Below are 56644 nucleotides of genomic sequence, written 5' to 3' on the forward strand. Positions count from 1 at the left end.
TTTTTCATTTAAATACCGGGCGGCGCCTCCCCCCCGTTGCCGCGCGCGGCGTACATTTTGGCCTTTGGGGGCCGGGGGGGGGCACCCCCGCCCGCCGTGGGGGCGCGTCCCCGCGGGCGCCGGCCAGGGGTTTGGCTGCCAGCATTCGCAGATGCTCGACCACTGGTTCCGCGGCACGCCCGGCCTCAAGGTCGCGGTGACCAGCAATGCACGCACGACCTATGGCCTGCTGCGGTCGGCGATCGAAGATCCGGATCCGGTGGTGGTGCTCGAACCGCGTGTGCTTTACGCCGAGCGCGAGGAATACGAATTCGACCGCAACTACCGCATTCCGCTCGGCCAGGCCGAGATCGCGCGGCCCGGCAGCGACGTGACGCTCGTCACCTGCGGCGCGATGCGGCGGGTGGCGCTCGCGGCAGCGGAAACCAGCCACGCCAATATCGAGGTCGTCGACCTTCTGACGCTGTGGCCATGGGACCGCCGGAGTGTTGCCGAATCGGTTGCGCGCACAGGCCGCCTAGTGACACTCGAGGAGGCGCCGGCCGGCAGCGGCTGGGGCGGCGATGTCGTCTCGTCGATCGCCATCGAAGCGTTCGGCCGGCTGAAGGCGCCGCCGCATCGTATCACTCTTCCCGAAGCGCCCGTACCTTATAGCGGCGCGCTGGAAGCCCGTTTCCTGCCGAGCCCGGCCTATGTGGCCGAGCAGATCGCGACGCTTGTCTCGACCAACAAGCCACCCCTGCCGTGGTGGAGGAACGCAGCATGACGCTCTCCAATTCGAATGTGCCGATCGTGCGGCGCGAGGCCTTGAAGAACAGGCTGGAGCAGCTCACGCGCATGGTCGAGATCCGCGCGGTCGAGGAGCGCATCCAGAAACTCTTCGCCGAAGGACATGTCCGCGGCAGCACACATCTTGCCTGTGGACAGGAGGCCGTCTCGGTCGGCATCGCGCGCTCGATCGATCCCGACGACATCGTGACCTGCACCTATCGCGGCCATGGCCACGCGTTGGCGCTCGGCGTGTCGCCAACGGCGGTTATCGGCGAGATCTGCGGCCGCGTCATCGGTTGCGCCGGTGGCCTCGGCGGTTCCATGCATCTGGTCGAGCCAGAGGTCGGGCTGCTGCCGACCGCCGCCATTGTCGGCGCCGGCCTGCCGATCGCCTGCGGCGCGGCGATGGCGGCACGCGCCCGCGGCAAGGACCGCATCGCCGTATCCATTTTCGGCGACGGCTCGGCCAATATCGGCGCCTTCCACGAGTCGCTCAATTTCGCGGCGATCCGCAAGCTGCCGGTGGTCTTCGTCTGCGAGAACAATCTCTACGGCGAATACACCCGTATCCAGCTGTCGACCCCGGTCGAGGACATCGCCATACGTGCAGCGAGCTACAATATGCCGGGCGTCGTCGCCGACGGGCAGGATGTCGACAAGGTGGCGGAGGCGATGGCGACCGCCGTCGCCCGCGCCCGCCGCGGCGAAGGGCCGACACTGATCGAAATGAAGACCTATCGCTATTCCGGCCATTCACGTTCGGACCCGGCGACCTATCGGCCGGCCGGCGAGCTCGATGCCTGGCTGAAGCGTGACCCGATCGACATCCTGGCAGAGCGGCTGGCCGGCGAAAAAATATTGGCGCCGGGCGGTCTCGACCAGCTTAAGGCCGACATAAGCGATGCCGTGGAGCGGGCGACAATGGAGGTGCTGGACTCACCGGCGCCGGATCTCGGCGAAATCCTGGCGCATGTCGGCGCCCATTCGGCTGGAGGGGACCAGAGATGGAATTTCTGGTCGAAATAGAGGTAAATTTCCCGCCCGACGGCGACCCCCTGCAAAAGGCGGAGCTGATCGCGGCAGAAGGCCGTCGCGCCAAGGCACTGGCCGCGGCCGGCATCGTGCGCCGGCTGTGGCGTCAGCCGGGCCGATGGGCGAATTTCGGCATCTGGGAGGCGCCGGACGCGACCGCGCTGCATGAGGCGATCGCGTCGCTGCCGTTCTACCCCTGGCTGAAGGTGGTGGTGCGGCCGCTGGCAGCGCATCCTTCTGATCCGGGCCGAAGCTGACGAAGGTTCAGCAGCGTGATCACGTCTCCCCCCGCAACAGGCATCGACGGTCCGTTCTACGAGGATCTCCGCATCGGCGACCGCTTCGACGGAGCGCCGGTGATGCGGCTGAGCGATGGCCTTGCCGCTGCCCACCATGCAATCGTCGGCGGCAGGCTGAGGCTGGCCTTCGATGCGGCACTGTCGGCATCCGTGACCGGACTAAAGCAGCCTTTTGCCGCGCCGGCGCTGGTCTGGGACGTGGCGATCGGCCAGTCGACGCTGGTGACGCAGCGGGCGATCGCCAACCTCTTCTACCGCGGTCTGATCTTTCGCCGGGCGCCGGCGATCGGCGACAGTTTGAAGACCGTTACCACCATCATCGGGCTGCGGTCCGCCGCCGCCAGGCCGGGGCGTGCGTCGCGCGGCCTGGTCACCATGCGGATCGCCACCAGCGATCAGGAGGACCGACCGGTACTCGATTTCTGCCGGTGCGCGCTACTACCGGCCAGACAGGCAGGGGATGGTGCCGCGCAGGGCGAAACCGATCCGCCGCGATCCGAGTTCATGGGAGCGCCGGCGGCGATCGGCGGATGGAACCTCGACGCTTACCGCAAGGCGGTGCCTGGCCCGCATTTCAACGATCTCAGCGCCGGCACCATCCATCGCCTTGCCGGCGGCGATGTGGTGAGCAGCGCGCCGGAGCTGGCGCGGCTGACGATGAACCTGGCGACGATCCACCATGACCGCACCCAGACGGGGCAGCGCCTCGTCTATGGCGGCCATACGATCGGGCTGGCAGCGGCACAGTTGACCCGTGCACTGCCGTCGCTGGTAACCATTTTGGGCTGGCAGGACTGCGATCATCTGGGGCCGGTGCACGAGGGCGACACGCTGCACTCCGAAATCGGCATCGGGCACTGCGAGCCTCTGCCCGGCGGCGGTGGGCTGGTGCATTTGCGCTCACTGGTGCGGGCGACCGCTTCCGATGGCGGGATTTCCGACGTGCTCGACTGGCGATCAGTGGGGCTGTTCGCATGAGCGGCGGCATTCTCGCCGGCCTTAGCATCGTCGAGGGCTCGGCCTTCGTGGCGGCACCGCTTGGCGGCATGACGCTGGCACAATTGGGGGCCGACGTGATCCGCTACGACCAGATCGGCGGTGGGCTCGACCATGGCCGGTGGCCAGTGGCGGACAACGGCCAGAGCCTGTTCTGGGCCGGCATGAACAAGGGCAAGCGTTCGATCCAGATCAACCTGCAGTCGCCCGAAGGGCAGGACGTCGTGGCCAGTCTGATCGCGAGACCGGGGCCGGGCAACGGCATCTTCCTGACCAATTTTGCGGCGCGCGGCGCCCTCTCCTACGAGGCCCTGAAGCACCGGCGCAACGACGTCATCATGATCGCGCTGACCGGCAACAATGATGGAACCAGCGAGGTCGACTATACCGTCAACGCGGCAACCGGCTTTGCCGAAATCACCGGCGCGCGCGGCGCCACGGAGCCTACCAATAGCGTGCTGCCGGCCTGGGACATCGCGATGGGCGAGATGGCGGCGGTGGGCGTGCTTGCCGCCGACCGCCACCGCAGCCGCACCGGCAACGGGTCATTGGTGAAACTGGCGCTATCGGACGTAGCGCTGGCCATGACCGGCAATCTCGGTCGGCTGGCGCAGGCCGAACTTGGAGGCAGTGCCGAAAAGGACGGCAACTATCTCTATGGTGCGTTCGGGCGGGATTTCCTCACCGCCGACGACCGCCGCGTCATGGTGATGGCGCTGACCGGCCGGCAATGGGCCGTACTGCTGCAGGCGACCGGGCTGGACACGGCAAAGCTCGCGGCAACAAGCGGCGCCGACCTCGACAGCGAAGGCGGGCGTTATGCGGCGCGCGAGGCGATCGCCGCCCTACTGGCGCCGTGGTTTTCGGCACGGAGCTTCGCCGACGTGCGGCGCAGCTTCACGGCATCCGGCGTCTCGTGGGGGCCTTACCAGACATTCCGGCAATTGTTGGTCGAGGATCCGCGCTGCTCGACGGACAACCCGATGTTCGCAAAGGTCGATCACCCCGGTCTCGGATCGCTGCTGACGCCGACTTCGCCACTGGATTTCTCCTCGGTGGAACGGCTTCCTGCAGTCCGCGCGCCCGTACTTGGCGAGCACACCGACGAGATCCTGACCGAACTGGGGTTGAGCGACGGCGAGATCGGAAGCCTGCACGACCGCGGCATCGTCGCCGGTCCGGCGACGGCTTGAGCCGCGAAGGCTTTAGCGCAATTCCAGGAAAGGTGTGAAACGGTTTTCCGTCCGGAATTGCGTAGAAACAAAGAGATAGAGCGGTTCGGCGTTTCCGTGAAACGATGAACCGCTTTAGCGAGGCGGCGGCGCCACGGATTCGCGGTAAACCAGCTTCGGCGGGATATCGATGACGACATCCTGCGGTTCGCGCCCCTGGATCATGGCTTCGAGCTCGACGACGGCGCGCGCGCCCATTTCGGCGAGCGGGGTAATGATGGCGGTCAGCGGCGGCGCGGTAAAGATGGCGTCCTCGCCGTCGAGCGTGACCACCGAAAGATCGTCCGGCACGCGCACGCCGCGCACACGGGCCGCCGCCAGCGCACCGATGCCGACCAGCATGTTGAAGGCGAAGACGCCGGTCGGGCGTTGCGCCTCATCGAGCAGCCTGTGCAAGGCATCGTAGCCACCGCGGCGCGAGACCGGGCCGGCAATTTCGACGACGGCTGGCAGGCCGGCAGCCTGGCAGACTTCGACGAAGCCATGGCGCCGGCGTCGCGAGGTGTCGAGTTCGGGCAACGCGCCGATGAAGCCGAGGCGCCGATGGCCGGCCTCGATCAGGGTCTGCGCGGCAAGCCGTCCCGAAGCCTGGTCGTCGACGGTGACGCTGCGGCCGATGCTGGAACGGCGGTTGACGAAGACGTGCGGCACCGGATTGTTCTCGATGGCAGCGATCATCTCGCTGGTTTCGGCGCTGACGGCGATGATCAGCCCGTCGATGCGGCGTTCGCTGACCAACCGCATATAGGCGGCGGCGGAGGTGCGCTCGTCCGCAACCTCGGCAATGAGCATGACGTAGCCGGACCGTTCGGCCTGGCGCATCGCACCATGCACCGTCTCGGCATAGATTGGATTGGTGAGGTCGGGCAGCAGAATGCCGAGTGCGCCGGTGCGCTGGGTGCGCAGGTTGCGAGCAAGCGCATGTGGGCGATAGTTGACCCGGCTTGCCTCGTCGATGATTGCTTGGCGCGTCTGCGGCCGCACGCTGATGCCGCCGTCGTTGAGCACCTTGGAAACGGTGGAAACGTCGACGCCGACAGTGCGGGCAATGTCCTTCAGCGTGGCGCGCCCCGGCGGGCTGATTGGCTTCAAAGGCTTCAGCCCTTTCCGTACATGGCGAGCAGTTGCGCGTCGGGCGCATAGCGGTAGCAGCGCGAGGTCAAGCCGCCATCGACGGCCAGCGACTGGCCGGTGACGAACGAGGCCTCGGACGAAATCAGCCACGAGACGGCGGCCGCGATCTCCTCCGGCTCGCCGATGCGCTCGAGCGGATGCTGAATCGACATTTCCTTTTCAGCCACCGCGCTGTCGGGGCTGTCGCGGATCACGCGTTGCACCAGCGCCGTACGGACGGCGCCGGGCGCGACCGCATTGGCGCGGATGCCGATCGGCCCGTATTCGACCGCGATATAGCGGGTCAGCGCATCGATGCCGGCCTTGGCCACATCATAGGCCGCCCACATGTTGAAGGCCGAGCGGCCATGCACCGAGGAGACATTGACGATCGAACCGGTCGCCCGGTCTCGAACCCACGTCCGGATGGCTTCGGACGAGCCCCAGAAATGCGACATCAGGTTGACGGCGAACAAACGCTCGACCTCGGGCTCATTGGGTTCATGCAGATTGCCCATCAAGGCGATGCCGACATTGTTGACCCATCCGCGCAACGGCGCGAGTTGTTCCGCCGCCTCGCGGGCGGCTTTCAGCACCGAGCGGTCGGATGCGTCGCCGCACACCGCATGATGGCCGTTGCCAAGCGTCTTGCCAAGCGCCTCGGCTGCCGCCCGGTCAAGTTCGAGGCCGACGACATTCCAGCCGTCGGCGGCCAATCGGATCGCTATGGCGCGTCCTATGCCGTCGCCCGCACCTGTCACGACAACGCTTCCCAGGCTCATCGACGACCTCCCTGTCGGTTCGGGCTTCGGATGCGCTGGAAGGCCGCCATTCAGTCGCCTGGCACATTGTTGTTTGCCAGCGTGTAGAGGCCGTGCGCGACAGCTGTCAAGCGCCTGCGCCCGAGACAATTTTCACCCATAGAGCACGGCATCGATAACACGACGTGTTTGTTCAAGCAATCGTTTGAGCGATCATTAAGCAATCGATTGACTATTTAGATCGCCGGATGCAATCTGCCGTCCGGACCGATGCAGTCCCGTCGGCAGAACAAAGAAGAAACTGGGGAGTGAGACATGAGCGGAAAAGAGCAGACGGATCACCCGCGGCCCGGCGAAAACGCCGCCGTGGATACAGGCGGCCTGACGCGCCGCGACCTGATGCAGCGCGCCGGCATGCTGGGCCTGGCAACGGCGTTTGGAGGACTTGGCGGCACCGTGCCGCTCTACGCCGCCGGTTTCGACATGAAGAAGTTCGCCGGCACCAAAATCAATATCCTGATGACCGGCGATGAGAACGACCATCGCGCGCTCGCCGACATGATGCCGAAATTCGTCGAGGAGACCGGCATGGAACTGGAGATCACCTCGCCGGCACTCGGCGCGCTGATCGAAAAGACATTGCAGAACCTCAAGGCAGACAAATCCTCGTTCGAATTGATCGAGTATCTTGGGTTCCTGACGACCCAGCAGGTCGGCGGCGGCTATTACGAGCAGCTCAACGCCTATATCGACGATCCCGCAAAAACGCCGCCGGACTGGGATTTCGCCGATCTCATCCCGGCGGCGATGAAGAATGTCGGCATTTTCGACATGGCCTCCGGCACGGTTGGCAAAGGCAAGGACGTCTACGGCATACCCGGCCTGCATTCCGGGTCGGTCATCTATTTCTATCGCAAGGACCTGTTCGACGCGGCAGGCCTGCAGCCGGCCAAGACCTGGGACGAGTTCAAGGCTGCCGCCGAGAAGCTCAACACCGACGACGTGGCCGGTTGCTCCTTCATCGGCGCCAACGATTTCTCGCTCGCCGCGGTCGACTGGTACACTCGCTTCATCACCACTGGCGGCGTGCTGATGACCGGCAGCGCCAAGGAGAAGAATTTTAAGCCGCAGGTCAATTCCAAGGAAGGCATCGGCGCCTTGCAGATGCTGATCGACCTGCTGCCCTATGCGCCGAAGAATGTAACCAAATACGGCTTTGCCGAAAACGTCGACGGCTTCTCCACCGGCAAGATCGCGCAGATGATCTTCTGGTCTACAATTGCCGGGCCGATCCTGAACAGCGAGAATTCCATGGTCGCCGAGACCACCGCGACCACCCCGGTTCCTTCCGGCGACGGCAAGTCGCCGCGGGCAATCCAAGGCGGCTGGGGGGTCGGCATCCCGAAGAATATCGACCCGGCGAAGAAGGACGCCGCCTGGCTGGCGCTGACCTGGATCACCAGCAAGGCGGTGAACCGCTATTCCATCGAGAAATACAACATCGATGCGAACCGCACCTCGGCTTTCACAGATCCCGAGCTGGTGGCGAAGTTCCCCTACCTCAAGGACGCGCTGACGGCGATCGAGACGGCCGACACCATACCGACGTCGCTGATCCCGGAATTCTTTCAACTCAACGATGTCATGAACGTCGAGTTCAACGCGGCGCTGATCGGCACGCAAGATGCCAAGACTGCCTGTGAAAAAGTGCAGACCCAGTGGGAGGCGATCTTGCGGAAGGCAGGCCACCTTGCCTGATCGGTGCCCGCGCGGATCGCTGTGGATGTGATTTTCGATGAGCCTTGCGACAACCGCCGCCACCCAGACGAAATTCGTCTTCGGCACACGTGACGAGCCGGGGAGAGCCGTGTGGCTGCTCCTCGGCCCCTGCCTGCTTTACCTGATCGTCTTCAGCATTTATCCGCTGTTCCACAGCCTGCGCCTGTCGCTTACAGATTTGACCGCCGCGACCGGCACCGGCAATTTCGTCGGCCTCGCCAATTACCGTGCCCTGCTGGTCGATCCGCTGTTTTGGAACGCCGCCATGAACAGCGCCATCATGGTGTTTTTCTCGGTTTCCATCCAGGTCGTGCTCGGCGTCGCACTGGCGATGTTCTTCAACCTGCAGCTGAAGGGCGCCTGGATCGTGCGCGGCATCCTGTTGCTGCCGATGCTGATGACGCCGATCATCGTCGGGGTGATGTGGCGCGCCCTGCTCAATCCGGACTGGGGGCTGGTCAACTGGGCGATAAAGCAGATCGGACTGACGCCACCCGACTGGCTGGGCTCGGTCGGCATGTCGATGGTGACGGTGATCCTCGTCGACTGCTGGCAATGGACGCCATTCGTCTTCATCATCGTCTTTGCGCGCCTGCAGGCGCTGTCGCAGGATGTCTTCGAAGCCGCCCAGGTCGACGGCGCCGGCCCATTCGTCACCTTCCGGCGCATCACGCTGCCGATGCTGACGCCGGCCATCGTCTTCGCCGCCGTGTTCCGCGCCGTCGATGCTTTCCGTTCGTTCGACCTGATCTACGGGCTGAGCTATGGCGGGCCAGCGCGCAGCACGACGACGCTGTCCTTTTTCTCGTTCCAGAACGGCTTCCAGTTCCAGAATTACGGCTATGCCGCGGCGGTCGCCTACATGATGCTTTTGATCCTCGCCGTCGGCACGACAGTGATGCTCAGATACGTCCAGATCCGGCCCGGGAACTCGCGATGAAGACCCGCCCGGGCCGGGTCATCGCCTACCTCTTCCTCATCGTGCTCGGCATCTTCGGCGCCGCGCCCTTCCTCTATCTGGCGGTGCTGTCGACCAAGAAGCGCATCGAGATCCTGGCGCAGGTGCCACCGACGCTCAACCTCAACTGGACGCAGATCGTCAAGAACTACAATGAGGTGCTGTTCAGCCAGGGGATGCTGGCCTTCACCCTCAACTCCATCATCGTGGTCGGCATCGCAACCGCAGCCGCGATTCTGATCGGCACGCCGGCGGCCTATGCGTTTTCAAGGCTGCGCTTCAAGCATAGCGAGCAGCTGGCAAGCACCATCCTGTCGATGCGCTTCATGCCGCCGATCGCTGTCGCCATTCCGCTGTTTCTGATGGTCAAGACGGCCGGCCTGCAGGACAGTTATCCGGGCCTGGTCCTGCCCTATATCGCCTTTTCGCTGCCGCTCGTGGTGTGGATCATGATCGGCTTCTTCGACGAAATCCCGAGCGAGATCGATGAAGCGGCGATGATCGACGGCTGCACGCGCGTCGGTGTGCTGTGGCACGTCATGCTGCCGATCGTGCGGCCGGGCCTGGTGACGGCAGCGCTGTTCGGCGCGCTGTTCATCTGGAACGAGTTCCTGGTCGCACTCTACGTCATCGACAGCCGTGCCTTCCAGACCATATCGCTGGGTGCCGCGACCCTGGTCAGCGCGCAGCGACCGATCGACTGGAACATCGCCGCGACGGTCGGCGTCGTCACCGTCATCCCGATCCTCCTCTTCTCGCTTTTCGTCCAGCGCTACATCGTGCGCGGACTAACCGCAGGGGCCGTGAAATGAAGAACGATCTTTCGCCGGAACTGGTGACGGACAATCTCGGATGGCCGGAAGGGCCGACCGTGATGCCGGACGGCAGCCTGGTCTTCGTCGAAAGCTACCGCAGCCAGCTGACCATTGTCGGCAAGGACGACAAGGCAAGGCAATTCGCCTATGTCACCGGCGCGCCGAACTCCTGCGTGCTTGGCTCCGACGGCGCGCTCTATGTCTGCCAGAACGGCGGCACCGTCGGTCCGTGGCGCGCGCCTGAGATGACCGTGCCATCGATCCAGCGGGTGCGGCCGGGCGCCGGGCCGGAAATTCTGGTGACCGAGGTCGAGGGCGTCAAACTCAATGGCCCGAACGATCTGGTCTTTGCGCCGGATGGTACGCTGGTCTGGACCGACCCCGGCACCTATAATCCCGCCAGTCCCGACCCGAGCTACATTTTTGCGCTGGCACCGGACGGCAAGGCGACAATCAAGGTGGCCTTCCCAGAACCGGTGTTTCCGAACGGCATCGTCGTCGAGGCCGACGGCTCGATCGTCTGGGACGAATCTTACACCGGCCGTGTCAGGCGACTGAAGGGCGACGGCAGCATCGAGGATCTCGGCCGCATGCCGGGGGATAACCCGATCCTCGACGGCATGACGATCGCCGCCGACGGTTCGCTGCTGGTCACGGATCTGGTCGGCGGCGGCATCCATGTCGTCGCCCGCGACGGCGCCATCAAGGGCTTCATCAAGTGCGGCGGCGCGCCGACCAATCTCGCCTTCGATGGCGAGACGCTGTGGGTGACCGACGCCAGCGTGCTGGCATCGAGCGACAAACCGTCCTATGCCGGGCGCCTGTGGCGGCTGAAAGTGCCGGGCGGCGGCGCCCCGACCTACAAAGGCACGATCAAAATGGCAGCGGAGGCGGGCGCATGAGCCCGCGCGAACCGTTTCCCGGACTTTCCTATCAAGGCAAGGTCGCCTTCATCACCGGCGGCGGCTCGGGCATAGGCCGCGAGACGGCGCTGACACTGGCCGATCTCGGCGCCGATGTCGCCATCCTCGACTGGACCGCGGGCGCTGCTGCAGACACCGCCAGGCAGGTCAAGCACATCGGTCGGAAAGCGATCGCCTTCGAAGGCGATGCCGGTCATGAGAAGACCGTCGCCGATGCCTTTGCGGCGACGCGCAAGCAGCTTGGCGAAATCGATGTCGCCGTGGCCTGTGCCGGCGTGCTCGGCGTCGGCGGGCCGGTGTTCGAGACCTCGGTCGAGGATTTCGAGCAGGTGATGGGCGTCAACGTGCGAGGCTCATTCCTGGTGGTGCGCGAGGCGGCCAAGGGCATGCGCAAGCAAAAGAGCGGCGCCATCGTGCTGCTCTCCAGCCTCGATGGGCTGCAGGCCGAGCACGGCATGTTCTCCTACTGCGTGTCGAAGGGAGCGCTGCTCAACCTTGCCCGCGCGGCGGCGCTCGACCTGGCGCGGGACCGGGTCACGGTCAATTGCGTCTGCCCGAGCGTGACCCATACGCCGCTGCTGGCCGGACGGCTGGCAGCGCTGCCGAATGGTGACGAGATCCTCGCCTCCTACGCCGAGCGGCATCCGCTCGGCCGGGTGCTGACACCGCGTGACATAGCAGCGGCGATTGCGTTCGTTGCCTCGCCCATAGCCAATGGCATTACAGGCGCTGCCATTCCGGTCGATGCAGGCATCGGTGCCACATGGGACAATTTTCGCGACCCGGCCTGGATCAAGGGCTGATCTTGACATCCGGAATCTGAGGTCTTCGGTATCAAACAGGCCCGCAGCGCCCACGACAAGGGACGTCATGGTCGTTTGGAGTAGATGGGCGCCGGGAGCAATCCGGCCGACGCAGTCCAGGAATCGCCTGCCTGGAAAATATCACGCAAACTGATGCAATCTGATGGTAGGGCTGATGGCGCCTGCGGATGCGCCAACTACCACTGGCAGATGAAGGCTTGCCATCGATCGAAAAAGGGGATGCTCTGATGCACCCAGGTCGACGCTGGCAGAATACGATCGCGGTTTTTGCCGCGCACGGTTTTTCGCCGCGATCGTCGTGGGAGGAGGAGTTCGGTTCAAATGGGAGGAAATCAAATGCTGACGAGGCTAAGACTGCTTGTACTTGGCTTGGTGGTGGCGCTGGCCATTCCGGCCGCGGCACAGGCCAAGACATTCTACTGGATTTCGCATGGCGGCCCGGCCGATCCGGTCTGGACCTACTTCCTTGCCGGCGCCAAGCAATGGGCGACGGACACCGGCAATACCGTCAACACCTCGTTCCACAATGGTGACGTGGCGTCGCAGCAGGAAGCCGTTCGCGCCGCAATCGCCGCCAAGGCCGACGGCATCACCACCACCAGCCCCGATCCGGGCAGCCTTGTCGAGATCGTCAAGGAAGCGCGGGCGGCGAACATCCCGATCATCAACTTCAACACGCCCGACCCGAAGGCGGATTTCAACGCCTATGTCGGCGGCGACAACGTCACCTTCGGCAAGCATTGGGCGCAGTATCTGGTCGACAAGGGCCTAGTGAAGAAGGGCGACTTCGTCTGGATGCCGGTCGAAATTCCCGGCGCCACCTATGGCGTCCAGGAAGAGGAAGGCATCAAGAGCGTCTTCGAGCCGCTCGGCATCACTTATGAAATCACCGAAGCGACGCTCGACCAGGCCGAAGTGATCAACCGCATGGTCGATTACCTCACCGCCAACAGGGCCAAGGTCAAGGCGGTCATCGGTCTCGGCGACCTTGTCACCGGTTCGATCAAGCGAGTGTTCGACCAGGTCGGCGTCAAGCCGGGCGAAATCCCGGTTGTCGGCTGGGGCAACTCGCTCGATACCACCCAGGAAGTGCTGAACGGCTACGTCAATGCCGGCCAGTGGCAGGATCCGCAGGCGACCAGCTACGTCGCGCTCTCGCTCGCCAACATGGCGGCGAGCGGCATTCCGCCCGGCTTCGACGTGATCACCGGCGCGCTGTACGAGAAGGACACCGCGGCAGTCTACGACAAGATCCTGTCCGGCAAATAAATCCGCGATCGAGTTGGTCACGGCCGCTCCGGCGGCCGTGACTGTCTCATCAATCCGCCGAAGCCGGTTGCCGTCTCGGCCAGTTCCAATCCTATCGCGGGTCCAAGGTGGAAAATCGTTCCCTTATCCAACGCTCGATCGCGCGGCCAGAGTTCGGGCCTTTCGTGCTGCTTGTCGTCGAGATTGCCGTGTTCTGGGGCATCAATCACGACTTCCTGTCGCCGCAGAACATCTCGAACACGCTGGCCTTCACGGTCGAACTCGGGCTGATCGCGCTGGCGATGACACTGCTGATGACATCGGGCGAATTCGACCTCTCGGTCGGCTCGGTGTTCGGCTTCTCGCCGGTCCTGATGTGGACGCTGTTCAACAGCGGTCTCACCTCGCTCGAAGCCGCCTTCGCCGTTGCCCTGGTGGTTGCCGCCTTCATCGGGCTGGTCAATGGCTGGTTCGTGACGCAGCTCAAGATCCCGTCCTTCCTGGTGACGCTGGGCATGCTGCTGGTGGTGCGCGGCACCGCTTTGTTCGTCACCAACGGGTTTCCGCAGCGGACCTGGAGCGCCGAGGGGAGCTGGCTGGCGGAAGCCCTGGTCGGCGATTTCTTCATCGGGCCGTTCCGTATCTATATGTCGCTGTTCTGGTTCATCGCGGCCGCCGTCGCGCTCGGCTACGTGCTGACGCAGAGCCGGATCGGCAACTGGATCCAGGCGGCCGGCGGCAACCCGAGTGCCGCAAGGGCGCGCGGCGTCAATGTCAGCGGCGTCAAGATCGGCCTGTTCATCCTGTCGTCGATCCTGGCCTCGCTTGCCGGCGTCATCAGCTCGCTGCGCACCTCGGCGGCCAACCCCAACAGCGGCACCGGCTACGAGCTCGAAGTCATCGCCATGGTGGTGATCGGCGGTACGGCGCTGACCGGCGGGCGCGGCACCATCATCGGCACAGTGCTCGGTATCCTGATCCTGCGCGTGATGCGCAACGGCATCGTGCTGATCGGTGTGCCGGGCCTTGCCTACAACATCTTCATCGGCGCTATCATCCTCGGCATGATGGCGCTCCACTCCTGGCTGGAACGCCGGCATCAGGCAGGGACTTGAGACGATGGTCGAGCCGCTGATCCGCATGACGAACATCCGCAAGTCCTATGGCCGCGTTCAGGCGCTGGTTGATGCCAATTTCCATGTCAACGAAAGGGAGATCGTCGGACTGCTCGGCGACAATGGCGCCGGCAAGTCGACGCTGATCAAGGTGCTGTCGGGCGCGGTCCCGCTGACCAGCGGCGACATCTTCATCCGCGGCAAGAGGGTAAATTTGCGCAGCACCAGCGACGCCATCGCCCACGGCATCGAGACGATCTACCAGGACTCGGCGCTGGTGACGCAACTGTCGATCGCCCGCAACCTGTTCCTTGGACGCGAGCCGATCAAGCCGCCGCGTTTCCTCAACCGCATGGACCAGGAGGCGATGAACGTGGTTGCCCGCGACCTGCTCAAGCAGGTCGGCATCTCGAAGAACATTCCGCCGACGACGCCGATCGGCTCGCTCTCCGGCGGCGAGCGGCAGGCGGTGGCGATTGCACGCGCCATGCATTTCGACAGCGACCTCATCATCCTCGACGAGCCGACCAACAATCTCGGCGTCGCCGAAACGCAAGGCGTTCTAAGCTTCGTGCGCAGCGCCCGCGATTCCGGCCATTCCTGCATCTTCATCGCCCACAACATCCACCACGTCTTCCAGGTGGTCGACCGCATCGTCGTCATGCGCCGCGGCAAGGTGGTCGCCGACGATATCGACCCGAAGAAGACCAGCGTCGCCGAAGTCGAACGCGTCATCACCGGCATGTCGGACAAGGAGATCCACGACGCGCTGGTCGAGCGCACAAAGCGGCACGACTGACCGCCGGCTGACCGCCGAGGCACTGGATCGCATCGCCACATGGTTGCGAGATGAAAGCCACCGTTTCGGATATTGCCAGGAGCTGCGGCCTGTCGACCGCGACGGTCGACCGTGTGCTCAACAACCGGCCGGGGGCGAGTGCCGCCAACCGGCAGCGCGTGATGGAGGCAGCCAAGCAGCTCGGCTATCTGCCGGTTGTCGACCAGGTCGCGTTGCCCTCACGGCCGGCACATCTCGAATTCTTCCTGCCGATCGGCAGCAATGCCTTCATGGCCGATCTGGCCAGGCACATCGAGGATTATGCGGCGCGCCTGCCGCTGGTCGCCTCCTGCCGCATCCACAAGCTCGCCGGGATCTCGCCGAGCGCCTTACAAGGGGCCGTCGAAAACCTCTCGCTCAAGGCGAACGGTGTCGGCGTCATCGCCATCGATCATCCGAGAACGCGCAACATCTTGCGCGAGATCGTCGAGGCCGGCATCCGCCTGGTCACGCTGGTGTCCGACGTTCCCGGCGCGCCCCGCTCGGCCTATGTCGGCATCGACAACCGGGTGGCCGGCCGTACCGCGGCGCTGCTGATGGGACGGTTCCTCGGCGGCCGCCAAGGCCATCTGGCGATGGTGGTCGGCTCACGTTCCTATCGCGGCCACGAGGAACGTGAAATGGGCTTTCGCTCGGTGCTCGGCGAGGAGTTCCCCAATCTGACCGTCACCAGTGCCGTCGAGATCAACGACGAGCCGGAGGTCAGTTATACCGCGACCATGAAGGCGCTGCACAACGAGCCGGAGCTGCTCGGCATCTACTGTATCGGCGCCGGGCGCTCGGGCGTGGCAAAAGCATTGCTCGAAGCCAGGCCGCAGAAGAAGCCGGTGTTCATCTGCCATGACCTGACGCGCGAAACGCGCGGCTATCTTGTCGACGATCTGCTCGACGTCGTCATCGACCAGAATGCGCGGCTGATCGCGGAACAGTCGGTCATTCGCCTGCTCGGCTCGATTGCCTCGTCGGCGCCCTATCTGACGCGGAAATTCATCGAGCCGCGCCTGATCTTCAAGGAAAATGTCCCGGTGCAGTGATGCCGCGCGAGGGCGGTGTTCGCTCGGCCTCGATCGTTAAAATTCGGTTGATACCGCAAATCTGCACATCAGCTATGCAACTTTTGTGGTTGCCGAATCATTGGGCAACCAGTAAGTTCATAAGCGTCGGCCATCTACTCCTCCCAGATGCGATGCCGACGTTGAATTCGGTGCACCTCCTCCCGCACCGCATTCGAAAATCAAGCCCGCTGCCACCTCCTCCCGGCAGCGGGCTTTTTTCGTTCCGGCTCTGAGGTATCGGCCAAGGCTGGGGCCATGACTATCACCGGGACGAGTACCGATCCGCGAATCGATGGGCCTTCGCTGAGATCGCCACGGCATTTCCGGGCGGAATCCTGTCACACTTGTCACTCTCACCAATTCGCTGCCGGCCCTATCTTGCCCTCACAACCAACAAGCAATACGCCGCGCAAGGAATGGCGCGGCGGCAGACGGAGAAGTGTGGTGACGACACATCCGAATGGGACGAAAGAGCGCTCGGCGGCGCGGCTCGTAACCAACGAGCTGTCAATGGTTTCGCCGCTTGCGAGACTATCTGGCCCTGAAAGAAGTGATCAGGCCTTCCGCCATGCGGACGAACTGCGCGCTCGGGCCTTCGGCGCCGACGCTTTGCAGGCTGACACGGGCGCCCTCGAGCAGAAGCGACAGCGTGTCGGCGAGAAGTTCGGCCTGGCCGATGCCGGCATCGCGACACAGCGAGACCAGCCGCTCGCGCTGCGCTTCCTTGAGTTCCTTGATCACTTGCCTTGCCGGATGATCGGTCTCGCTCAGCTCGATGGCGGCGTTGGCCATGTCGCAACCGCGACGATCCGACATCAGGCAATCGGCCGCCATCCGGACCCAGGCGTGCAGTTGCGCCAGTTTGTCGCCCGGATTCTCGGCCTCGAACTTTTCCCACATCGCGTTGGCGCTGCAGGCGGTCGCCCGCAGACATTCGATGATCAGGTCGTCCTTGGACTCGAAATGCCGGTAGAGCGTCATCTTGTTGGTACCGGCGGCCTCGGTGATGGCGTCGATGCCGACGCCGCGAATGCCATGCTTGTGAAACATGTCCCGTGCCGTCTCCAGGATCCTGTCCCGGGGGCGACCACGCTCCACAACACTGTCTGTCATCAAAACCTCCGTGATTGCGTTTCCCGAAATTCCCTCGGTGCACCTCTTGACTAGGGTGTTACCGGTCTGTAACGTTAGAGATGTTACTTACCTGTAACACCCGCATTGCATCATGTCAAACTCGCAAGTGCCGGCCATCAGCCCCGCCCAATCGGCAAGGGGACGAACCGCACCTTACGGCCTCGGCCGGCGAGCAAGAGAACACCCGATCCGCGGCCTGCCGCGGATCGCCAAAAACCAGGAGCCGCTTCGATGTCGCAGCGCAATGATCTGACGATCGATGAAGTCGTGAAGGATCCGATGATCCGCATGCTGATGAAGGCCGACCGCGTCGATCCGCGGTCTTTCGAGGCGATGCTGCGTGCGCTGGCGGACGAGCAGGCCGAGCGCCGCAACGCGCCGCGTCGCCCGCTGCAAGATTTCGGCTTTCTCGAAGATTCCGGCTCAACGCGCAGCCGGCGACTGTCCAGGGTGGCCAGGGCCTTTGGCCGGGCCAGAGCATCGGGCGAGGCGTGCATCTCATGGTAAACTTCTTCATTCATCGTCCGATCTTTGCGTCGGCGATCGCCATCATCATGGTGCTCGCCGGGGGCATTTGTTATTTTCTGCTGCCCGTCTCGCAGTTTCCCGACATCACGCCGCCCCAGGTCGTGGTCAGCGCCCACTACCCGGGCGCCAGCGCGCAGGTTGTCGCCGACACGGTGACGACGCCGCTCGAACAGCAGATCAACGGCGTTCAGGGCATGACCTATATGTCGTCGTCGAGCTCCAATGACGGCTCCTCGACGATCACCATCACTTTCGAGGTCGGCTATTCCCTGAGCACCGCCGCCGTCGACGTCCAGAACCGCGTTTCGCAGGCGGCTTCCTCGTTGCCGGCCATCGTCAACCAGGGCGGCGTGACGATCAAGAAACAGAACCCGAACTTCGTCCTGATCGTCGACCTCACCTCCCCGGACGGCTCCGTCAACCCGGTCACTTTGAGCAATCTCGCCTACCTGCAGGTGGTCGATCCGCTGAAGCGCCTGCCTGGCGTCGGCGACGTGCAGATCTTCGGCGAGCGGCGCTATTCGATGCGCGTTTGGCTCGATCCCGACAAGCTCGCCAATCTCGGCATCACCGCCGTCGACGTGCAGAACGCCGTCGCCGAGCAGAACGTCCAGGTGGCGGCCGGCAAGATCGGGCAATCGCCGGCTCCGGCCGGCACCGCTTTCGAGATGCAGGTCAACGCCGTCGGCAGGCTGAGCGACCCCAAGGAGTTCGGCGACATCGTCGTGCGGGCCAATACCGCCAACGGCTCGTTGGTGCGGCTCCGCGACGTTGCGCGCATCGAGCTCGGCGCGCTGCAATATTCGTCGTCGGCCTTCTTCGGCAAGGACCCGACGGTGGTGCTCGCGGTCTACCAGATGCCGGGCTCCAACGCGCTCGATCTGCAGCAGCGCGTCAAGGACAAGATGCAGGAGCTGTCGGCCCGCTTCCCGAAGGGGGTCAGCTATGCCATGCATTACGATACGACACGTTTCGTATCGGCGTCTATGCATGACGTGCTGATCACGCTCGGCGAGGCGCTGGTCCTGGTCGTCGCGGTGGTGTTCATCTTCCTGCAAAGCTGGCGCACCACGATCATCCCGACGATCGCGATTCCGGTGTCGCTGGTGTCGACATTAGTCGTCATGTACATGTTCGGCTTCTCCCTGAACATGCTCAGCCTGCTCGGCATGGTGCTGGCGATCGGCCTCGTCGTCGACGACGCGATCGTCGTCGTCGAGAATGTCGAACGCCAGCTCGAGGCCGGCCTCAAACCGCTGGCTGCCACGCGTACGGCGATGGCCGAGGTCACCGGACCGATCATCGCCACGACCGCCGTGCTGATGGCCGTGTTTGTGCCGGTTGCCTTCATCCCCGGCGTTTCCGGCCGGCTCTACAACCAGTTTGCCCTGACGGTCGCGATCTCCTTCGGCATCTCGGCCTTTGTCTCGCTTACGCTTACTCCGGCGCTCAGCGCGGCGTTCCTGCGCCACCGGCCTGAAACGCAGTTCGTGCTGTTCCGCTGGTTCAACATGGGCTTCGAACGGCTGTCGCATGCGTATGCGAATGGCGTGCGCATTCTCATCCGTCTGCGCTGGATCATGCTTGGCCTGTTCGCGGCCGGACTTGTCGCGACCTACTTCGTCTGGCAGCGCCTGCCCTCGACCTTCCTTCCGGTCGAAGACCAGGGCTACTTCTTCGTCGTTATCCAGCTCCCCGACGGGGCCTCGCTGGAACGCACCGATGCAGTGGCGCAAAAGGCACGCGATATCCTGCAGAACACGCCCGGCGTCGACATTGTCGGCTCGATCAGCGGCTTGAACTTCCTGACCAGTGCCGCGCAGTCGAACTCGGCGGTCGAATTCGCCATCCTGAAGCCATGGGACGAACGCGGCCCCGACCAGAGCGCCTCGAAGCTCGTCGCCGACGTGCGCAACAAGCTGCTGCAAATTCCGGAGGCTTTTGCGCTGAGCTTCGACCCGCCTTCGATCCCGGGCATCGGCACCACCGGTGGCTTCGAGTTCCAGGTCGAGGATCTGACCGGCCGCGGCAGCGTGGCGCTCAACGATGCGACGCAAGCTGTGATTGCCGAGGCGCGCAAGCAGCCGGAGCTCAACCCACAGCAATTGTTCTCGTCGTTCTCGACCTCGACGCCGCAGTTCAACTACGATCTCGATCGCGCCAAGGCAAAGCTGCTCGGGCTCAACCTGCCGGACGTCTTCAACACGCTGCAGATCTATCTCGGCTCGCTTTATGTGAACGACTTCAACCTGTTTGGCCGCACCTTCCGGGTGACGATCCAGGCCGACAAGGACTCTCGAGCCGGTCCGGCCGACATTTCGCGGCTCTATGTCCGCAATGCGTCGGGTGGCATGGTGCCGCTGAGCACGCTGGGCAAGCTTGTGCCCATCGTCGGCCCCGAGACCGTGCCGCACTACAACAACAATGCGTCGGCCCTGATCAATGGCGGCGCCGCCCCCGGCTTTTCGTCCGGCCAGGCGGTGGCGGCAATGGAACGTGCCGCTGCCACGGCGTTGCCGAGAGATTTCGGCTACGAATGGACCGGCATCACCTATCAGGAGCTCAAGGCGGGATCGATCGCATCCGTCGTCTTCGGCCTCGCCATCGTCTTCGTTTTCCTCATCCTTGCCGCGCAATATGAGAGCTGGGCGATGCCGTTCATGGTGCTGCTGGCGGTGCCGCTCGCATTGTTCGGTGCGTTCGTCGTGCTGTGGCTGCGCGGCATGCAGATCGACGTCTACTCGCAGATCGGCTTCGTCATGCTGATCGGACTGGCGGCCAAGAACGCGATTCTGATCGTCGAGTTTGCCCGGCGCCGGCGCGAAGAAGGCCTCAGCATCGTCGACGCCGCGATGGAAGCGGCGCGGCTGCGGCTGCGGCCGATCCTGATGACCGCCTTCGCCTTCATCCTCGGCGTGCTGCCGCTGATGTTCGCTACAGGTGCAGGTGCCGCGAGCCGGCAGTCGATCGGCACCACTGTCTTTGGCGGCATGGTCGCGGCGACCATCCTGTCGCTGGTGTTCGTGCCGGTCTTCTATGCGGTGATCGAGCAGCTGCGCGAGCGCCGCAGCGAGAGCGAACCGGTCTCCGAAACGACTGAACAACCAACCGCCGAACCCGCCTTCGAGCCATTGGCCGAAGCGGCTGAATAGGACTGGAGAATCGATCATGCGTAAATGGAAAATCGCGCTGGGAACGGCCGTCGCCCTTGGGGCGATTTCGATGGCGAGCGTTCACTTGCTCGACATGGGCAGTCTCAGCCTCAACGCCGGCACGGCCGGGGCGGCGACACCCAAGCCGGAAGCCTTTGTCATGCCGGTGCCGGTGGTGAGCGTCGTCAAGAAGACGATCCCGATCTATCTCGACTACGCCGCCCGGGTAGAGCCAATCCGCAGCATTACGCTGCAGGCACGCGTGCCGGGCTATCTGCAGGAGCAGGTCGCCACCGACGGCAGCGACGTTGCAAAGGGCGACCTTCTCTACAAGATCGCCCCGGAGGATTTCCAGGCTGCCCTCGAGCAGGCGAAGGCGCTTATCCAGCGCGACACGGCAACACTCGACTATGCGCGCTCCAATCTCGGGCGCGGCAGCGAGCTCGCCAAGAGCGGCTATCTCGCCAAGGACGTGTTCGACCAGCGCACCAGCACCTTGCGCGGGGCTCAGGCCTCGCTCGCCGTGAACCAGGCCGCCTTGCGGACCGCCGAGCTCAATTTGAGCTATACCGAAATCCGTGCCCCGTTCGCGGGACGCATCGGACGCAGCCAGGCTTCCGTCGGAACGCTGGTCAGCGTTGCCGGCACGGTGCTCAACTCGCTGGTGCAGCTCGATCCGATCTACGTCACCTTCAATCCGAGCGAAACGGACCTGACCCAGATCGAGGAAGCTCGGGCTGCGGGACCGATCAGTGTCGACGTCCTGCTTCCCGGTGAAACCGAACCGCGCCAGAAGGGCGATCTTACCTTCATGGACAACACAATCGATCGCTCGACCGGCACGATCACGGCACGGGCGACGGTCGGCAACGGCAAATTCACGCTGCTGCCCGGGCAGTATGTCCGCGTCCGGCTGCACGTCAAAGAGCAGCCCGATGCGCTGATGGTGCCGCAGACGGCACTCGGCTCAGGCCAGCTCGGCAAATACCTCTATGTCGTCGGCAAGGACAACACCGTCGACCAGCGCATCGTTTCGCTCGGACCGACCAATGGCGATCAGGTGGCCATCTTGAGCGGCGTAGCCGAAGGCGACCAGGTGATCACCGGCAATCTGCAGAAGATCGGCCCGGGAATGCCGGTCTCGCCGCTACCCCAGAAACCGGCCACCTGATAACCCCCATCAGGTCCGGTCCCGCGGCGCCCTCGGCTCCCACGCCGAGGGCGCCGTTTTCTTGCTGAGCAGGGTCGGCAAGATTGGCCTCATCGGCGCACTCGGCCTTGGCAGGAGCCATGAAGGCGCAAATAGAGCGGGCCGTGACGTACCCATCTGCCGCAAGCTGCAGGCCAGCGGAGAACCTGAACCCGCAATTACCCTCTTGTTAGATTGTCGACAATCTGCTTGTGTAGCTTTTGGTCTCCTGGAGCACCGAATGGCGAAGCTGGATTTCAGTCCGATCGCGGATACGACACGCCGGGCCGAGATCGTGGCGCTGCTCCGGCGCGCGATCCTGACCGGCCAGTTAGAGCCAGGACAAAAACTCAACGAACTCAGGATTTCCGAGCAGATGCGGGTGAGTCGTGCGCCGCTGCGTGAGGCGATGCGCGAGCTGGTGCAGGAAGGCATCCTGACCAGCATCCCCTACGCCGGAACCTTCGTCATCGACGTTACCGCCAAGGACATCGACGATGCCTATTCGCTCAACAAGGTGCTGGACGAATTCGCCATCGAGCGGACCTGGCCGCTTCGCGACCAGCGCTTCTTCGACGAGATCGACCGGCGGCATGCGGCGGTGAAGCAGGCGACGCGCGAGTTGGACACGACGCGGCAGATCGAAACGGCGCTGCAACTGCATGGACTGATCCACGAATGGGCCGACAACTCGGTGCTGCTGGAAACCTGGCAGCGGCTGGCCAGCCGGCTGCAGATGTATTTTGCGCTGTACCAGCGGGCCCGCAACGAGCCGGTGCCTGCCGAAGACGCTCACGAAACCTATGTGCAGTTGCTCCAGGGCAGCGACATGCGCGCTGCCCAGCGCCACGCCAAGGAGCATATCGATTTGGATTTCGAGGAACTGCTCGCCTATGCGCGCGGGCTGGAAGAGCGCGGCTCAAAGGGCGCCGGTGCCGATCGTAGCGGCCGGCCCGAAGGCGGTTGAAACCGACAAGTTTGGCGGGTCATCCCGGAACATAGGCAACGGACAGAAAACGTGCAGATCAAAACCATCAAAGCCTACCATGTCGTGCAGCCCTTCGTTGACGGGCCTTATCGTATGTCCAAGGGGCGCGTCGCCGATGCGTTCGACGCGGTGATCGTCGCCGTCATCGCAGATAGCGGGCTCACCGGCTGGGGCGAGATGGCGCCGCTCGGCAATTTTTATTCACCGGCGTTCGCCGCCGGCACGCGCGCCGGCGTCGTCGAGATCGCGCCGCATCTCATGGGCCATGACCCACGCGGGCTTGCCGGGATCAACAGGCTCATGGATACGGTGTTCAAGGGCCATCCCTACGTCAAGTCGGCGCTCGACATGGCATGCTCGGATCTCGCGGCGCGCGCCGCCGACGTGCCGCTGGTTACGTTGCTTGGCGGACGCGAGAGCGAGACGGCCGAACTCTACAAGGTCGTCACCCATGGCACGGTCGACGCGATGGCTGCACTTGCCAAGCGCATCGTCAAAGACGGCTTTCATCGACTGCAGGTCAAGGTCGGCGGCAACGTCCATGACGACATCGAACGCGTCACAGCCGTCGCCGCCGCGGTGCCGAAGGGCACCGTCATCTTCTGCGACGCCAATGCCGGCTGGACGCCTTACCAGGCACGCCAGTTCGTGGATGCGACGCGCACCATCGACTACACGTTCGAACAGCCCTGCACGACGATCGACGAATGCATGTCGGTGCGCCGCTCGCTTGACAAACCGATGGTGCTCGACGAATCCGTCGCCTCGCTGGACGACATGCTCGACATCCACCGCAAGCGCGCTGCCGACGGGCTGACGCTGAAGATCTCGCGGCTCGGAGGAGTGACCAAAACGCGCCAAATCCGCGACCTCGCCGTCGATCTCGGCTTCATGATCACCGTCGAGGACACTGGCGGCGCCGAGATCGACACATCGGCCATGGCGCATCTGTCGCTGTCGACGCCCGAGGAGCGCCGGCTGCACGCCATCGCCTTCCACGAATGGGTGACGGTGCGCACCGCATCCAATATGCCGCCGGTCTCGGGCAGCCGCATGGGCATTCCGGACGGGCCGGGACTTGGCATCGATGTCGTTCCCGACCTGCTCGGCGCGCCCTTCTTCGAGATCGGCAGCTGAGGTAGAGACCGCGCCACCTCAAGGCAACGTCGAGCAACCCGCATCGGTCGGCGCCGTCCGGCTACCTGCAGAGGTCGTGCCCTGACCGGCAGCTGACCCCAAGCGATCGGCCATTCCAGAGCGGGAATGTCCCAATTGCAGGTTGAAATATTTTTCATTTGGAAATAGGAATGTTCAAAACGTTGATTTGGACGCTGCGGCGCGTCAAGAACTGGAGGAAGCGACATGTCCCATCCGCAATTTGCAGCGGAACTTCTGCAGCGCGCTGAACAGCAGGGGCCGATCACCATCGGGCTTGCCGGCGCCGGTCAGATGGGCACCGACATCGTCGTCCAGGTGGCACTGATGCCGGGCATGCGGATCGGCGCTATTTCCGAGGTCAGGCCGCAGGCAGCGATCGACGCGGCGCTGCTCGCTGGCCACGACCGTTCCGACATCGTCCAGGCCGGCAATGCGGCGGCGATCGACCGCGCCATCGAGGCCGGCAAGATTGCGGTGACCGAAGATTTGCACGCGCTGGCGGCGGCCGGCCGGATCGACGTCATCATCGACGCGACGGGCAATCCCAATATCGGCACGCTGTTCGCGCTGGAAGTGATGAAGAACGGCAAGCACATCGTCATGCTCAATGTCGAGGCCGACATCACGATCGGCCGCTTCCTCAAGGACGAGGCACGCAAGGCCGGCGTCGTCTATACCGGTGCCGCCGGCGACGAGCCGGCCTGCACGCTGGAGATCATCGGCTTTGCCAAAAGCCTCGGCTTCAACATCATCGCCGCCGGCAAGGGCAAGAACAATCCGCTGAAGATCGACGCCATGCCGGCCGATTACGAGAAAGAAGCGGCCGAGCGCAACATGAATGCGCGCATGCTGGTCGAATTCGTCGACGGCTCGAAGACGGCCATCGAAATGGTGGCGATCGCCAATGCCACCGGCCTGGTGCCCGACGTGCCGGGCATGCACGGCCCAACCGCAACGCTGGAGGAGCTCGCCAGCGTGCTCTGCCCGCGCGAGGATGGCGGCGTGCTGCATCGCAAGGGCGTGGTCGATTATTCGATCGGCAAGGGCGTGGCGCCCGGCGTGTTCTGCATCATCGAGACCCAGCATCCGCGCGTGCTGGAGCGTATGATCGACCTCAAGGTCGGCAAAGGCCCCTATTTCACGATCTTCCGGCCCTATCATCTGACCAGCCTGGAAGTGCCGCTGTCGGCGGCGCGCGCCGTCGTCTACAAACGGGCCGACATGGAGCCGCTCGACCGTCCGGTCGCCGAGGCGGTGGCGGTTGCCAAGAGCGATCTTGGCGTCGGCCAGTCGCTCGGCATGATCGGCGAGAACGACTATCGCGGCTTCGCCATGACATGGGAAGATGCACGCGCCCGGGGCGCGCTGCCGCTCGGCCTTGCCGAACGGGCCAAGGTGGTCAAGCCGCTCAAGATCGGCGATTTCCTGACCTATGAAAATTGTGTACCCGACGATTCGATGGTGATAACCCAGATCCGCCGTCGTCTCGATCAGTCGGACGGACGGTTCGCTACCAACGCGGCTTGACCCCGCCGGATCTCCGCCTGATGGACGATATCGTAATCGGGATCGACGCCTCGACCACGGCCGTGAAGGCGATTGCCTTCACCCGCGACGGCGAGGAGCTGTTCCAGGCGCGCGAGACTTATCCGCTTTCAAATCCGAAGCCCAGCCATTTCGAGCAGGACGCCGAACATTGGTGGACGGCGCTGCTTGGCGCATTGAAGCAGGTCACTGAGGCGGTCGGCGCTTTCCGCGTGGCGGCGATCTCCATTGCCCACCAGCGCGAGACCTTCACGCTGGTCGACAGCGCCGGCAAACCACTTATTCCGGCGATCCTGTGGCTGGACGAACGCGCCCGGCCGCAGGTTATCAGGCTTTCGGCCGAACTCGGCCGCGAGGCGATCCGCGACTGGAGCGGCAAGCCGCCGGACCCGACACCGGCGCTCTACGCCATCGCCTGGCTTGCCGAACACCAGCCTCAGGTGCTTCACCAGGCAGCGGCACTGGTCGACGTGCACGGTTTCTTCGTCCAGCGGCTGACCGGGCGATTGGTCACCAGCACCGCAAGTGCGGATCCGCTCGGGCTCCTCGACGTCGAGAGAGGTACCTGGCATCCCCGCCTCGTTGCGGCCGCCGGACTGCAGATGGAGCAATTGCCCGACCTGGTCGCGCCGGGCGCAATTTGCGGCGGGCTTTCCGCAACCGCGGCGCAACTGACCGGCCTGAGGGCCGGCACGCCGGTCGTTGCCGGCGCTGGGGACGGCCAGGCGATGGGCCTCGGCATGGGCGTCTACGGCGAAGGCAAGAGCTATCTCTCGCTCGGCTCCGGCGTGGTCAGCGGCTGCTATTCCGGCAAGGTGAAAACCTCGGACGCCTTTCGCACGCTGGTCTCGCCGACCGGTTCCGGTTTCATGCTGGAGACAGTGCTGCGTTCGGGCATGCAACTGGTCGACTGGATTGTCCGCACGACCGGTTCGCCGTCGGCGGCAGCACTGGAGAAAGCGGCGCTGGAGGTTGCCGCTGGCAGCGAGGGCCTGCTCGTCATGCCCTATTGGGCCGGCGTCATGAGCCCCTATTGGGATGGTGCCGCGCGTGGCGCCATTGTCGGCCTGTCGCTCGACCACCGGCCGGAGCATCTTTTCCGCGCTGTCCTGGAAGGCATCGCCTTCGAGCAGGCCGTTGCCACCGAGGCCATGGAAGCCCAGGCCGGCGGACAGGCGGCGATGATTGCCGCCGGCGGCGGCACCAATTGCGTACTCCTCATGCAGATCATGGCAAGCGTGCTCGAGCGGCCGATCTCGGTTTCGCCGGTCAACGAAGCCGCCGCACTCGGCGCCGCCATGCTGGCGGCCGCCGCGGTCGGCTGGTTTGCCTCGCCGGAAGCCGCCGCAAAGGCAATGGCTGCCGCTCCCACCATGCATGTCGACCCGGTCGATGGACTTGTTGCCGGCTATCGCGGCCGCAAGGCAATCTACCGCGATCTCTATCAAGCGACGCGCGATATCCACGTGCGGCTGAGTGCTCTCAACGCGACTAGCGGTTGAGCAGCCCCTTTGCCGCATCCTCGTCGGTGATCAGAACCGATACCTTGGTGTTGGCGAGTGCTGCCCGCATGATGGCAATCTTTTCCTGCCCTCCCGACACCAGGATGATGCTCGGGATATCCGACAGATCCTGCAGCGGATAGGCACAGACGCGGCGGTTCACCTCGTGGTCGACCGGGCGGCCCTCGGCGTCGATGAAATGACACAGAATATCGCCGACGGCGCCGGCCGCCTGCAGTTCCTCGAGTTCGCTTGGCTTGATGAAGCCGTAATTGGCGATCGGGCTGTCGTTGGAAAACGAGCCGACGCTGAGCACGGCAATGTTTGCCCGGCGTGCACGGAAGACAACGTCCTGAACGCTGCGCTGGCTCATGAACGCGTCGCGCTGTTCCGGCCGGTCGGCATAGACCGGCACCGGCAGCAGGAAGCACTCCGCACCGATCTTCTCGGCGAAATCCCAGGCGCTTTCTGTCGGGTTGAGCGGCTGTGCATGGGTCAGGCCGCCAAGCATCGAAACCACCGTGGTCCTGGCGATAGGCCGCCTTGGCAACTCATTGATGGCGAATTTCAGCGTCCGCCCCCAGCCCAGCGCAATGACATCGCCGGCATTCACATGGTCGGCCAGATAGGCGGCGGCGGCGTGGCCGATCATCAGCGGTGCGTTGCTTCGGTCGGCAGCCGACGGCACCACAACAGCCTGGCTGAGCCCGAACCTCTGCTTGAGGCTTTCCTCCAAAACCACGCATTCGACGACGCTGTCGCGGATGCGAAACTGGACGACACCCTCTTCGCGGGCGGCTGAGAGAATGCGATGTACCTTGATGCGGCCGACGCCAAGAATTTCGGAAATCCGCTCCTGTGTAAGACCCTCGACATAATAGTGCCAGGCGGCGCGGGCCTTGAGTTCGGCGTCGGGAAAGCGCGAAGCTCTTTCGTTCTCTACGATCGTCATCTGTTTGCCTTGCCGCAGCCGCCGGCTCTGCTCATGATATTCCAATCCGGCGACTTCGAAATGCCCAAGATTTCCGAGACCTTGCGTAAGGCAAACCGGCGGACAGCGCAAACCGTCGTCGAATGAAACGGCAGGCCTTGACAATTTTCCGACGAACAGTTTAGCTGAACAAAATTGCATGTTAAAGATAAATTGTTCACATGGAGGGGCCTGGTGAACAAAGTGGCCCGGTGATGCAGCGCCGGATTGCTGTGGAGGAGACGAAGTGGCTGTGAGCAACGACGCAAGCGAGTTGAAAGCAGGCTCTGGTACGCAGGCCACGACGGGCGCAAAGTTTTCGGCTGTCTTTGCCGGAACCATGGGCCCGCTGATCGGGCTGGTCCTGCTGTGCCTGGCGCTCTCGCTGACCACCGATACGTTCCTGACCATCCGCAACATCCTCAACGTGCTCGACCAGGTTACCGTACTCGGCATCATGGCGATCGGCATGACGCTGGTCATCCTGATCGGCGGCATCGACCTGTCCGTTGGCTCGGTGCTGGCGCTGGCTTCCATGGTGATGGGCTTCGTCGCCCATCCGGACTATCTCAATCTCGGCCTGCCGGCCGGCATCGCCGCAGCCCTCGTCGTCGCCGGCCTTTGCGGGCTGGTTTCGGGCCTGCTGGTGACGGTCACCAAGCTGCCGCCCTTCATCGCCACGCTGGCCATGATGTCGGTGGCGCGCGGTCTCGCCAATATGATCACCGACGGCTCGCAGATCGTCGGCTTTCCCGACTGGTTCACCAGCCTGTCGATCATCCGCCATTTCGGCTTCCTGTCGGTCACCGTCGGGCTGATGATCGTGCTTGCCGTCATTTTCGCGATCTTCCTGAATTATCGCGCCACCGGCCGCAGCCTCTACGCAATCGGCGGCAGCGCCGAAGTCGCCCGGCTGTCCGGCATACCGGTCAGGTCGCTGACAAACTGGGTCTATACGATCTGCGCCGTGCTGGCCGGTCTCGCCGGCATCGTGCTTGCCGCCCGGCTCGATTCCGTCCAGCCGAGCTCCGGCCTTGGCTACGAGCTCGACACCATCGCGGCGGTGGTTATCGGCGGCGCCAGCCTGTCGGGCGGCGTCGGTTCGATCGGCGGCACCGCCATCGGCGTCCTCATCATCGGCGTGCTGCGCAACGGGCTGAACCTGCTCGGTGTCTCGCCCTTCATCCAGCAAGTGGTTATCGGCGTGGTGATCGCGCTGGCGGTGGCCACCGACACCTGGCGGCGCAGAGCACAATGAAAAATGGGGCACAATGAAGAATTGGGCTCAATGAGATTCGCCCGGATATTCGGGCGAAAACGGATCGGTGATCCGAAACTGGGAGTTGTTCGGCCACGGGGCGCCGCGATGCGCGGGCAGGACAGATTGAACATCAACGGGAGGAATAACATGCTGACTAAACGTTCATTGCTGCTTGCCGCCGCGGCCATCATCCCGCTGCTTAGCCTGTCCGACATGGCCTCGGCCAAGGAAGCCAAGAAGCTCGGCCTCGCCGTCGCCAATCTGCAGGCCGACTTCTTCAACCAGATCAAGCAGTCCGTCGAAGCCTACGGCAAGGAAAAGGGCATCGAGGTCGTCACCGTCGACGCCAAGGGCGATTCGGCGACCCAGGTCAGCCAGGTGCAGGATCTGATCACGCAGAATATCGATGCGCTGATCTACATTCCGGCCGGCGCCACCGCCGCCACCGTGCCGACCAAGACGGCCAAGGCTGCCAGCATCCCAGTCATCAATGTCGACCGCAACGCCGACGGCGCGCCCGGCGACACCTTCATCGCCACCAATAGCGTGGCATCGGCGAAAGCGGTTTGCGACTACATCGCCAAGCAGGCCGGCGGCAAGGGCGAGCTGATCATCATCCACGGCCAGAAGGGTACGACGCCCGAGGTCGATCGCTCGAAGGGCTGCGGCGAAGCGCTGAAGGGCTATCCCGACATCAAGGTCGTCGGCGAATTGTGGAGCGAAGGCTGGCACCAGGACGAAGGTTTCAAGCTGACGCAGGATCTGTTGCAGTCGCATCCCGACGTGTCGATCGTCATCGGCCAGGCCGATGCGCTGGCGCTCGGTGCGGCGCAGGCGGTCAAGGTCGCCAATCCCGGCCACAAGGTCTGGGTTGCCGGCTTCGACGGCGACGTGGCGGCGCTCAAGGCGCTGAAGGACGGCGTCTTCGACGTGACGGCGACGCAGCAGACCCAGGGCATGGGCCGGCTTGCCGTCGATGCGGCAATCAAGCTGGTGGCCGGCGAGACCATTCCCGCAGAACAGCTGCAGGATGCGACGCTGACCACCAAGGACAATGTCGAGCAGTTCATCGCCAAGCATCCCTGATTTAGACCAGTCCGGCAGTCGACGAGCGCAACAATGTCCACCGAACCTCGCCACACGCACAGCCCCAATCTGGGTCTCGTCGTCAGCGGCCTCTGCAAAAGCTACGGACCGGTGCAGGTCCTGGCCGATGCGAGCTTCGAGGTGCGGCCGGGCGAGGTCGTGGCGCTGCTTGGCGAAAACGGCGCCGGCAAGTCCACCGTCTCGAACATCATCGCCGGGTCGACCAAGCCCGATGCCGGCACCATCACCTGGCGGGGGAACGCTTATTCCCCCGCCAATCCTGCCGCGGCGATCGACGCCGGCATCGGCATGATCCACCAGGAGCTGAAGCTGCTGCCGGATCTGTCGGTCGCCGAAAACGTCTATGTCGGGCGCCTGCCGATGCGCGGCGGCCGCATCGACCGCGCGGCAATGAATGCACGGGCATCAGCCCAGTTGAAGCGCCTCGGGCTCGATGTCTCGCCCGAGCGCAAGGTGCGCACGCTGCGTATCGCCGCCCAGCAGCAGGTCGAGATTGCCAAGGCGCTGACGCTCAATGCCGAGCTGCTGATCTTCGATGAACCGACGGCCGCCCTTGGCGGCGAGGAAACGGAGCTCCTGTTCCAGCAAATCCGCAAGCTCAAGGCGGAAGGCATGTCCTTCATCTATATCAGCCACCGGCTGGACGAAATCGCCCAAATCGCCGACCGTGTGGTGGTGATGCGCGACGGGCGCATCGTCGCGCGGCACGAGCGCGCCGATATTCCGGTGCGCACTGTCGTCGAGCAGATGGTCGGCCGCAGCGTCGAGCGGATGTTCCCGACTTTGTCGGCGCCCCGCAATGACACGCTGCTCGAGGTCGAGAACCTGTCCTCGCCGGAACGCAGCTTTCAAAATGTCAGCTTTTCAGTGCGGGCCGGCGAAATCCTCGGCATTGCCGGGCTGATCGGCGCCGGCCGCACGGAGCTGGTGAGGGCGATCGCCGGCGCCGACCCGATCTCATCCGGCTCGGTGCGCGTCGCCGGCAAGCCGGTGCATCTCAATGGGCCGGCGGCGGCGATCAAGGCCGGCGTCGTGCTGGTGCCGGAAGACCGCAAGGCGCAAGGCGTGGTGCTCGACCAGACGATCGGCGAGAATCTGGCGATCGGCAATTTCGACCATGTCGCGCCGAATGGCTGGGTGTTCCCGAAGGCGGTGCAGAAATTCGCCGAGGCCGGTATTCGCCGGCTCGGCGTCAAAGGCCGGCCGAACCAGGCGGTCAGCAAGCTTTCAGGCGGCAACCAGCAGAAGGTGATCATTGCCAAATGGGTGTCGCGCCCGCCCAAGGTGTTTATCCTGGACGAGCCGACGCGCGGCATCGACGTTGGTGCCCGCGCCGCGATTTACGATGTCATCGCCGACCTTGCCCGTTCCGGCATGGCGGTGGTGGTGGTGAGTTCCGACCTCGAGGAAGTGCTCGGCCTGTCGCATCGCGTGCTCGTGCTGAGCCGCGGCCGTCAGCGCGGCATTCTCGACCGCAGTGATGCGAGCAATGTCGCCGTCATGGAACTCGCCACGAGCTAGGACAGCCCATCGAAACAAAGCGCAGCAGGTGGTATCCTCCCGGGCACCAGACCGCGCGGGGCGCCAGCAACAGAGTTGGCGCCCCTTTATTTCCGGAGGACGGCGGTTGGAGGAGAGGGACCGACGATGAAACTATTCGATCTTCATGGTGACGTGGCACTTGTGACAGGCGCCGGCAGCGGCATCGGGCAAGCAATCGCCATCGGCCTGGCCGAGGCCGGCGCCGACATAGCTTGCTTTGGCCACGCCTCCAAAGGCGGGCTGGAGGAGACCGCACACCAGATCACAGCACGCGGCCGCAAGGCACTGGTGCTGACCGGCACGGTGACTTCAGAGGCCGATCTCGCGGCCGCGATCGAGCGTACGGAGCAGGAACTCGGCGCGTTGACCATCGCAGTCAACAATGCCGGCGTCGCCGGAGCTGAGCCGGCAGAGACGCTGTCGCTGGAAAAGTGGCAGAAGCTCTATGACGTCAATGTCAGCGGCGTGTTCCTGTCCTGCCAGGCCGAGGCCCGTGCCATGCTGACGCGGCGCAAGGGCTCGATCATCAACATCGCCTCGATGTCGGGCTCGATTGTCAACCGCGGCCTGACCCAGGCGCATTACAACTCGTCGAAGGCCGCGGTCATCCACATGTCGAAGAGCCTCGCCATGGAATGGGCCGATCGCGGTCTACGCGTCAACGTCGTCAGCCCCGGCTATACGCTGACCCCGATGAACAAGCGACCGGAGGTCGCCGACCAGGTCAGGATCTTCGAGCGCGACACGCCGATGGGCCGCATGGCGGCGCCGGAAGAGATGGTCGGCCCGACCGTGTTCCTGGCCAGCCGCGCCGCGAGTTTCGTCACCGGCATCGACCTGATCGTCGATGGCGGCTTCGTCTGCTGGTAGGAGAAAAAATGCAGAAGCGATTCCAGGGAAAAACGGCGGTCATCACCGGCGCGAGCGGCGGCATTGGCGCGGCAATGGCCAGGCGCTTCGCCGTGGAAGGTGCTGCGGTCGTCGTCAGCGCCATCGACGCGCGCGTTGAAGAGGTTGCCGCCGATCTGAAGACTGCGGGCGCCAAGGTTGCGTGGATGCGCATGGACGTGACCAAAAAGGAAGAGGTCGTCGCGCTTTACGACCTGGCCGAGCAACAATTCGGCCGCGTCGACATCTCAGTGCAGAATGCCGGTGTCATCACCATCGCCAGGATCGAGGCGATGACCGAGGCAGAATGGGACAAGGTGATGGCGGTCAACACCAAGGGCGTGTTCCTGTGCTGCCAGGAGGCGATCGCGCGCATCCGCAAGCATGGCGATGGCGGCCGGCTGATCAACACCGCATCCGGCCAGGCGCGGCAGGGCTTTATCTACACGCCGCATTATGCGGCCTCGAAATTCGGCGTCGTCGGCATCACCCAGAGCCTCGCCAAGGAAGTGGCGAAGGAGAAGATCACCGTCAACGCGATCTGCCCCGGCATCATCGACACCGATATGTGGGCCTATAATGATGCCGCATGGGGCAAGTTGATGGGCGACTACAAGCCCGGCGAGCTGATGGCCGAATGGGTGGAGAACATCCCGATGGGCCGCGCCGGCAGCGGCGAGGACGTCTCCGGCCTGGTCAGCTTTCTCGCCAGCGACGATGCGGCCTATATCACCGGGCAGACCATCAATGTCGATGGCGGCCTGATCATGTCGTAAGATACGACACAGGCCAACGTTCCATCCGCCGGGATCTGAAAGCCGCTTCGCTGCATTCAGGCTGCTCGGCCGGCCCGCGCCAGTCCATGTTCCACGAGCCGGTCGATGATTTCGGAATAGCTGACGCCGCTTGCCACCATTGCTTTGGAGTACATGCTGATATCGGTGAAGCCGGGGATGGTGTTGATTTCATTGACCAAGAATTGCATGTCCGGTGTCAGGAAAAAGTCGATGCGCGCCATCCCGTCACAGCCGACGGCTCTGAAAGCCCTTGCAGCCACATCCCGCATGCTTGCCTCGACCTCGGGCGGCAGTTCGGCCGGCACTTTTAGCGCCGCGCCGTTCTCGTCGATGTATTTGGCATCGTAGCTGTAGAAACCGTGGCTTTCCGCCGGCACGATCTCGCCTGGCCGCGAGACGAACAGGTCGCCTGCCGGGTCCTCCAACACGCTACATTCGATCTCGCGCCCATGAACGAATTCCTCGGCCAACAGCTTGCAATCGTGCTGGAAGGCTTCAGCAAGCGCCCCATCGAATTCCTGGCTGGCATTGACCTTTCTGACCCCGACAGACGATCCCTGACGCGCCGGTTTGATGAAGAACGGCAGGCCGAGTTCGCCTTCGAGTGTGGCGAGGGCGGGCGCCGCACCTTCATGGACCGTCACTGAGCGCGCGATTGGCAGACCCGCCGCTTTCAGGAGCCGCTTGGTGACATCCTTGTCCAGCGCGGTTGCTGAACCCAGGATGCCGCAGCCGGCAAGCGGCACCAGAGCCACCTCGGCCACCCCCTGTACCGAGCCGTCTTCGCCATGGGGGCCGTGCAGGATGGGAAACAGGATGTCGATCGTTGGCAGATCATAGGGCGTGCCGTCGGCCGGGATCGCTATCATCCGTCCGCGCCCACCCGGAAGCAGGCAAACTTCCGTGCCGCCTGCAGGTTTCGCGAGCTTACCATCCTGAAAGCTGCTCAGCCGCCACCGTCCCTCGCGCGTGACGAAGATTGGGACGGCATCGTATTTGGCAGGCAGCAGCGCACGCATGACATTGGTTGCGGAAAGCACCGAAACGTCATGTTCGGCGGAACGTCCGCCAAAGAGCACGGCAATGCGCAGTCTGTTTAAGGAAGAGGTCATGAAAGCCTCGGAGATGATCTGGTGTTGAAAGGGTCAGAAGCCGACGGCAATACCGCGGTTGGCGCTGAAGTAAGGCGCTTTGGTCTGCTGCATTGTGTCGATGTCCTGTCGTCGCGGCTGGTACCCGATGACTGGCAACCTTGGCTTTTTTTCGAGCCGATCTACGGTCCATGTAAAAAGACGGCCGTGAAGTTGGCGCAGCGTTATTCGTTGCGCGACGTGAACGTTGGTATATATAATTTCATCCCATGAAAGCGGCTCTGGGCGAGTTGCCGAGCCAACAGCCGAGATCATGGGACTTTGATGGTTTGCACCTCAAGACCGGCGATCGATCCGCGGATGACTGCTTCCGCAGCAAACCATCGGCAGTCATGACGCGGCCGGTCCCGCGCACATCTTCACCAATTTGGGCACCACCCCGTTTTGCGCCGGCATCCGCTTCGGCAGCATTGTGGCGCCGACGGCCTTGCGCAACGACCAGCTTTTCCAACACAATCAAAAAAGACGCAAGAAGGGAACTAACGATAACTTCCACCAGAGCTTGACAGGAGAACAAGCATGTTACTTCGGAGCATGATTTCGAAACTATCAATGGGAGCCTTGGCGCTTGCCGCAGCAAGCGCGCTGACACTACCGGCACAAGCAGCGGCGCCGGAATCCAACGACCCGATCAAGATCGCGCTGTTCGACTGGACCAGCGTCAATCTGAACGCCAAGATCCTCGGCGGCATCCTCGAAAAGCTCGGCTATACCGTCGAGTACCCGACCGCCGACTATCTCTCCAGCCTGACCACCGGCCTGACCAATGGCGACATCGATGTCGGCATGGAGTTCTGGGACACGACGGCCGGCGAAGCGATGAAGGCCTCGGATGCAACCGGCCAGACCGAACGCCTCGGCAAGCTCGGGCCCAAGGCCAAGGAGGAATGGTGGTTTCCCGAATATATGAAAGAGAAATGCCCGGGCCTGCCGAACTGGGAGGCATTGAAGGACCCGAAATGCGCCGAGGCCTTTTCGACGGCGGAAACAACACCGAAGGGGCGCTATCTCGGCGGCCCTGTGACATGGGAAGGTTTTGACGACGAGCGCGTCGAGGCGCTGAAACTGCCCTTCACCGTCATCCATGCTGGCACCGATGCAGCGATGTTCGCCGAACTGGACTCGGCCTATCAGCGCAAGGCGCCGATCATGCTGTGGATCTATTCGCCGCATTGGGCACCGGCCAAATACAAGGGCGAATGGATCGAATTCCCCGACCATACTGTAGAGTGCTACACCGACCCGAAATGGGGCGTGAACCCCGATGCGAAATACGACTGTGGCAAGCCGCATGGCGAGATCTGGAAATATTCCTGGGCCGGCATGAAGGACAAATGGCCGGTCGCCTACAAGGTCGCGAAAAACTACACGGTCGATACCGACGAGCTCAACAAGATGAGCGGCGAGATCGATCTCGAAGGCAAGACGCCGGAAGACGTCGCCGCCGCCTGGATCGCCGCCCACGAAGGCGACTGGAAAGCTTGGGCCGAGTGACCGTCTGACTGGAAATCCGACGGCTCGGCCATTCGTGGCCGGGTCTCGATCCCTATTCCAGAAGGACGATTGCATGACCGATACGATTGAACGCGCGGCGAAAGCGGGCAACGATGCCCGCCCGATAAAGCTTGCCTGCCGCAATGTCTGGAAGCTGTTCGGGGCGGACGCGGCCAATTTCATCCGCCGGCGCGACGGCAAGGCCAGCCTGGCGGACATCGCCGCTGCCGGACTGGTTGGCGCGGTGCGCGCCGTCGATCTCGAAATCCGGCAAGGCGAGATCTTCATCATCATGGGACTTTCGGGATCCGGCAAGTCGACGCTGGTGCGCTGCATGTCGCGGCTGATCGAGCCGACCCACGGCAAGGTCGAGTTTGAAGGCAAGGACCTGCTCAAGATTTCCGATGCCGCGCTGATCGAGCTGCGACGCCACCGCATGGGCATGGTGTTCCAGAATTTTGCCCTGCTGCCGCATCTCAACGTACTGGAGAACATCGCCTTTCCCTTGGGCATCCAGGGGCAGGACCGGCCGACGCGCGAAAAGCGGGCTCGCGAGGTCATCGAGTTGGTCGGCCTGCGCGGCCGCGAGCATTTCTATCCACGCGAGCTTTCCGGCGGCCAGCAGCAGCGTGTCGGCATCGCCCGCAGCCTCGCCACCAAGCCGGAAATCTGGTTCCTCGACGAGCCATTCTCGGCGCTCGATCCGCTGATCCGCCGTGAGATGCAGGACGAGCTGATGCGGCTGCAGACCATGCTGCACAAGACCATCGTCTTCATCACCCATGATTTCGACGAGGCCATCCGGCTGGCCGACCGGATCGCCATCATGAAGGACGGCGAGGTCATCCAGATCGGCACGCCGGAAGAGCTGGTGGTCAACCCGGCGACGGATTATGTCGCCGAATTCACCCGCGACGTCGACCGCGCCAAGGTGATCTCGGCCAAGAGCCTGATGCGCGCCTGCGACGCCGCTGAACATGGCGGCACGGTCGCGCCGGATGCCAAGATCGCCAGTTTCTCGGCAGATATCGTCTCTGCCGGCAAGCCCTTCGCGGTGGTCAACGGCACCGGCAAGCCGATCGGCGAGGTAACGCCGCAGGCGGTGATCGATCTTCTCGCTGGCATCGAACGTCCCGGAGCCGGCGCATGACGGTCACGGCAAGCGCGAGCGCAGCGAGGCCGCGGCAGGGTCAGACCTGGCTGGTGATCTGGGCCTGCGCGCTCGCCGCCGTGCTTGTTGTCTTCCTGCTGCAGGAAAGCCTGCCCTGGACGGTCAATTACCCAGCCAATGCCGTCATTCCCGTCGCCGACTGGGTCAGCGCGCTGATGAACTGGGTGAAGTCGAATTTCTCCTGGCTGACGCGCTCGATCACCGCCGTGCTCGGCGTGCCGCTCGATTTCGCGCTCAATCTTCTCGCCAAAAATTTCAAGATCGGCCATGGCGCGGATATGATCGTCTTGCCGCGCCTGTCCTGGGTCGGCGTCTGCGCTGCCGCCTACCTTGCCGGCCGCGCCGCCGGCGGCTGGAAGCTGGGTGCGCTGGTCGGCGGGTGTTTTCTCTACATCGCGCTGTTCGGGCAGTGGACCAGCGCCATGCTGACGCTGGGCCTGATCTCGATCGCTGTGCCGTTTTGCATTGTCACCGGGCTGTTCGCCGGCATCTGGGCATGGCGCAAGCCTTGGGCAGAAAGGCTATTGATCTCCCCTGCCCTCGATCTGATGCAGACGATCCCAACCTTCGCCTATCTCATCCCGATGCTGCTTTTGTTCGGCAACAGCCCGGTCTCGGCAATGATCGCGACGGCGATCTTCGCGACACCGCCAATGGTGCGGGCGACGATGCTGGGCCTGTCGCGGGTGCCGTCGGAGATCGACGATTTCAGCGAGATGGCCGGCTGCACGGCACGGCAGAAGCTGTGGCGGGTGCTGTTGCCGTCGGCGCGGCCGACGCTGATGGTCGGCGTCAACCAGGTTATCATGCTGGCGCTCAATATGGTGATCATCGCCTCGATGATCGGCGCCGGCGGCCTCGGCTATGATGTGCTTTTGGCGCTGCGCGCGCTCAAGGTCGGCGAGGCGATGGAGGCAGGCCTCGCCATCGTCGCACTGGCAATTGCGCTCGACCGGCTGAGCCAGGCGATCGCGCACAATCACGCCAAGGGCAATGTCCGCCATCAGCCCGGCACCAGCTTCTGGCGGCGCTATCCCAACCTGACGCTGGCCGTCGCCATCCTCGCCGTCACCACGCTGCTCAGCCTGTTCGTGCCGGCCTTCGCCGCGGTGCCGAAGGCGATCACCTTCACCACCGCACCTTTGTGGAAGGCGGCGGTGAACTGGATCACGATCAACTTCTTCGACACGATCGAGGCGTTCCGCGTGGCGCTGATCCTCAATGTGCTGAACCCGGTGCGCGCCTTCTGCGAGGGCTTTCCGTGGCTGGGCGCGGTTTGTCTCCTCGGCCTTGCCGGATACCAGCTCGGCGGCTTGCGCCTCGCCGCCCTGGTCGCGGCATTGACAGCGTTCTGCGCCGTCACCGGCCTTTGGGAAAAGACCATGGCGACGGTCTACCTGTGCGGCATCTCGGCCTTTATCGCTTGCCTGATCGGCATCCCTATCGGGCTGATGGCATCGCGCAGCGACCGCTTCGAAAAGATCGTGACGCCGGTCATCGACACGCTGCAGGTGCTGCCGTCGTTCTGCTTCATCATTCCGGTGGTGATGCTGTTCAGAGTCGGCGACGTCACCGCGATGATCGCCACCGTCGCCTTCGCCGTGGTGCCGGCCATCCGCTACACCAATCACGGGATCCGGCAGGTGCCGCCGGCGCTGATCGAGGCGGCGAAGGTTTCCGGCTGCACCAAGCGCCAGACCTTCTTTCGCGTGCAGCTGCCGCTGGCGTTGCCGGAGATCATGCTCGGCGTCAACCAGACTATCCTGATGGCGCTGGCAATGATCATCATCTGCGCCATGGTCGGCACCCGCGATCTCGGCCAGGAAGTGTTCATCGCCCTGTCCAAGGCCGATTCTGGCCGCGGCATCGTCGCCGGCCTGGCCATCGCCTTCATCGGCATCGTCGCCGACCGGCTGTTCAATGCATGGACGGCCAAGGCGAGAGCGAGGCTGGGATAGCCGGGAATAGGACGGCCACAGGAAGCTGCCGCTAATGGCGCCCCGGTGACGAGTTACCGATCCCTACGCCTAACGACATAGCCCTTCGGGATTATTGCTCGCTCTTGGCTCACATCGTACGGCTGTGATGGGACGGGTAGGCTCAACAGGAGAGCGGATAATGTCTAAACGCGTTCCCTTTACTACCGGTGATCTAGCAGATCATCAGTGGGGTATCGATGACGCCCTCACAGGCGATCCAAACACGAATATCTTGACCGGCGACGCCGGCGGCAGCCTGCTCGATTTCTCGAGAGGCGGCAACGATACCTTTACGGAAACCGCACCGTCGACCTACACCTTCTACGGTGACGCGGCTCGGAGCTTGTTCAATTTTGCTCGGGGCGGTGACGACACCTTCACCACGGGGCTTTCGTCCACCACGACGACTGCCTATGGTGACGCGGGCGACGATATGTCGGACCACAGCAAGGGCGGCAACGATACCTTCAACAGTGGATTGGCAAGGCAGGTAGTCGATACCTTCTATGGTGACGCCGGCGGCAACATGCTCGGCCATGCTCATGGGGGTGACGACACTTTCCTGACCCAAACCAAACAAGGAGCCGACCACACCTTCTACGGTGATGCAGGCGGCGAGATGTCCGATCGCAGCAAGGGCGGCAACGACACCTTCGAGGGCTCGAAAGAAGCCAATAACATTTTCTACGGTGACGCCGGCAGCAACATGTCCGGCAATGCGCGGGGCGGCGACGATAGCTTCACGGGCAAGAGCGATTCATTCAACACTTTCTACGGCGATGCCGGCGGCGACATGTCGGACGACAGTAGGGGTGGCAACGATACCTTTACGGGCCGCTCCTTTTCCACCAACACTTTCTTCGGCGACGCCGGCGGCAACATGTCTGGCCATGCTCTGGGCGGCGACGACTATTACACAGACACGTTTGGGGATCTCGGGAGCAAAACTCTCTATGGCGATGCGGGCGGCGATCTTTCCGGTTTTGCCACGGGCGGCAACGACACCTTCACGAGCGTGGGTGGGTCCCGGGTAACGTTCTACGGTGACGCGGGCGGCAGTATGTTCGACCATGCGCTTGGGGGCGATGACGTGGCCGTGCTGCAAGGCACCGCCCATAATGTGGGGTATGGCGACGCCGTGACGATGCTCGGCAACGCTGTGAGCGGCAATGACACCCTGACCGGCGGGGACAAGAGCGCCTTTCCTGACGTTCTAAACGAGTTGTCCGGCGACGCGCGCGCTATGTCCGGCTCCGCCCAGGGCGGCAATGACATTCTTACCGGGGGCCAGAACAGCGAAAGCGGCCAAGTTCGCAACTTCCTGTGCGGCGACGCTCTGCAAATGTCCGGTTCGGCTCAGGGCGGCAACGATGTCCTGTACGCAGGGAGCGCGGCACCTGGCTGCACGGTCATCAATGACATGTGGGGGGATGGACAACTGAGCGAGTTGGCTCAGGGCGGCGCAGACCAATTCATATTCAAGGACGATGGTTCAATGACGGTCGGAACCCAAAACACCATCTACGACTTCAGCCAGACCCAAGGCGACACTATCGTGTTTAGTGGCGTGGAGGGCGTGCAATCGTTCGATGATCTCACAATTGCGCAAAGTGGAACCGACACCATTATTACCGCGGGAGTCGATCAAGTTACTCTCGCAAACTTTGCGAGCCCGCTGACAACGAGTGACTTTTTGTTCGTCTGAAAGTGAAGCTCTTATCGCATTCGAAGAGGGGGAATGCGTGAGAATTCGTTGAGCATCGTCGCGCGGCCGGTCGCCCCAATTCTGGTCGACCGGCCGATCGACAATCCCAGCCGCAAGTATGGATCAAGCGGCCAGGAATCTCTCGGTCAGTCGAGCCCAGAGCGCTGCGCCGACGGTCAAATTGCCGTCGTTGAAATCATATTTCGAGCTGTGCAGGATGGCTGAATCCTCGCCGTTGCCGAGGCGGAGGAAGCAACCGGGTTTGTGCTCGAGGAAATAGGAAAAGTCTTCGCTGCCGGGGATCAACGGGCAGACGGCCACCTTGTCGTGACCAACGAGTTCAACAGCGACGTCTGTCGCAAAGGACGTCTCGCTCTCGGAATTGACCACCACCGGGTAGCCGCGCTCGTAGTCGATCTCGACGGTTGCGCCATGCGCCTGCGCCACAAGTGCTGCGATACTGCGAATACGCTGCTCGAGCCTATCGCGAATCTCGACCGAGAAGGAGCGGACGCTGAGCGTGATCTCGGCCTGTTCGGGGATGACGTTGGAGGCCGTGCCGCCGTGAATGGTGCCGACGGTGACGACAGCCGTCTCGATCGGGTTGACGTTGCGCGACACCACCGTCTGGAGGGTCATGATGATGTTGGCGGCAGCGACGATCGGGTCGACCGTCAGGTGCGGACGCGAGGCGTGGCCGCCACGCCCGGCGATCTTGATGGTGACGGTATCGCTCGCTGCCATCAGCGGCCCCGCGCGCATCAGGAAGGAACCCGCCGGCGCGCCCGGATGGTTGTGCAGCCCGAAAATCGCATCGCAGGGAAAGCGCTCGAACAGGCCGTCGGCGATCATCGCCTGCGCCCCGCTTCCTTTGCCGGCTTCCTCGGCCGGCTGGAAGATGAGGTTCACCGTGCCGTTGAAATGGCGCGTGCGCGCCAGGTATTCGGCCGCGCCGAGCAGCATCGTGGTGTGGCCGTCATGGCCGCAGGCGTGCATCTTGCCGCTGGCTTGGCTGGCATAAGGGAGATTGGTCGCTTCGGTGATCGGCAAGGCGTCCATGTCGGCGCGGATGGCAATGCTGCGGCCGCTGCCTTGGCGCAAGCGGCCGACGACCCCGAGCCCGCCGACATTGCGTGTCACCTCATAGCCCCAGCTTTCGAGCCGTTCGGCAACGTATGCAGCCGTTTCGTGCTCCTGGAAGGAAAGCTCGGGATGCGCGTGCAGGTGCTGGCGAGCCGCAGCAAGCTCGGCGGCCTTGTCGGCGAAGTCGGAAACATCGGCGAACTGGTTGGAGGTCTTTGGCATGAGGGGTCCTTTGCCGAGCACGTAATGGCGCCGGCTTTTCTGTCAGATGAAACGGCTTAAAAAGGCCCGCGTGCGCGGGTGCCTGGGTTTGGCGAGAACCTCGTCCGGAGGCCCGGCCTCGATCACATTGCCGTCGTCCATGAACACCACCCGATCCGCCGCTTCGCGGGCGAAGCCGATCTCATGCGTGACCACGATCATGGTCAAGCCCTGCCTGGCAAGATCGCGCATGGTGGCGAGCACCTCGCCGACCAACTCCGGATCGAGCGCCGACGTCGGCTCGTCGAAGAGCATCAATTTCGGGCGGATGGCGAGCGCACGGGCGATGGCGACGCGCTGCTGCTGGCCGCCTGAAAGCTGGCGCGGATAGGCGTCGATCTTGTCGGCGAGACCGACACGGGTCAGCAGTTCGCGGGCGTAGCCGATCGCTTCCTTGCGGTTCTCCCGGTGAACGCCGACCGGAGCCTCGATGACGTTCTGAAGGGTCGTCATGTGTGGATAGAGATTGAACTGCTGGAACACCATGCCGATCTTGCGCCGCTGCGCCGCGATCGCCCGATCGGAGAGCTTGTCGAGACGGCCGTCGTGCAACCGGTAGCCGATCTGCTCGCCGTCCACCTCGATCGCCCCTTGGTCGATCGCCTCGAGATGATTGATGCATCGCAGGAAGGTCGACTTTCCGGAGCCGGACGGTCCGAGAACGACCACCACCTCGCCAGGCGCGACGTCCAGGTCGATGCCCTTCAGCACCTCGAGCGGGCCGAAGGCCTTGTGAACGTTGCGCGCCCGGACCAAGGGCGTGTCATGCGCGCTCATTGGCGGCCTCCAGGGTGGCGGTCGCCGTCTTCTCGCGGGCGCCGCGGTCGCCGCGGCTGTAATGGCGTTCGATCGCGCCCTGCGCGACATTGAGAACCGAGGTGATCAGCAGGTACCAGAGCACCGCAACCATCAGCAGCGGAATGATTTCGAAGGTGCGGTTGTAGATCGACTGCACGGAGTACAGCAGGTCGGCCATGGCGATGACGCTGACCAGCGACGTCGCCTTGATCATGCTGATCAGCTGATTGCCGGTCGGCGGCACGATCGAGCGCATCGCCTGCGGGATGATGATGCGCCGCAGGGCCCGCGCGCGGGTCATGCCGAAGGCTTCAGCCGTTTCGGCCTGCCCCTTGTCCACCGACAGCAGCCCACCACGAATGATCTCTGCCATATAGGCGGCCTCATTCAGCGCCAGACCGAGGATAGCGGCCGTCAAAGGCGTGATCAGGTCGTTGGTGTTCCAGCTCGCAAAACCGATGGAAATGCGCGGAAACAGCGTCGAAAGATTGTACCACAGGATGAGCTGCACCAGCAGCGGCGTTCCCCGGAAGAACCAGATGAACAGTCCGGATAGAAAAGATGCCAGCCTGTCTTTCGACATGCGCGCGATGGCGAGCAGCAGGCCGAGCACGATACCCAGGATCATCGCCACGACCGTCAGGCCGAGCGTTACGGAAAGCCCCTGCATGACCGTCGGATCGAAGAAATACTGGGCGACGACTGGCCAACCGAAATTCGGGTTGACCGCGACGATATAGGCGAAGCCGGCCGCCACGGCGACGGTGAACGCCCAGAGCACCAGCCGGACAAGCGGAAACGGCCGGTGGGCTCGCTTGACATCGCGCAGAGCGTCGTCGGGACGTCGCGGCACCTCGGACGCGTAGGCAGCGGTCGCGTCGGTCATGGCAGCCTCTACTGTCCCTGGTTGATGCCGGGCGCGTCGATCATGTTCTTCTCGAGACCCCACTTCTTCATCACCGCGGCGTAGGTGCCGTTCTTCATCAGGATCTTGAACGCGTCGAGTAGTACACCGCCCAGCGGCGAGCCCTTCTTGAAGACGGCGCCTTGATAGATGTCCTTGAAGCCATTGGCCTGGCCGACACCTGAAAGTTCCAGTTGGCCCTTCGCCTGCTCGACGAAATAGGTCAGTGGCGCCTGCGAGGAGAAGAATGCGTCGGAGCGCTTCGACCGGACGGCCAGTATCGAGCTCGGCTGGTCGGTGAAGGATTGCACCTCGACGGCCGGCTTGCCGCCCTCGGTGCATTTCTGCGCCTGCTGCTTGATGACCTTTTCGGCTGAGCCACCCGACATCACGGCGATGCGCTTGCCGCACGCCGTGTCGAGCGAGGTGATGCCTTGCGGATTGCCCTTCTCGACGGCGAAGACGACGTATTCGCGCACCCAATCGATGAAGTCGTTGGATTTCTGGCGGTCGGGATAGTCGCCGACAGGTCCCATCGCGAACTGATAACGGCCGGCATTGATGCCGCTCAGCAAGGCCGGCAAGCCGGCGACCGAGGCGTGATCGACTTCGACACCGAGCAGCTGGCCGATGGCGTCGGAAATGTCCCTGGTTGCCCCGGTCAGTTCGGTGCCGGTGACGATCTCATAGGGCGGGAACGAGCCGTTGTTGACGGCCGTGATCTTTCCCGCCGTGCGGATCTCTTCCGGCAGCCGGGCCCGCAAATCTTCGTTCACCGATTGCTTCTGGATATCCTGGGCGAAGCTGGCCTGCGCCAGAATGGTGACGAGCGAGGCGAATATGAAGCTGATTGTCCTCATGGCATTCTCCTTCGTGTTCTTCGTTGCGCGTTGTCAGGCTGCGGTGGCCCGCGACCTGGCGTCGAAAGGAAACAAGGCTTCGGCGGAAATCGGTTCCGTCAGAATGCCCTGGGCATGTAGCTCGGTGACGAAATCCTCGATCATGCGCCGGTTGGCGGGCAGGCCGCTGGCGTTCCAGGAGGCAGGCAGGTCGCGCCCCGCATGAAGCAGCTCCTCGAGGATCCAGGGCGAGGTATCGGCATATTTTCGGCGCTTGCCCGTCCAGACGCGCTGGCTTTCGTCGATCAGCCTGGCGAGTTCCTGCGGCAGCCAGGGGTGCTCCCTGGCCAGGACGGCCTTGACGGCGACCAGATGCATGCCCGGGACATAACCGACGTCGGCGAAATAGGCGCGTTCGGCCGCGCGAAAATCGCGCAGCACTTGCCGGAAGCCGGAAGCCGGGCCGAAAAAGCCGTCCGGCATGAAGGGTGTGAAAACGGCGTCGAGCTCGCCTTGCGCCAGCAGCTCCATCATCGGGCGCTCGCCTGGCGCTGCTTCGATGCGACCCGGCCTGCCGAATCCGTCGAGGCGGTCGGCGACCGGGTGCTCGGATGTCAGCCTGCCGGCAAACCAGTAGGCGTCCTCGACGCCGACACCTTCGCGGCGAAGTGCCGCCCGCGTCCATGTGTTGCCGGAATCGCGCCAGCCGGTGACGCCGATGCGTTTGCCGGCAAGGTCGGAGAGCCGTACCAGCGGACTGTCACTGACCGTGATGATGCAGCGGTGGCGAAAGCCGCGCATGATGAAACACGGTATTCCAACCACCGTATCCCGGCCCGACGCCATGGCCGACACATAACGGCTGAACGAGACCTCCGCCGCATCGTAGTTCGGATCGGTACCGAGATCCGCGATCAGCGTGGCGACGCGGTCAACCTTCACCGACAAGCGGCTGGAGGTGACGTCACCGAGGACCAAGGGCGTGAGATAGTCCCAATCACGGGTGGCTATAGTGATGGAAACGGGCATCGGCATGAACTTCAATACTATGTTTGACCGGCGATTGGTAAATGTTTATTTTTGGCCGATCAAATGTTATTATGTTACTGAACATTAACACTGGCAGTCGTTGATTCGATGGATTTCGATGCAGGATGGTTCGCTGAACGCCTCGGCGACCGCACGACGCGCGGCATCGCGCGCGAGACCAGTGCGCTGATCAGAAGCGGCGCGCTGCCTGTCGGCGCAAAGCTTCCGCCGGTGCGCGATCTTGCCTATGTGCTCGGCGTCAGCCCGGCGACGGTCTCGCAGGCGTGGAGCGAGCTGCGGCGCTACAAGATCATCGGCGGCCGCGGGCGCAACGGCACCTGGATCATGGGCAACCGCTTTGCCGCCCGGCCCGAGCGCCACATGAGCGGCGGCAATTACGGTGCGGACATTCTGAACCTGGCGATCGCGGAGCCCGATGTGAAGCTCTTGCCGCCGCTCGACATCGCGCTGGCGCATGGCGCGCGCGCCGAAAAGCTCAACAGCTACGACCGGGTGCGCATCCTGCCCGAGCTGGAGGCCGCGGTGCGCCCGTCATGGCCGTACGATCCCGGCGCGTTCCTGGCCACCAATGGCGGTTACAACGCCATCTACACCTTGCTGCATGCGCTGGTCCCGACGGGGGCGCCGGTGGCCATCGAGAATCCGACGGCGCTTCGCCTGCTCGACATCCTCGAAGATCTCGACGTGCCGATCATCCCGGTGGACTGCGACAGTGACGGCCCCTTGCCCGACGCGCTCGCCAACGCTCTGCGGCAGCGGCCGGTCGCGTTCCTGTTCCAGCCGCGCGTCCATTCGGTGACCGGCGCCTGCATGTCGTCGGCGCGGCTGGAAGTCATCGGCGACCTGCTCGCCGGCACCGACGTGCTGATTGTCGAAGATGACGGCGTTGGCGATATTGCCGATGCGCCGCGCATTTCGCTTGGCCGGCGTTTTCCCGATCGCGTCGTCCACATCCTGTCCTATTCCAAGACCCATGGCCCGGACCTGCGGCTCGCCGTGCTGTCCGGATCGGCGACGATCGTCGAACAGATCCAGTCCTATCGCAGCTTCAGCTCGGGATGGACCAGCCGTATCCTGCAGGCGGCCACCGCCTGGCTGCTGCAAGACCCGGCCACGGCTGTCTTGGTCGAGCAGGCGAAGGAAGTGTATCGCCGCCGCCGCGAACGGCTCGCCGGCGAACTGGCGAAACGCGATGTCGCGATCGACGCCGGATATGGTCTCAGCGTCCTCATTCCGGTTGCTTCGGAACCTTATGCGATGGTCACGCTGGCCGCGCACGGCATCGCGGTCCATGCCGGCGCGAAGTTTTCGACCGGAAAAACGAACGCCGTCCGCGTCGCGACCAGCATCCTGGACGAGGAGCACCTCGAACACGTCGCAAATTCCCTGGCGCTGGCAGCCGACCCGGCGCGGGACGTTGTCTGAGGCAAGGCAATCGTCGTTCGGACTCCCTACTCCGCCGCCACGCCCTTCACTTCGAGATAGCTCTCCATCGAATCGTCCATCGCCTGCAGCCAGGGCGTATGGTGCAGCGGCGCCATCGTGCCGGTCATCAGCGAGCGATAGGAATGGTCGCGGAAGCCCATGATGTCTTCCGCCTTGTGGTGCTCCCACTCCATGAAGGTCTGATTGACAGCCTCGACATCGAAGCCGGGATAGTCGGTCTGCTCCATCAACTCCCTGGTGTAGTCGCCCTGGAACCAGATCATCTGCTCGGCGTCTTCCAGCGTTTCCTCGCGTGCCCGCCACTTTTTGCCGTGCTCGGCCATCGCATCGGCCGAGGGCAGTTTGATGCGGCCCATGATGACGTCGCGGGCGAACCAGGCCTGCGCGTCGAACATGTTGAAGGTGTAGAACTGGTCCTGCATGCCGATATAGGACAGCTTCAGGTTTTTCTCCCAGACGACGCCCTCGTAGAGCCCGTCCGGCCACATGCGGTTGGCGGTCTTCAGCTTCAGATCTTCGGTCAGGAACGGGAAGGAGTGGAGATAGCCGGTGCACAGGATGATGGCGTCAACGTCTTTGGTGCTGCCGTCCTTGAAATGCGCGGTCTTGCCGACGACCTTCTGCAGCAGCGGCACTTCCTTCCAGTTCTCCGGCCATCTGAAGCCCATCGGCTTCGAGCGGTAGCTGGAGGTGATCGATCTGGCGCCGTATTTGTAGCATTGCGAGCCGATGTCCTCGGCCGAATAGGAGCGGCCGATGATCAAAATGTCCTTGCCCTTGAATTCCATCGCGTCGCGGAAGTCATGGCTGTGCAGGATACGGCCGTTGAAGGTCGAAAAGCCCTCGAAATAAGGAACGTTGGGCACGGAGAAATGCCCCGAAGCGACGACGACATTGTCGAACTCTTCCGAGTAGGTGACGTCGTTGGTGCGGTCATGCGCGGTGACGGTGAACTTCTTCGTCGCATCGGAAAAGGTGACCATGCGCACCGGGCTGTTGAAGCGCACCCATTGGCGCACGCCGGATTTTTCGACACGGCCCTTGATGTAGTCCCACAGCACGGCGCGAGGCGGATAGGAGCCGATCGGCCGGCCGAAATGCTCCTCGAACGTATAGTCGGCGAATTCGAGGCATTCCTTCGGGCCGTTCGACCAGAGATAGCGGTACATCGAGCCGTGCACCGGGTCGCCGTGCTCGTCGAGGCCGGTGCGCCAGGTGTAGTTCCACAGGCCGCCCCAGTCGGACTGCTTTTCGAAGCAGACGATCTCGGGAATGTCGGCGCCGTTGTCGGCGGCCGACTTGAAGGCCCTGAGCTGGGCCATGCCGGACGGCCCGGCTCCGATGACGGCAACACGATCTTTCATTTCGGGCCTCCCGATCTCATTTCTCTAACGAAACAAATTTCACTGACAGGACAGTAATTACCCCTTCGATGCTGTCAACAGGCCTTGTCGCGAAACCCTCGTTTCACCACGCTGGATTTCCAAGCGACGCGGTAGCTCGGGCGAAATCCGGACATTGCGCAATTCGACACGGGTGGCTTGCCGTAAGAGTTGCGCTTCTGTATCGGCACCGAATATGTTCACCGTGAGTGAAATGAATCGGCAAGGTCCGGGGTGGCGAAATGGCGAAAAAAGCGACCAGTCTAAAGCCTGCGGCAGCCGCCGCGGGCAAAGCCAAGCCGTCGGTTGCTGTAATCGATCCGCGCAAGATGCGCGCGCCGCTCACCCAGAACCCGCACGCCATTCGCGACACTCGCGAAAAAGTGCTGGAGGTCGCGATCGGCCGCGAGGTGCGGGCATTCCGCAAGAAGCTCGGCATCACCGTCGCCGATCTGGCGGCCGCCACCGACATTTCGCTTGGCATGCTGTCGAAGATCGAGAACGGCATCACCTCGCCGTCGCTGACCACGTTGCAGGCGCTGTCGCGGGCACTCGGCGTTCCCGTCACCGCATTCTTCCGCCGCTTCGAGGAAGAGCGCAGCGCCGTCTTTGTCAAGGCCGGGGAAGGCCTTGACGTCGAGCGCCGCGGCACGCGCGCCGGCCACCAGTACAATCTGCTCGGCCATATCGGCTCCAACACCAGCGGCGTCGTCGTCGAACCCTATCTGATCACGCTGACCGAAGATTCCGACGTGTTTCCGACCTTCCAGCACGAAGGCATGGAGTTCCTGTATATGCTCGAAGGCGAAGTGGTTTACCGGCACGGCAGCAATCTCTACCCGATGAAGCCCGGCGACAGCCTATTCTTCGACGCCGACGCACCGCACGGACCGGAAGTGCTGACCGTTCTGCCGATGCGCTATTTGTCGATCATTTGCTACCCGCAGAGCGCGGGGTGAGCGGAGCTCGATCTCCCCTTGGTCGCCTCGTGAGGGAGATCGGCGGCTTCGCGACGGCTACTCTTTGCAGCATTGGGGATTGGCGAAGCCGAAGTGACATTCGATCTCCCCCCTTGAGGGGGAGATGTCCGGCAGGACAGAGGGGGGCGAACCGCGATGACGCATAATCTAGTATCCGCCAACAACCGCCGCAATGCGCGCAAGATGCGCAAGGTGATGACCGATGCCGAACTCAAGCTTTGGAATGAGATCAGGGCACACAGGTTGATGGGACTGGGATTTCGACGCCAGATGCCTATCGCCGGCCATGTCGTCGATTTTGCATGCCCGGACAAAAAGCTGATCGTCGAGCTTGATGGTTCCCAGCATGGCCAGGCCGAAACGTCGGAATCGGACGCTGCAAGAACCGCGAAGTTCGAAGCGCTGGGCTGGACGGTCCTGCGCTTCTGGAACGACGATGTCATTCGCGATATCGACAATGTCTGTCAGCATGTCGTGATCGTGGCTGGGCTGGGCGGCGCGTCGTGAGCTTCGCGGAGGCGCTGGGGTGGAGATTGGGCAAGGCCGGCGTTCCACGGCGCCCCCCTCTGCCCTGCCGGGCATCTCCCCCTCTAGGGGGGAGATTGGCTGCTTTAGGGCAGCGCCAACAGGGGCAAGAAAAACTCAATCCGGCCCAAACCCCGGCGACGTCGCACTGCCGTCATCCAACTTCGACAGCCATTCGACGAGCGTCGCGCGGTAGCGCGTCAGGCCCTTGTAGGTGGCGAGTTCCTCGGGCAGGTCGCGGATGACGCGGTGCAGGCGCCGTGCCCATTTCGGCTGCATCACCAGCTCGTCCATCTTGATCAGGTAACAGCGGATCGGGAACACGATCGCATTCGAGCGCGGCAGCCGCCAGAAGCTCTGCAGCTCGACGCGCAGATGAACCTTGTCGCCGACATTTTCCGGCGTCACCGTGGCGCGGTCCGGACCCCATTTGTGGTAATTTTCCGGGCTGGTATCGAGGCGCGGATTGATGGTCATCGTCCAGTTCAGCCGGCGCGCCGGCTTACCCTGCTGGATATTGGTGAGGAACTTCAGCGCCCGGACGAATATGCCCTTCTCATGCGCCAGCGGCACCGGCGCGTGCCATTCGAAGAAGTTCATGCCGATGTCGAAATCGAGCGACCAGTCGGCCTGGGTGGTGACCATGCCGGCATCCATCCACAGATTGCCGTCGCGCTGGTCGAGGATGCAGAAATCGCCCTGGCTCTGACGCGTGATGTACTCCATTGGCCCATAGGGCAGCGTCGAGACGTCGCCGAAGGTGAAGCTGTCGTCGATGCCGAGCGGGCGGTTGATCCAGCGCCAGCGGTCGCCGTCGCGCGTCAGCGTGAAATGCTCGGGATAGCCGGAAGCCTGCTGCTCCATCAGCAGTTCGAGCAGGTCCCAGCCGGCCAGCGTCATGTGCGGCAGCGACTGGCAGCGCAGCGGGTCTTCGGCGAGCACCAAAGCACGGTCCTGCATTTCGGCGACATAGTGCTCGTCGACGTCGATCAAATTCTCCAGCACGCTGCCCTTCGGCCCGACGACATGCGGCTCGATATTGACCGCATACATGTAGCTGTCTTCATGGAACGGGAATGGAAACCGCCTGATGTGCTCCGGGCTGTTCCGGAAGGTGAAGTCGTCGCGAAAGGTTTCCTTGCGAAAGGTAATGCCCAAGCTCGCCTCCTATCTTTCCAGCACCAGCGACCTGCCCTCGAAGCGCGACACGCAGGGCATGATCTTGCAGCCCGAACGGTGGTCTTCCTCGCTCAGCCAGTGGTCGTTGTGGATGAATTTGCCGTCATGCGAGATGACGTTGGTCTCGCACTGGCCGCAGACGCCGCCGCGGCAGAGATAGGGCGGATCGACGCCGGCCGCCTCGATCGCCTCGAGCAGGCTCTGCTGCTCGTCGACACGGATGGTCTTGCCGCTGAGCGCCAGCGTCACGTCGAAGGGCGCGCCGGGTTGCGGTGCCGCGAAATGCTCGAAATGCACGGTCTCGGCAGGCCAGCCGAGGGCGGCGGCGCGGTCACGTACCCAGCCGATCATGCCGGACGGGCCACAGACATAGAGATGGGTGCCGAGCGGCTGCGACGACAGCAGCCGGTCGAGTTCGATGCGCTCGTCGCGGTCGTCGTGATAGAGCCTGATCCGGCGGTCGTAGCGCTCTCTCAGCAGATCGGCATAGGTGCCGAGCGAAGCGGTGCGGCAGGTGTAGTGCAACTCGAAATTGCCGCCTTCCGCCGCCAGCTGCGCGGTCTGCGCCATGAACGGGGTGATGCCGATGCCGCCGGCCAGCATCAGATGCTTCCTGGCGCGCAGATCGAGCGAGAACAGGTTGACGGGATAGCTGACCACCATCTCGGTGCCGGGCCTGACCTGCCTGTGCATGAACAGCGAGCCGCCGCGGCCGGCGTCGTCGCGGCGAACCGAGATGGTGTATTCGCGGGTATCGAGCGGCGAGCCCATCAGCGAATAGGGATTGAGCCTGGTGCGCTCGCCATCGCGCATCTCGACGACGACATGGGCGCCACCGGAAAAGGTCGGCAAGAGCTCGCCGTCGCGCCGGCGGAAATGAAACCGCGTGACCAGCTCGTTGACCGGGACGACATCGCTGACGACGACGTCGAGCTTGGTGGTGCCGGTGCTCATCGAAAGACCTCCTCGATCGGAGGAATTTCGCTGCGGTCCTCGGCGTTGATGCAGACGCCCTGAAAGGCGGCGAGCCGCCGCGAATAGTGATCGCGCACCAGAAGTAAGAGGCCGCAATGCGAACAGGTCGCCGGCTGCGTCGTCACGTTCTCGGTGATGCCCTTGCAGTGGACGCACTGCATGCGGCGCGCCAGCGAGCCGCGATGCTCGGTCTGGATCGAGATGTGGTCGATGCCGGCTTCGAGCGCCGCCTGCATGGCCTGGCCGATCAGCCGTTCGGTGCCGGCGAGATAGAGCCTGAGGCCCATATGCGCGTTGGCTAGCGTCTGCTTCAGCCGCGGCAAAGCGCTGGCGAAGGAATGACCGAGGTAGAACTGCGCCGGCTTCAGCGCTTCGAGCGTATCGACGTATTTGCCGTCGCGGCCGGGAATGAAAATGATGTGGGCGCCGCCGAAGAAATCCGCCGGTGCCTTGGCGGCCAGATCGGCAATCGCCAGCGCTCCCTCTGCATCCGCTATGAAAAGATGATGCTTGCCGGGCTGCGGAGACAGGGTCCCATAGACCGGCCGGCTGATGATGCTTTTCGCTGCCATACCCGCAGTATGCCTCAGCCTTTCGCCGTGCGCTTGGTCTTCTTCGGATCGTCGAACGGAAGCGGCTCGGCGGTTGCGCTGATGGCGCCGCTCTTGTTGCGGATCTCGAGCCTGGTGCCTTGTACCGCGCAGTCGACGTCGAGCCGGGCGATGCCCATCGATTTTTTGACCAGCGGCGAATACATGGCGCAGGTCACCACGCCGACTTTTTTGCCGTCGCGATAGACTGGCGCGCCCTCGTCGGCCGGCTCCTTGCCTTCGAGCAGCACGCCGAAGATCTTGAAGCGCTCCTTGCCCTTGAGGCGATAATGCTCCTCGGCGCCGCGAAAGCCTGTCTTGCCGGGGCTGACGGTGAAATCGAGGCCGAGCTCCCACAGCGTGTCGCCGGGGCCTTCGTTCTCGAACGGGTATTTCTGCGAATTGTCGTAGGGGTAAAACAGCAGGTAGCTCTCGACGCGCAGCATGTCGAGCGTGGTGAAGCGGCACGGGATGATGCCGGCGCTCTTGCCCTCGTCGAGGATCCTGTCCCAGATCGTGCCGGCGTCCTGGCCACGGCAGAAGATCTCGTAGCCGCGCTCGCCGGTGTAGCCAGTGCGCGAGATCATCACCGGCAAGCCGAACAGCTGCGTCTGCATGTGATGGAAATAGTTGAGGTCGCGAATGCCCGGCACATGCTTTGCCAGATAGTCGACGGCGGTCGGGCCTTGCAGCGAAAGGTCGTGCAGATTGTCATCGAAGCGCAGCGACACGTCACGACCGACGGAAGCGCGCTGCAGCTCTTCATGGCCGGTGCCCGAGCCATGCACCACCATCCAGGAATTCGGGCCGGTGCGGTAGAGGATGCAGTCGTCGGTGAACTTGCCGGCCTCGTTCAGCATGCAGGCATAGGCCGACTTGCCGGGATAGATCTTTTCGACGTCGCGCGTCGTCGCCAGGTCGATCAGGTGCGAGGCGTGCGGCCCGGTGATGTGGACCTTCTTCAAGCCGGACACGTCCATCAGGCCGGCCTTGGTGCGGATGGCGATATACTCTTCGTCGGCGTCCTTGTCGTAGGTCCACGCGGTGCCCATGCCGCTCCAGTCTTCGAGCTTCGAGCCGAGCGCGCGATGGCGGTCCGCAAGGGCCGAAAATCTCCAGGATGCCGTCATCCGCTGGTCCTCCGTTCGAAAAAACTTCTTGCTTTCCCCTGCTCCCTGGCGGGAGCGTTGCCCGAATATTGATCGCAAACGCCGAGAGCCTGCAATACCCGCAAGCAAATAATTTCATTGTCAGGCAAAATCCGGCTGGTCAAACAAACAGTTAACGTTGCGTAAAATCGTCTTGACAATTGCGGAGTTCGGCTTGAAGTTATGAAAAAAATTTCACTCTCTTGAAAGAGAGCGATGGAGGGGAACCGATGTCCGACATGCAGCAGCGCATTGAAGCCCTGTACCGTTCCGACCTTCGTGGATCGGTGCTCCTGATCGTCTGTCTGTGGGCGACGATCCTCTTCGTCCTCTTCATGACATGGCCGTACATCCCCGACGCAGGCATCAAGCTAGTCGTCGCGGTCGCTGCCGCCGCGGTGCTGATCTTCAACACGGCCGCCATCCTGGCGATGGTCAACCACTACAAGGAAGACAAGGACTTCATCTACGGCCTCGACATCAAGAATGCCGACGCTTACCGCAACCGCAAGTCCTGAGGGGGGAGACGCATGGCCCGCTACACACCGCCCAAACAGAGCAAGGCCGGACAGGTTTTCGATATCGCCGTCGTCGTGGTCGCGATTTTCGTCGCGCTGTGGCTGCCGCTGAAACTGGGGCTGGCAGGGGCGGCAAAATCCATCGACGCGCTCGACGCCAAGACGTGGGAAGCGCTCGGCCAGAACCCGACCATGGCCTCGATCTGGGAAAAGCTCGGCTACACGCCGGAAACCGCGCACGACATCATCCAGAACCGGTTCCACTACATCATCGACTGGCCGACGCTGATCATCATGGCCGCGGTGCTGATCGGCTATTTCATCTTTCTGTTCCGCGCATCGGACCGCGAATACCGCGACGTCATCAACGAAAAATTCGACGACAAATAAACCGGGGAAGAATCGTCATGTGGGTGGCACTCTCTTACGCATGCTGGGGCATCTCGATCGTGCTCGCGCTGTGGATGCTCTACGACTGGTTCAAGATCGACACGACCTATTCCGAAGACGTGCTGACCTCGTCCAGGGAAGGCGAACTTGAACCCGTGTCCGAAAAACACCGGATCTGAGTAGGGGATTGAACGATGACGGTCACGCTTGAACCGGCAGTGCAAGTGCAAGGCGACAGGGTTTCGCTGCTCAGGGTGCTCGGCCCCGCCCATGTCTGGGCACTCGGCGTCGGCATTGTTCTGGTCGGAGAATTCACCGGCTGGAATTTCGCGGCGGACAAGGGCGGCGCGCTGGCGGCGCTGATCGTCTGCTGGATCGTCGGCCTGCTCTACACCTCGGTCGCCATGATCGATTCCGAAGTCACCTCAACGGTTGCCGCCGCCGGCGGCCAATATGCGCAGGCAAAGCACATTGTCGGGCCGCTGATGGCCTTCAACGTCGCGCTGTTCCTGGTCTTTGCCTACACCATGCTCGAAGTGTCGGACGCTATCCTGCTCGGCGACACGATCGTCGCCAAGGCCGGCGTCGAAGGCCTCAACCACAATTCCTTCATCGCCGCGACCATCGTCGTGCTGGCATGGCTGAACTATCGCGGCGTGCTGATGACGCTCAACGTAAACTTCGTCATCACCGCCATCGCCTATGTCTCGATCGTCATCCTGTTCTTCTCGGTCAGCCCGTGGACGCAAGGCGCCGTGCTCAAGCTGAACGAGCTGGTCACCCCCGGCAACGCCCTGCCCTATGGCTGGATCGGCGTCATCGCCGCCTTCCAGTTCGGCATCTGGTACTATCTCGGCATCGAGGGCACCACGCAGGCGGCCGAGGAAGTTCGCTCGCCGGCGCGCTCGCTGCCTTACGGCACGATGGCCGGCATGATTACGCTTTTGATCGCCGCCGCCATGACCTGGTATGTCTGCGCCTCGCTGATGCCCTGGGAATATCTCGGCATCACTTATTATCCGCTCTGGGACGCGGGCAAGCTGACCGGCAGCCCGCTGCTGGAGAACCTGTTGTTCATCGCGACGCTGCTTGCTGCACTTGCTTCGGCCAATGGCTGCATCAACGACGCCGCGCGCGCCTGGTTCTCGCTCGGCCGCGACCGCTATCTGCCGACCTGGTTCTCGGCGGTGCATCCGAAATACCGCACGCCCTATCGCTCGATCCTGTTCCTGCTGCCGATCGCGCTGGCCTTTGCCTTCATCGCCGACCTCAACCAGGCGATCACCTTCTCGATCCTGTCGGGCGTGCTGCAATACACCTTCATGAGCATCAACATCATCATGTTCAGGAAGAAGTGGCCGCTCGGCTCGATCCGCCGCGGCTACACCCATCCCTTCCATCCGCTGCCGGCGATCGTGCTGTTCTGCCTTTGCGTGGTCACCTTCTTTGCGATCTTCCTCGGCTTCGGCTCGCAGCTGATCGCCATGGTCGCCTTCTACTTCCTGATCTCGCTCTGGTTCCATTTCTACCGCTACAGATTCGTGCGCCGCGGTGCC

52 protein-coding genes (1 of these 52 cut by a window edge) are annotated in these 56644 nt (G+C 63.3%); 37 read left to right on the plus strand and 15 right to left on the minus strand.

Annotation, left to right across the window (positions count from 1 at the left end; all coding sequences use genetic code 11):
- Nucleotides 1–64 precede the first annotated feature (64 nt).
- From NKH71_RS28445 to NKH71_RS28465, 5 genes are read left to right on the plus strand one after another with little or no spacing between them, the layout of a single operon-like run.
- Nucleotides 65–766, plus strand: coding sequence for an alpha-ketoacid dehydrogenase subunit beta (locus NKH71_RS28445; protein ID WP_352895544.1), 702 nt, complete (start codon nt 65–67; stop codon nt 764–766).
- On the plus strand, nt 763–1797 hold the full coding sequence (locus NKH71_RS28450; protein WP_352494006.1) for a thiamine pyrophosphate-dependent dehydrogenase E1 component subunit alpha: 1035 nt from the start codon (nt 763–765) through the stop codon (nt 1795–1797). The genes NKH71_RS28445 and NKH71_RS28450 overlap by 4 nt, the downstream gene beginning before the upstream one ends.
- Nucleotides 1776–2060, plus strand: coding sequence for a muconolactone Delta-isomerase family protein (locus NKH71_RS28455; RefSeq protein ID WP_352895545.1), 285 nt, complete (start codon nt 1776–1778; stop codon nt 2058–2060). Before NKH71_RS28450 ends, NKH71_RS28455 begins: the two co-directional genes overlap by 22 nt.
- 15 nt (nt 2061–2075) lie before the next feature.
- Nucleotides 2076–3080: a MaoC family dehydratase gene (locus NKH71_RS28460; protein WP_352895546.1), complete on the plus strand. Its 1005-nt coding sequence runs from the start codon at nt 2076–2078 to the stop codon at nt 3078–3080.
- Nucleotides 3077–4291, plus strand: coding sequence for a CoA transferase (locus NKH71_RS28465; RefSeq protein ID WP_031193340.1), 1215 nt, complete (start codon nt 3077–3079; stop codon nt 4289–4291). Before NKH71_RS28460 ends, NKH71_RS28465 begins: the two co-directional genes overlap by 4 nt.
- Nucleotides 4292–4405: 114 nt before the next feature.
- Here NKH71_RS28465 and NKH71_RS28470 read toward each other — a convergent pair whose 3' ends face one another.
- Both NKH71_RS28470 and NKH71_RS28475 read right to left on the minus strand, forming a co-directional pair.
- Nucleotides 4406–5422 carry a LacI family DNA-binding transcriptional regulator gene (locus NKH71_RS28470; protein WP_352484090.1) on the minus strand — a complete coding sequence of 339 codons (1017 nt, stop codon included), beginning with the start codon at nt 5420–5422 and terminating at the stop codon, nt 4406–4408.
- A gap of 5 nt (nt 5423–5427) precedes the next feature.
- A complete protein-coding gene (locus NKH71_RS28475) occupies nt 5428–6225 on the minus strand; it encodes an SDR family NAD(P)-dependent oxidoreductase (RefSeq protein WP_023716813.1) in 798 nt (265 codons plus the stop codon).
- 294 nt (nt 6226–6519) lie between these two features.
- Here NKH71_RS28475 and NKH71_RS28480 point away from each other — a divergent pair, with 294 nt between their 5' ends.
- The 9 genes from NKH71_RS28480 (at nt 6520) to NKH71_RS28520 (ending at nt 15738) form a co-directional block, all read left to right on the plus strand.
- Nucleotides 6520–7962, plus strand: coding sequence for an extracellular solute-binding protein (locus tag NKH71_RS28480; protein WP_023716812.1), 1443 nt, complete (start codon nt 6520–6522; stop codon nt 7960–7962).
- A gap of 37 nt (nt 7963–7999) precedes the next feature.
- Nucleotides 8000–8923, plus strand: coding sequence for a carbohydrate ABC transporter permease (locus tag NKH71_RS28485; protein ID WP_352484091.1), 924 nt, complete (start codon nt 8000–8002; stop codon nt 8921–8923).
- Nucleotides 8920–9753 carry a carbohydrate ABC transporter permease gene (locus NKH71_RS28490; protein WP_352895547.1) on the plus strand — a complete coding sequence of 278 codons (834 nt, stop codon included), beginning with the start codon at nt 8920–8922 and terminating at the stop codon, nt 9751–9753. The genes NKH71_RS28485 and NKH71_RS28490 overlap by 4 nt, the downstream gene beginning before the upstream one ends.
- Nucleotides 9750–10658, plus strand: a complete 909-nt coding sequence (locus NKH71_RS28495) for an SMP-30/gluconolactonase/LRE family protein (RefSeq protein WP_352515634.1) — start codon at nt 9750–9752, stop codon at nt 10656–10658. The genes NKH71_RS28490 and NKH71_RS28495 overlap by 4 nt, the downstream gene beginning before the upstream one ends.
- A complete protein-coding gene (locus NKH71_RS28500) occupies nt 10655–11482 on the plus strand; it encodes an SDR family NAD(P)-dependent oxidoreductase (protein WP_352588911.1) in 828 nt (275 codons plus the stop codon). Before NKH71_RS28495 ends, NKH71_RS28500 begins: the two co-directional genes overlap by 4 nt.
- A gap of 357 nt (nt 11483–11839) precedes the next feature.
- Entirely contained in the window at nt 11840–12772 is a 933-nt protein-coding gene (locus NKH71_RS28505; RefSeq protein WP_023716807.1) for a substrate-binding domain-containing protein, read from the plus strand.
- Between the two features lie 107 nt (nt 12773–12879).
- Nucleotides 12880–13866, plus strand: a complete 987-nt coding sequence (locus NKH71_RS28510; RefSeq protein WP_352493998.1) for an ABC transporter permease — start codon at nt 12880–12882, stop codon at nt 13864–13866.
- Nucleotides 13867–13870: 4 nt separating this feature from the next.
- Nucleotides 13871–14665, plus strand: a complete 795-nt coding sequence (locus NKH71_RS28515) for an ATP-binding cassette domain-containing protein (RefSeq protein WP_023716805.1) — start codon at nt 13871–13873, stop codon at nt 14663–14665.
- 50 nt (nt 14666–14715) lie between these two features.
- A complete protein-coding gene (locus tag NKH71_RS28520) occupies nt 14716–15738 on the plus strand; it encodes a LacI family DNA-binding transcriptional regulator (protein ID WP_352548708.1) in 1023 nt (340 codons plus the stop codon).
- 552 nt (nt 15739–16290) lie between these two features.
- On the opposite strand, the gene NKH71_RS28525 is transcribed toward NKH71_RS28520, so the two are convergent.
- Nucleotides 16291–16872 (minus strand): TetR/AcrR family transcriptional regulator, encoded by a 582-nt coding sequence (locus tag NKH71_RS28525; protein ID WP_352895548.1) that lies wholly within the window; start codon nt 16870–16872, stop codon nt 16291–16293.
- 252 nt (nt 16873–17124) lie between these two features.
- Here NKH71_RS28525 and NKH71_RS28530 point away from each other — a divergent pair, with 252 nt between their 5' ends.
- From NKH71_RS28530 to NKH71_RS28560, 7 genes are all read left to right on the plus strand, one after another.
- Complete coding sequence (locus tag NKH71_RS28530) at nt 17125–17400, plus strand: hypothetical protein (protein WP_023716802.1); 276 nt, start codon at nt 17125–17127, stop codon at nt 17398–17400.
- Nucleotides 17394–20573, plus strand: a complete 3180-nt coding sequence (locus tag NKH71_RS28535) for an efflux RND transporter permease subunit (RefSeq protein ID WP_023716801.1) — start codon at nt 17394–17396, stop codon at nt 20571–20573. Before NKH71_RS28530 ends, NKH71_RS28535 begins: the two co-directional genes overlap by 7 nt.
- Before the next feature lie 16 nt (nt 20574–20589).
- Nucleotides 20590–21744, plus strand: a complete 1155-nt coding sequence (locus NKH71_RS28540) for an efflux RND transporter periplasmic adaptor subunit (RefSeq protein WP_352895549.1) — start codon at nt 20590–20592, stop codon at nt 21742–21744.
- A 259-nt stretch (nt 21745–22003) separates the two neighbouring features.
- Nucleotides 22004–22729: a GntR family transcriptional regulator gene (locus NKH71_RS28545; protein ID WP_352895550.1), complete on the plus strand. Its 726-nt coding sequence runs from the start codon at nt 22004–22006 to the stop codon at nt 22727–22729.
- A 51-nt stretch (nt 22730–22780) separates the two neighbouring features.
- A complete protein-coding gene (locus NKH71_RS28550; RefSeq protein WP_352484096.1) occupies nt 22781–23887 on the plus strand; it encodes a mandelate racemase/muconate lactonizing enzyme family protein in 1107 nt (368 codons plus the stop codon).
- Nucleotides 23888–24112: 225 nt separating this feature from the next.
- Nucleotides 24113–25435 carry an NAD(P)H-dependent oxidoreductase gene (locus NKH71_RS28555; protein ID WP_023716797.1) on the plus strand — a complete coding sequence of 441 codons (1323 nt, stop codon included), beginning with the start codon at nt 24113–24115 and terminating at the stop codon, nt 25433–25435.
- Nucleotides 25436–25455: 20 nt separating this feature from the next.
- The gene (locus NKH71_RS28560; protein WP_023716796.1) at nt 25456–26955 is read left to right on the plus strand and encodes a xylulokinase; all 1500 of its coding nucleotides are present in this window, start codon (nt 25456–25458) and stop codon (nt 26953–26955) included.
- Here NKH71_RS28560 and NKH71_RS28565 read toward each other — a convergent pair.
- The gene (locus NKH71_RS28565) at nt 26945–27907 is read right to left on the minus strand and encodes a sugar-binding transcriptional regulator (RefSeq protein ID WP_031193335.1); all 963 of its coding nucleotides are present in this window, start codon (nt 27905–27907) and stop codon (nt 26945–26947) included. The two genes, NKH71_RS28560 and NKH71_RS28565, sit on opposite strands and share 11 nt — an antisense overlap.
- Before the next feature lie 292 nt (nt 27908–28199).
- Here NKH71_RS28565 and NKH71_RS28570 point away from each other — a divergent pair, with 292 nt between their 5' ends.
- The 5 genes from NKH71_RS28570 (at nt 28200) to NKH71_RS28590 (ending at nt 33499) form a co-directional block, all read left to right on the plus strand.
- Nucleotides 28200–29183 (plus strand): ABC transporter permease, encoded by a 984-nt coding sequence (locus NKH71_RS28570; RefSeq protein WP_198030454.1) that lies wholly within the window; start codon nt 28200–28202, stop codon nt 29181–29183.
- Nucleotides 29184–29333: 150 nt separating this feature from the next.
- Nucleotides 29334–30272, plus strand: coding sequence for a sugar ABC transporter substrate-binding protein (locus tag NKH71_RS28575; protein ID WP_352484098.1), 939 nt, complete (start codon nt 29334–29336; stop codon nt 30270–30272).
- 33 nt (nt 30273–30305) lie between these two features.
- Nucleotides 30306–31814 carry a sugar ABC transporter ATP-binding protein gene (locus NKH71_RS28580; RefSeq protein ID WP_023716792.1) on the plus strand — a complete coding sequence of 503 codons (1509 nt, stop codon included), beginning with the start codon at nt 30306–30308 and terminating at the stop codon, nt 31812–31814.
- 126 nt (nt 31815–31940) lie between these two features.
- A complete protein-coding gene (locus NKH71_RS28585; protein WP_352493993.1) occupies nt 31941–32705 on the plus strand; it encodes an SDR family oxidoreductase in 765 nt (254 codons plus the stop codon).
- 8 nt (nt 32706–32713) lie between these two features.
- Complete coding sequence (locus NKH71_RS28590) at nt 32714–33499, plus strand: SDR family oxidoreductase (protein ID WP_352484100.1); 786 nt, start codon at nt 32714–32716, stop codon at nt 33497–33499.
- A 56-nt stretch (nt 33500–33555) separates the two neighbouring features.
- Here NKH71_RS28590 and NKH71_RS28595 read toward each other — a convergent pair whose 3' ends face one another.
- Nucleotides 33556–34632, minus strand: coding sequence for a D-alanine--D-alanine ligase family protein (locus tag NKH71_RS28595; protein ID WP_352895551.1), 1077 nt, complete (start codon nt 34630–34632; stop codon nt 33556–33558).
- A 558-nt stretch (nt 34633–35190) separates the two neighbouring features.
- On the opposite strand from NKH71_RS28595, the gene NKH71_RS28600 reads away from it, so the two are divergent.
- The 4 genes from NKH71_RS28600 to NKH71_RS28615 all read left to right on the plus strand — a co-directional run bounded on the left by NKH71_RS28600 (nt 35191) and on the right by NKH71_RS28615 (nt 41020).
- The gene (locus NKH71_RS28600) at nt 35191–36165 is read left to right on the plus strand and encodes an ABC transporter substrate-binding protein (protein ID WP_352493991.1); all 975 of its coding nucleotides are present in this window, start codon (nt 35191–35193) and stop codon (nt 36163–36165) included.
- A 73-nt stretch (nt 36166–36238) separates the two neighbouring features.
- A complete protein-coding gene (locus NKH71_RS28605; protein WP_352493990.1) occupies nt 36239–37315 on the plus strand; it encodes a quaternary amine ABC transporter ATP-binding protein in 1077 nt (358 codons plus the stop codon).
- Complete coding sequence (locus tag NKH71_RS28610) at nt 37312–39294, plus strand: ABC transporter permease (RefSeq protein WP_352493989.1); 1983 nt, start codon at nt 37312–37314, stop codon at nt 39292–39294. The genes NKH71_RS28605 and NKH71_RS28610 overlap by 4 nt, the downstream gene beginning before the upstream one ends.
- A gap of 160 nt (nt 39295–39454) precedes the next feature.
- The gene (locus NKH71_RS28615; RefSeq protein WP_352895552.1) at nt 39455–41020 is read left to right on the plus strand and encodes a hypothetical protein; all 1566 of its coding nucleotides are present in this window, start codon (nt 39455–39457) and stop codon (nt 41018–41020) included.
- Nucleotides 41021–41143: 123 nt separating this feature from the next.
- Here the strand turns inward: NKH71_RS28615 and NKH71_RS28620 are convergent, their stop codons facing one another.
- From NKH71_RS28620 to NKH71_RS28640, 5 genes are read right to left on the minus strand one after another with little or no spacing between them, the layout of a single operon-like run.
- The gene (locus tag NKH71_RS28620; protein WP_352484107.1) at nt 41144–42325 is read right to left on the minus strand and encodes a M20 aminoacylase family protein; all 1182 of its coding nucleotides are present in this window, start codon (nt 42323–42325) and stop codon (nt 41144–41146) included.
- A gap of 42 nt (nt 42326–42367) precedes the next feature.
- Entirely contained in the window at nt 42368–43141 is a 774-nt protein-coding gene (locus NKH71_RS28625) for an amino acid ABC transporter ATP-binding protein (RefSeq protein WP_352484108.1), read from the minus strand.
- Complete coding sequence (locus NKH71_RS28630) at nt 43128–44048, minus strand: amino acid ABC transporter permease (protein ID WP_352639048.1); 921 nt, start codon at nt 44046–44048, stop codon at nt 43128–43130. Before NKH71_RS28630 ends, NKH71_RS28625 begins: the two co-directional genes overlap by 14 nt.
- A gap of 8 nt (nt 44049–44056) precedes the next feature.
- The gene (locus NKH71_RS28635) at nt 44057–44926 is read right to left on the minus strand and encodes an ABC transporter substrate-binding protein (RefSeq protein WP_352895553.1); all 870 of its coding nucleotides are present in this window, start codon (nt 44924–44926) and stop codon (nt 44057–44059) included.
- 33 nt (nt 44927–44959) lie between these two features.
- Nucleotides 44960–45934, minus strand: coding sequence for a substrate-binding domain-containing protein (locus NKH71_RS28640; protein ID WP_352484111.1), 975 nt, complete (start codon nt 45932–45934; stop codon nt 44960–44962).
- Nucleotides 45935–46042: 108 nt separating this feature from the next.
- On the opposite strand from NKH71_RS28640, the gene NKH71_RS28645 reads away from it, so the two are divergent.
- Nucleotides 46043–47380 (plus strand): aminotransferase-like domain-containing protein, encoded by a 1338-nt coding sequence (locus NKH71_RS28645; protein ID WP_352484112.1) that lies wholly within the window; start codon nt 46043–46045, stop codon nt 47378–47380.
- A gap of 26 nt (nt 47381–47406) precedes the next feature.
- On the opposite strand, the gene NKH71_RS28650 is transcribed toward NKH71_RS28645, so the two are convergent.
- Nucleotides 47407–48765, minus strand: coding sequence for a trimethylamine monooxygenase (locus NKH71_RS28650; RefSeq protein ID WP_023716778.1), 1359 nt, complete (start codon nt 48763–48765; stop codon nt 47407–47409).
- 260 nt (nt 48766–49025) lie between these two features.
- Between NKH71_RS28650 and NKH71_RS28655 the strand changes: the two genes are divergently transcribed.
- Together NKH71_RS28655 and NKH71_RS28660 are read left to right on the plus strand one after the other, a co-directional pair.
- Nucleotides 49026–49742, plus strand: coding sequence for a helix-turn-helix domain-containing protein (locus NKH71_RS28655; RefSeq protein WP_023716777.1), 717 nt, complete (start codon nt 49026–49028; stop codon nt 49740–49742).
- Between the two features lie 156 nt (nt 49743–49898).
- Nucleotides 49899–50270, plus strand: a complete 372-nt coding sequence (locus NKH71_RS28660) for an endonuclease domain-containing protein (RefSeq protein ID WP_023716776.1) — start codon at nt 49899–49901, stop codon at nt 50268–50270.
- Nucleotides 50271–50405: 135 nt separating this feature from the next.
- On the opposite strand, the gene NKH71_RS28665 is transcribed toward NKH71_RS28660, so the two are convergent.
- Genes NKH71_RS28665 through NKH71_RS28680 form a run of 4 tightly spaced genes read right to left on the minus strand, consistent with a single transcriptional unit; the run spans nt 50406 to nt 54162 of the window.
- Entirely contained in the window at nt 50406–51446 is a 1041-nt protein-coding gene (locus NKH71_RS28665) for a heme-dependent oxidative N-demethylase family protein (protein ID WP_352814369.1), read from the minus strand.
- Between the two features lie 9 nt (nt 51447–51455).
- Entirely contained in the window at nt 51456–52421 is a 966-nt protein-coding gene (locus NKH71_RS28670) for a PDR/VanB family oxidoreductase (protein ID WP_352895554.1), read from the minus strand.
- Complete coding sequence (locus NKH71_RS28675; protein WP_352895555.1) at nt 52418–53014, minus strand: dimethylamine monooxygenase subunit DmmA family protein; 597 nt, start codon at nt 53012–53014, stop codon at nt 52418–52420. Before NKH71_RS28675 ends, NKH71_RS28670 begins: the two co-directional genes overlap by 4 nt.
- A gap of 14 nt (nt 53015–53028) precedes the next feature.
- Nucleotides 53029–54162, minus strand: coding sequence for an aminomethyl transferase family protein (locus NKH71_RS28680; protein WP_023716772.1), 1134 nt, complete (start codon nt 54160–54162; stop codon nt 53029–53031).
- Between the two features lie 248 nt (nt 54163–54410).
- Between NKH71_RS28680 and NKH71_RS28685 the strand changes: the two genes are divergently transcribed.
- The 4 genes in view from NKH71_RS28685 to NKH71_RS28700 are tightly spaced (at most 17 nt apart) and all read left to right on the plus strand, a layout consistent with a single transcriptional unit that may run on beyond the window.
- Nucleotides 54411–54698 carry a hypothetical protein gene (locus NKH71_RS28685; protein ID WP_023716771.1) on the plus strand — a complete coding sequence of 96 codons (288 nt, stop codon included), beginning with the start codon at nt 54411–54413 and terminating at the stop codon, nt 54696–54698.
- Nucleotides 54699–54710: 12 nt separating this feature from the next.
- Entirely contained in the window at nt 54711–55088 is a 378-nt protein-coding gene (locus NKH71_RS28690) for a hypothetical protein (RefSeq protein ID WP_352895556.1), read from the plus strand.
- A 17-nt stretch (nt 55089–55105) separates the two neighbouring features.
- Nucleotides 55106–55267 carry a hypothetical protein gene (locus tag NKH71_RS28695; RefSeq protein WP_352895557.1) on the plus strand — a complete coding sequence of 54 codons (162 nt, stop codon included), beginning with the start codon at nt 55106–55108 and terminating at the stop codon, nt 55265–55267.
- A 15-nt stretch (nt 55268–55282) separates the two neighbouring features.
- A protein-coding gene (locus tag NKH71_RS28700) for an APC family permease (protein ID WP_031193329.1) crosses the window boundary here: on the plus strand, nt 55283–56644 show its 5' portion. 39 nt of this gene lie beyond the right edge of the window; only the first 1362 of its 1401 coding nucleotides appear in the window; the start codon lies at nt 55283–55285; its stop codon lies off the right edge, out of view.

The sequence above is a fragment of the Mesorhizobium sp. M0983 genome (genome assembly GCF_040318975.1).
Classification (GTDB): Bacteria; Pseudomonadota; Alphaproteobacteria; order Rhizobiales; family Rhizobiaceae; genus Mesorhizobium.

Bases quoted from the DNA above. Each gene is read 5' to 3' on its own strand.
- NKH71_RS28450 (WP_352494006.1), top strand. From the start codon at position 763: ATGACGCTCTCCAATTCGAATGTGCCGATCGTGCGGCGCGAGGCCTTG.
- NKH71_RS28455 (WP_352895545.1), top strand. From the start codon at position 1,776: ATGGAATTTCTGGTCGAAATAGAGGTAAATTTCCCGCCCGACGGCGAC.
- NKH71_RS28465 (WP_031193340.1), top strand. From the start codon at position 3,077: ATGAGCGGCGGCATTCTCGCCGGCCTTAGCATCGTCGAGGGCTCGGCC.
- NKH71_RS28475 (WP_023716813.1), bottom strand. From the start codon at position 6,225: ATGAGCCTGGGAAGCGTTGTCGTGACAGGTGCGGGCGACGGCATAGGA.
- NKH71_RS28480 (WP_023716812.1), top strand. From the start codon at position 6,520: ATGAGCGGAAAAGAGCAGACGGATCACCCGCGGCCCGGCGAAAACGCC.
- NKH71_RS28485 (WP_352484091.1), top strand. From the start codon at position 8,000: ATGAGCCTTGCGACAACCGCCGCCACCCAGACGAAATTCGTCTTCGGC.
- NKH71_RS28490 (WP_352895547.1), top strand. From the start codon at position 8,920: ATGAAGACCCGCCCGGGCCGGGTCATCGCCTACCTCTTCCTCATCGTG.
- NKH71_RS28495 (WP_352515634.1), top strand. From the start codon at position 9,750: ATGAAGAACGATCTTTCGCCGGAACTGGTGACGGACAATCTCGGATGG.
- NKH71_RS28500 (WP_352588911.1), top strand. From the start codon at position 10,655: ATGAGCCCGCGCGAACCGTTTCCCGGACTTTCCTATCAAGGCAAGGTC.
- NKH71_RS28505 (WP_023716807.1), top strand. From the start codon at position 11,840: ATGCTGACGAGGCTAAGACTGCTTGTACTTGGCTTGGTGGTGGCGCTG.
- NKH71_RS28515 (WP_023716805.1), top strand. From the start codon at position 13,871: ATGGTCGAGCCGCTGATCCGCATGACGAACATCCGCAAGTCCTATGGC.
- NKH71_RS28520 (WP_352548708.1), top strand. From the start codon at position 14,716: ATGAAAGCCACCGTTTCGGATATTGCCAGGAGCTGCGGCCTGTCGACC.
- NKH71_RS28525 (WP_352895548.1), bottom strand. From the start codon at position 16,872: ATGACAGACAGTGTTGTGGAGCGTGGTCGCCCCCGGGACAGGATCCTG.
- NKH71_RS28530 (WP_023716802.1), top strand. From the start codon at position 17,125: ATGTCGCAGCGCAATGATCTGACGATCGATGAAGTCGTGAAGGATCCG.
- NKH71_RS28535 (WP_023716801.1), top strand. From the start codon at position 17,394: ATGGTAAACTTCTTCATTCATCGTCCGATCTTTGCGTCGGCGATCGCC.
- NKH71_RS28540 (WP_352895549.1), top strand. From the start codon at position 20,590: ATGCGTAAATGGAAAATCGCGCTGGGAACGGCCGTCGCCCTTGGGGCG.
- NKH71_RS28545 (WP_352895550.1), top strand. From the start codon at position 22,004: ATGGCGAAGCTGGATTTCAGTCCGATCGCGGATACGACACGCCGGGCC.
- NKH71_RS28555 (WP_023716797.1), top strand. From the start codon at position 24,113: ATGTCCCATCCGCAATTTGCAGCGGAACTTCTGCAGCGCGCTGAACAG.
- NKH71_RS28560 (WP_023716796.1), top strand. From the start codon at position 25,456: ATGGACGATATCGTAATCGGGATCGACGCCTCGACCACGGCCGTGAAG.
- NKH71_RS28565 (WP_031193335.1), bottom strand. From the start codon at position 27,907: ATGACGATCGTAGAGAACGAAAGAGCTTCGCGCTTTCCCGACGCCGAA.
- NKH71_RS28575 (WP_352484098.1), top strand. From the start codon at position 29,334: ATGCTGACTAAACGTTCATTGCTGCTTGCCGCCGCGGCCATCATCCCG.
- NKH71_RS28580 (WP_023716792.1), top strand. From the start codon at position 30,306: ATGTCCACCGAACCTCGCCACACGCACAGCCCCAATCTGGGTCTCGTC.
- NKH71_RS28585 (WP_352493993.1), top strand. From the start codon at position 31,941: ATGAAACTATTCGATCTTCATGGTGACGTGGCACTTGTGACAGGCGCC.
- NKH71_RS28590 (WP_352484100.1), top strand. From the start codon at position 32,714: ATGCAGAAGCGATTCCAGGGAAAAACGGCGGTCATCACCGGCGCGAGC.
- NKH71_RS28595 (WP_352895551.1), bottom strand. From the start codon at position 34,632: ATGACCTCTTCCTTAAACAGACTGCGCATTGCCGTGCTCTTTGGCGGA.
- NKH71_RS28600 (WP_352493991.1), top strand. From the start codon at position 35,191: ATGTTACTTCGGAGCATGATTTCGAAACTATCAATGGGAGCCTTGGCG.
- NKH71_RS28605 (WP_352493990.1), top strand. From the start codon at position 36,239: ATGACCGATACGATTGAACGCGCGGCGAAAGCGGGCAACGATGCCCGC.
- NKH71_RS28610 (WP_352493989.1), top strand. From the start codon at position 37,312: ATGACGGTCACGGCAAGCGCGAGCGCAGCGAGGCCGCGGCAGGGTCAG.
- NKH71_RS28615 (WP_352895552.1), top strand. From the start codon at position 39,455: ATGTCTAAACGCGTTCCCTTTACTACCGGTGATCTAGCAGATCATCAG.
- NKH71_RS28620 (WP_352484107.1), bottom strand. From the start codon at position 42,325: ATGCCAAAGACCTCCAACCAGTTCGCCGATGTTTCCGACTTCGCCGAC.
- NKH71_RS28625 (WP_352484108.1), bottom strand. From the start codon at position 43,141: ATGAGCGCGCATGACACGCCCTTGGTCCGGGCGCGCAACGTTCACAAG.
- NKH71_RS28630 (WP_352639048.1), bottom strand. From the start codon at position 44,048: ATGACCGACGCGACCGCTGCCTACGCGTCCGAGGTGCCGCGACGTCCC.
- NKH71_RS28635 (WP_352895553.1), bottom strand. From the start codon at position 44,926: ATGAGGACAATCAGCTTCATATTCGCCTCGCTCGTCACCATTCTGGCG.
- NKH71_RS28640 (WP_352484111.1), bottom strand. From the start codon at position 45,934: ATGCCCGTTTCCATCACTATAGCCACCCGTGATTGGGACTATCTCACG.
- NKH71_RS28645 (WP_352484112.1), top strand. From the start codon at position 46,043: ATGGATTTCGATGCAGGATGGTTCGCTGAACGCCTCGGCGACCGCACG.
- NKH71_RS28650 (WP_023716778.1), bottom strand. From the start codon at position 48,765: ATGAAAGATCGTGTTGCCGTCATCGGAGCCGGGCCGTCCGGCATGGCC.
- NKH71_RS28655 (WP_023716777.1), top strand. From the start codon at position 49,026: ATGGCGAAAAAAGCGACCAGTCTAAAGCCTGCGGCAGCCGCCGCGGGC.
- NKH71_RS28660 (WP_023716776.1), top strand. From the start codon at position 49,899: ATGACGCATAATCTAGTATCCGCCAACAACCGCCGCAATGCGCGCAAG.
- NKH71_RS28670 (WP_352895554.1), bottom strand. From the start codon at position 52,421: ATGAGCACCGGCACCACCAAGCTCGACGTCGTCGTCAGCGATGTCGTC.
- NKH71_RS28675 (WP_352895555.1), bottom strand. From the start codon at position 53,014: ATGGCAGCGAAAAGCATCATCAGCCGGCCGGTCTATGGGACCCTGTCT.
- NKH71_RS28680 (WP_023716772.1), bottom strand. From the start codon at position 54,162: ATGACGGCATCCTGGAGATTTTCGGCCCTTGCGGACCGCCATCGCGCG.
- NKH71_RS28685 (WP_023716771.1), top strand. From the start codon at position 54,411: ATGTCCGACATGCAGCAGCGCATTGAAGCCCTGTACCGTTCCGACCTT.
- NKH71_RS28690 (WP_352895556.1), top strand. From the start codon at position 54,711: ATGGCCCGCTACACACCGCCCAAACAGAGCAAGGCCGGACAGGTTTTC.
- NKH71_RS28695 (WP_352895557.1), top strand. From the start codon at position 55,106: ATGTGGGTGGCACTCTCTTACGCATGCTGGGGCATCTCGATCGTGCTC.